A 54292-nucleotide genomic window follows, 5' to 3' on the forward strand; every position below is an offset into this window, starting at 1 on the left:
GTGCTCTGCGCAGCGAAATAAAGGAGGAGCGAAGCGGGGGACATTCGCGGAGCAGAGCACACCGTCGGCGCGGGCGTAGCCCTGAACAACGACAGCAGCCCCAGAAAGCACCCAGCAACGAACAGAAGGCCGAGCGATCACCTGGCGCCCTCGACAGGCGCCTCAGCGTTCATGCCAAGGCGGTCCATCCACACGGCCAGGGCCTGCTCGTCCGGCGTACCCGCGCCGTACACCGCGCGCATGGCTGCATGGGATTCGCGGCGGTGCTGGTTCAGCTTCACCTTGCATTGCAGTGCCGTGACGCGCAACTCGAAGCCGACGATGCCCGCCAGCATCTTCAGCTGGAATTCCTCGCCCAGGTCGCGCCACTGCTGCGCATAGCCAGGCTCGTGGTCGCCGATGAGCTTCTTCAGCAACACGTCTTTCGCCACCGGCTCCTCGATCAGCCGGGCCTCGACCGTGCAATGCACCGCCAGGTAATTCCAGGTCGGCACCCGCGCCAGGTCAGGGTAGACAGCGGGCGACAGGTACGAATGCGGGCCGAGAAAAGTCGCGACCGCTTTCGGCCGTGCCTGCAGGTAGCGCCAATGCGGATTCGGCTTGGCGCAATGGCCCCACAACACCAGCTCGTCGCCCTCTCGCCGCTCCGCCACCAGCGGCAGGTGCGTGACGAACGGCAAGCCGTCTTCGTCGTTCGAGATCAGGCTCGCGAACGGGTGCGAGCGCATCAGTTCCAGCGCGATGGCCGGGTCCTTGGCATTGAACTGCGGAGGCATGTACATGGGGCGGGTTCCTCGTGGCGGAACCCGATTGTCCCCGAGCCGCGCTATCTTGCGTGCGCGGCCTCCAGTTGCCTGACCATCGCGGTATAGCCGCGGGCCTTGGCCAGCTGCAGCGGCGTGTTGCCCTGGCGGTCGGCCAGCTTCAGGCTGGCACCGGCTTCGATCAGCGCGGCCAGCGTGCGCTGGTGGCGCGGGCCGCCGTCGCCGAGCACGATCGACTCGATGGTCGCCGTCCAGTGCAGGTTGTTGACGTGGTCGAGCGGCGCGCCGGCCGCGATCAGGCGGCGCACCACCTCGTCGTGTCCCAGGTGCGCGGCGGCGATCAATGCGGTGCCGTCGTAGCGGCTCGTGGTCTGGCCGGCGTTGGCGCCGAGCGACAGCAGCAGCGTGAGCGTGGCCACGTCGTCGGCCACCGATGCGATGGTCACGGCGTCGTAGCGGTCGTCTTCGAGCAGGTCGAGATTGGCGCCGGCCTTGGCCAGCAGCTTCACCGCGTCGCGCTGCCTTGCGTAGGTGGCGACATGCAGCGCCGTGCGGCCGCGCGGGTCGCGTGCATCGAGGTTGGCGCCCGAGGCGATCAGGCTTTTCAGCTTCGGCAAGTCGCCGTGCCAGGCGGCCCGGTGCAGCCCTTCGTAGGCCAGCACCTCGGCCGCCAGCGGCGGCACCTGCGCGGACACGCCGGCCGAGGCGCCCAACCCGAGCGCCACCGCCAACACGGCCGCCGTCCAGGTACCGCGCGCCATCATCAGAGCTGGCCCTTGACCTTCTCGAGTGCGGCGTTGGCGCACTGCTCGTCGAGGTGGCCGCCCGGCGCACCGCCCACGCCCACGGCGCCGATCACTTCGTTGCCCGACTTGATCGGCACGCCGCCGCCCAGCAGCAGGAAGCCCGGCAGGTAGACCAGGTTGGCCGCGCCCGGGTTCTTCTGTGCGCCTTCCATCATGGCTTGCGTGGGGCTCTTGGCCGAGGCCGAGGTCCAGGCCTTGCGCTCGCTCGATGCCAGCGTGTGCGGGCCGGCGTTGTCGGCGCGCTGCACGGCACGCACGGTGCCGGCGCGGTCGACCACGGTGGCCGCCACGTTGTAGCCGTTGGCTGCGCAAGCGGCCACGGTTTCGGCCGCGATCTGGTTGGCCAGCGCGAGCGAGATGTTCTTTTCGGTGCGAACGGCCGGTGCGGGCGACTGGGCCTGGGCGGCGGATGCGGCGAGCAGAACGGCGAGGCCGCCGAGGCGAAGGATCGAGTGCATTGTTTGGTTTCTCCAGTGGATGCAGGGTGAGTGCGCCGGCTGTTGCCGACCGCTGCGCCACTGTAGAAAACGCCGTGCGCGAAGGCCATTCGTACGGCTACGCCCGGCACTCCGTAGTTCTACGGAGCGCCCTCTTCCTTCGGGTTCAGCCGCGGCTGTCGACCAGCACCGCGTAGCGCCGGATCAGTTGCGCCAGCGAGTCGCAGTCGAGCTTGGCGAACAGGTTGGCGCGGTGCGTCTCGACCGTGCGCGGCGACAGCGCGAGCGTGCGCGCGATCTCCTTGTTGGTCAGGCCCTGCACGATGAAGGCCAGCACCTCGCGCTCGCGCTCCGACAGCTGTGCGACCTGCTCGCGCGCGGCGTTGTCGGCCTGCGAGCGCTCGCGCGTGCGCACGTGCTGCCGCACGGCCTGCTGCAAGGCTTCGAGCAACTGCTCGTCGTCCACCGGCTTTTCGAGGAACTCGGCCGCGCCGGCCTTGAAGGCGCGGCGGCACATCTCGACCGTGCCATGGCCCGTGAGCATGATCACCGGCTGGTCGACGCCCTGCGCCACCAGCCGGTCGAGCACCGTGAGCCCGCTGATGCCGGGCATGCGCACGTCGAGCACGATGGCGCCGACGCTCGCACGGTCGAAGCCGTCGATGAAGGCTTGCGGATCGGCCCAGCTTTGCACCCGCAGGCCGACCGTGCCGATCAGCAGCGACAGGCTTTCGCGCACCGCCTGGTCGTCGTCGATCAGGTGGATCAGCGGCGACAGCGGCTGGTTGGGTGGGCTGGGCTGGTTGGGTTGGTGGGGGCCTGGCGTGCTCATGACGGGCGCTCCATGGAACTGGCCGGCGCCACCAGGGGCAGCAGCAGCGTGAAGCGTGCGCCGCGCGGAGCGACATTGGCCGCGCCCAGGCTGCCGCCCATGCCGCTGGCCAGCGTTTCGCTGAGGCTCAGGCCAAGGCCCAGGCCGCCTTCGCGCGTGCTGAAGAAGGGCTCGAACAGGCGCGGCAAAGCCTCGGGTGCGATGCCGCGTCCGTTGTCGGTCACGGTCAGCACGCCTTCCTGGCCATTGCGGCCGACCGCCACCACCAGGCGGCGCTCGGCGGCGGGCACCAGGTCGAGCGCCTGCAGCGCATTCATCAGCAGGTTGTGCACGATCTGCTCCAGCGCCACGGCCTCGGCCTGCACACGCACCGGTGCCTGGGCCGTGGCATCGAACTGGGTGGCGACCGCATGCCGCGTGAACTCGGGCGCCAGCAGGTGCATGGCGCTGCGCACCACGTCCTGCAGCACCAGCGGCTTCGCATCGCCGCCGGCCTCGGGCCGTTCGATCACGCGGCGCAGGCGCCCCACCACGCCGGCCGCGCGGCGCGCCTGCTCGACGGCCTGGCCCATCGCTTCGCGCGCGGTGGCAAGGTCGGGCGGGTCGTCGTCGAGCAGGCGGCGCGCGGCCTGTGCATTGGCCAGCACCGCGGTGAGCGGCTGGTTGAGTTCGTGCGCCAGGCCGGCGGACAGTTCGCCCAGCGCATTGAGCCGCGCGACCTGGCCGAGCCGCAGCAGCTCTTCGGCGCGGCGCCGCGCGATGCGCTGGCGCTGCGCGGCCCACAGCCCGCCCAGCAGCAGCGCCATGGCCACGGCCCAGCCGCCGATGCCGCGCCACGGCAGCTCGCCCCACCCCACATGCCGTTCGGCCACGAGCTCGAAAGGCTGGCTCGGCGACGCCAGCGCCTTGCTCAGTTCGAAGCGCCAGCCGTTCGCCGATGGCCGGCCCGGTTGCAGCACCAGTTGCTGGCCGTCGCGCTGCAGCGTCACGCGCACCGGGCTTTGCTGCGGATTCATCGGCCAGTCGCGCCACGGCACGGAACCGGCCAGGTCGATTTCGAGCGCGTAGCTGAATGGCGTGGCGCCCATCACCAGTTGGTAGCGGCCATGCGCCAGGTCCACCGTGGCCAGTTCGGCACGGTGCTGGCTGCGCGAGCGCGCTTCGGCCGCGGCCAATGCGGCGGCCTGCTTTTCATCGGGCCAGGGCTCGTCGCGCTCGCGCCGCAGCACGCGCAGGATCGACGAATACACCGACGGCAACCGCTGCTCGGGATGGTCCGCGCCGGTGCTGGGCTCGAGCAATGCGAGCGTGGCCAGCACGGCGTCGTACTGCACCACCTGCTGGCTCATGAGGCGGTGGGCAATGCGCCCGTCGGTCTCGAAGTCTTGCTGCAGCTGCACGAGCTGGGCACGCGCCAGCCACACCGCGCCCACGGCCGTAAGGGCCAGCCAGGCCAGCCACCAACCACCCCGCGTACGCAACCACTGTTTCATGGCGCGGATTGTGCCCGGCACCGCGGGGCCCTTCGATGTTGGCCGAGAATGCGGACCCAGACATGGCTGAAGTGCAGGACTCCCTTTTCCCCGATCTTCCGCGCCCGCAAGAGGCGCCCGCGGCTTCGCCGCCGCCCCTCGATGGCGCGGCCGAACCGGCGGTGAAGAAAAAATCGCGCACCGGCACGGTCGAGGCCGCGCCGACCGATCCGGCACTGGTCGAACTGGCCGCCGCGCTGCCTCCGCGGTTGCGGCTCGGCACCTCGTCGTGGAGCTACCCCGGCTGGGCCAACCTGGTGTGGGACGGCGAATACGCCGAGAGCGTGCTGTCGAAGAACGGGCTTGCCGCGCTGGCGAAGCACCCGCTCTTTCGCACCGTGAGCCTGGACCGCAACTTCTACCGCGCACTTACCGCGAGCCAGTACGCGCGCTACGCCGCCATGGTGCCGGACGACTTCCGCTTCGTGGTGAAGGCGCCGAGCCTCGTGACCGACGCCACCGTGCGCGACGAAAGCGGCCGTGGCATGCAGGCCAACCCGGTGTTCCTGAGCAGCGAGATCGCGCGGCAGGAGTTTGTGTTGCCCGCCCTCGAAGGGCTGGGCCATCGCATCGGCGTGCTGGTGTTCCAGCTGAGCCCGATCCCCGGCCACCTGCTGGCCGACCAGCCCGCGCTGCTGGCGCGCATTGCCGCCATGCTCGAATCGCTGCCCGACCTGAGGTCGGTCGCGCCCGATGCGGTGGTCGCCGTCGAGGTGCGCGACCCGCAGTTGCTGTGCCCCGCCTTCGCCGACATGCTGCGCAGCGTGGGCGCCACCTTCTGCATGGGCCTGCACGCCAAGATGCCGCCGATAGAAGACCAGTTGCCGATGCTGCGCGCGCTGTGGCCCGGCCCGCTGGTGTGCCGCTGGAACCTGCACCGCCGCCACGGCCGCTTCGGCTACGAAGACGCGGAAAAACTCTACGGGCCTTTCGACAAGGTGATCGACCCCGACCCGGAAACGCGCGCGGCGCTGGCCAAGGTGATCGCCGGCACCACGCGCGCCGGGCAGAACGCCTTCGTCACCGTCAGCAACAACGCCGAAGGCTGCGCACCGCTGACCATCGCTTCGCTGGCGCGTGACATCGTGGAGCTGCCGCAACACTAGACGGGCTCTGGCAGGCCTTCGCATCGGCGCGCAGGGGTAGACAGGAAATCCTATTCACGTAGCATGACTTTTCCCTACGACCCCAAGGACACCCCCGTCATGAGCGCGCCAGCCTTGCTTCACACCCTTTTCAGCTACCGGGCCTGGGCCAACGACGAGTTGCTCGAACGCATGGAAGGCTTCGATGCGGAGCGCGACAAGGAGGCCCGGCACGCGGCCATCCGGCTCATGAACCATTGCCACGTGGTCGACCAGATCTTCGCGGCGCACCTCGTCGGCATGAAGCACGAATTTTCTTCGGACAACACGGCGGAAACGCCGACGCTGCAAGAGCTTCGCGCCGCCATGGGAAAGCTAGACCGCTGGTACCTGCGGTATGTGGAAACGCTGACGCCGGCGCTGCTCGCCGAGCGCCTGCCCTTCGACTTCACCGATGGCGACAAGGGCTTCATGTCGCGCGAAGAAATGCTGGCGCACGTCGTCACGCACGGCGGCTACCACCGGGGCGAAATCGGACGGCTCATGCGGCAGCAGTCCGTCACGCTGCCGTGGGACACCTTCGCCGTGTACCTGCACCAGGCGGAGCCTTCGCGCCGGCTGCAGGAGGCGTAGGCCGGCCAACTGGCCTTTCAGTCCTTGGCGACCACCGTCATCTCGACCTCGACGGTCGCGTTCTTCGGCAGCGCATAGACGCCCACCGCCGTGCGCACGTGCACGCCGGCGTCGCCGAACACGCGGTGCAGCAGGTCGGATGCCGCATCGGCCACTTCGCTCTGCTGCGTGAAGTCGGCCGTGCATTGCACGAACACACCGACGCGCAACACCTTTTCGACCGCATCGAGCGAGCCCAGCGCGCGCCGCAGCAATGCCAGGCTGCGCAGTGCGCAGATCTGCGCGCCCTCTTGCGCCTTGGCCAGCGACACCTGGTCGCCGACGCGGCCGGTGACGACCACCGTGGTGCCCACACGCGGCACCTGTCCGCTGAGGTACACGGTGCGGCCGTCGCGCACCAGGGGCACATAGTGTCCGCCCGCAATGATGTCGCCCTCGAAACTGTGGCCCAGTTCCGAGGCGATGAGGTCGGCGATCCGGTCGCGGCTTTGCTCTGTCATATGGCTTCCATGTAAGGGAGCCTCATTGTCGCCACGGGCCTCGCCGGAAAACAGATACAGATAGCGTTGCCCCGAGGCAGAACAGATGGCCGACCGGCGGCTCAGGCCTCGAACGCAAGAAAGACGCGGCCGCCTTCGATCTTCACCGGGTAGCTGCGCAGGTCTTCGGTGAGCGGCGCGCACATCGCCTTGCCGTTGCGCACGTCGAAGCGGCCCTGATGCAGCGGGCACTCGATCTCGTGGCCTTCCAGGAAGCCATCGCACAGCCGGGCGTGGCCGTGCGTGCAGATGTTGTCGGTCGCGTGAATGCCGTCTTCGGTGCCGTACAGGGCGATGTCCCTGCCCTGCACCTCGATGCCCACCACGTCGTCGGCGGGAACGTCATCGACCGCCGCGGCGTCGACCCAGGTCATCGTGCTCATATTGTTGGCCCCTTCGTGTTCGCTCAGTTGTCGGCCTTGAGGCCCGCGCGTTCGATCACCGGTTTCCAGCGGCGCAATTCCTCGCCCATGAACTTGCCCAGCGCCTCGGGCGTGCTGCCCACGCCATCGAAATACGCGGTCTGCAGGCGCTTCTGGGTCTCGGGATCTTTCAGCACGGCGGCAATCTCGCGGCTCATGCGCTGCACGACGTCGGGCGGCGTGCCCTTGGGCGCCATGTAGGCGAACCACGGCACGGCCTGGATGTCGGGCAGGCCCGATTCGCGCAGGGTGGGCAGGTCGGGCAACAGCGCCGAACGCTCGGCCGAGGTAACGGCCAGCGCCTTGAGCCGCCCGGCCTTGGCCTGCGGCATCACCGTGACGGGAGGCAGGCAGGCGTAGTGCACGTCGCCCTGGATGATGGCCGTGACCGCCTGGCCCGACGATGCATACGGAATGTGCACCGCGAACGACTGGGTCTTGAGCTTGATGAGCTCCACGCCCAGGTGCGAGATCGACCCGCTGCCGGTAGACGCGAAGTTGTACTTGCCGGGGTTCTGCTTCATGGCCGCCAGCCAGCCCTTGACCGAATCGACGTTCATCGAATTCGAGACCGCGCACACGTTGGGCGTGGTCGCGGCCAGCGACACCGGCACCAGGTCCTTGAACGGGTCGTACGGCAGGTTCTTGTAGAGGATGGTGTTGTAGACCAGCGGCGCGTTCACCGACAGCAGGAAGGTGTAGCCGTCGGGCGCCGACTTCGAGGCCTGGTCAGTGCCGGTATTGCCGCCCGCGCCGGGCTTGTTGTCGACGATCAGCGGCTGGCCGATTCGGGCCGAGAGCTTGTCGTTGACGATGCGCGCCAGGATGTCGGGCGACGACCCGGCCGCGAACGGCACGACGATGCGCACAGGGCGCTGCGGCCATTCCTGTTGCGCATGGGCACCGGCCATTGCGAAGAGCGCGGCGGCGGCAAGCGGGAGCATGCGAACCGTGTTCATGGCTGGGCCTCCACGTCGACCATGCCCAGGTGGTCCTGCTGCTCGCGCGCGATGAAACCCGCGATGAGCGCGCGGTACGCGGCCTCGACCACTTCCGGGTAGGCGCCCTCCTTCTCGGCCAGCGCCCGCACCTTGTCGATCACTTCCTGCTGGCGCTGCGGCGCCGACACCTGGAAGGCATCGCGCTTGAAGCGCGCGGCGTCTTTCACGTAGCGGCCGCGCTCGGCCAGCAGCGCAACGATCTTGCGGTCGAGCGCATCGATGTTCTCGCGCACCTCGGCGAGGTTGTTGCACAGCGGCTTGTAGCCGGGATCGACAAAGCGCCGCAATGGCGCGCCGTGGGTCTCAGGTTCTTTTTCTTGCATGGCTCAGATGGGATAGATGATGGAATTCGGGATCATTTCACTGTCGAACACGCACAGGCGCGAAGCGAACTTCAGGCCTTCGGGCGTGGGCACGACCTTGTCGATGTAGCGACCGACATTGAACACGGTGGACGGCCCGTCGAGCTTGGTGCGAAACACCGCGTAGTTGGCTTCGCTGTGCATCGCGCCGTCGGCGTCCACCGAATGCACCACCGGCAGGCCGACCACGTGGCGCTGGTAGTACGGGTCGTGGAACAGCGTCTCCTTGATGCCGTACACGCGGTCTTCGAGCATGCCGCGGCTCTCGAACGACAGCGTGGCCAGCGGCAGGTTGCGTTCGTGGTTCTCGCGCGGCTGCAGCCGGTAGCTGCATTCCTCGGTGAAGAATGCGGGCCACAGATCCCATTGGCCGGAATCGACCGCGTGCGCATAGGCCGCATACAGGCGGGCCAGTTCGAGGTAGGCATTTGCATCGAGCGTCATGCGGCCTCCATCACTTCGCGCCAGTAGCGGTACATGCCGCGAATCAGCGTCTCGGTCACCATGTGGTCGGTGTTCTCGACTTCGCGCCCGCCCAGTTCGGCCAGCGTGCGGTGGTAGGGCTTCTGCTCGAAACCTTCCTGCGAGAACTCGATGACTTCGCCGTCGTCGGCCGAGACAAAGCCCGCGGGGCCGAACAGGTTGGCCTGGCGCAGGCGGCGCTGCGTCATTTCCTCGGTGTCGTCCTCGAAGCCGAAGTGCGTCCAGACGAAATCGAAGGCGTCGTGGCCCACCGGCTGGATGTGGCGCGTCGATACGCTGTTGACCTGCTGCTGCAGGATGAGGCTGGGGAACAGCGTCATCATCACCGCGGTCGGCCCGTCCCACCAGGGCTCGGGCACGATGTCCAGAAAGCGCGGGTCTTTCAGCTGCATGCTCTCCTTGAAGCTGGACACCTGCGTGACCTGCGCGGCCTTGCCGGCGCTGCCGCGCGTGGAAATCATCGCGGCATGGCGGCCACGCTCGTCCATCTTCAGCTCCGACTTGTTGTCGGCGCGCCAGAGCCCGAAGGTCACGAACCAGGTGTGCAGCAGGCCCGGGTGGTACGGGTCCTTGATGTTCTCCTGCATCAGCTTCCAGTTGCCCGGAATGCGCTGGCGGCTGTAGCCCAGGATGGTGAGCTTGCGGCCATCGAACAGGCGGTCGAAATAGCGAAGAATATCGGGCCCCAGAAAGTCTTCGAAAGACTCGATGCCGTGGTCGAACGACGCGAACACCACGCCGCCGCGCGACGCCACCTTGAGCTTGTTCAGCCCGTTGTCCTCGGTCTTGAAGTCGGCGGGCATGCCGCCGTGCACCTTGCCGTCCTGCTTGACGCCACGGCGGAACGGCACGCCCTGCAGGTCGCCCTTGAGCGTGTAGTTCCACTGGTGGTAAGGGCAGACGAACTCTTTCTTGTTGCCGTGGCGCTCGCGGCAGAACTGCATGCCGCGGTGGGCGCAGACGTTCTCGAAGACGTGGATCTCGCCCGCCTCGTCGCGCGACATGATGACCGAGCGCTCGCCGACGGCGGTGCGCTTGAAATCGCCCGGGTTCGGAATCTCGGCTTCCAGGCCAACGTAGCACCAGTGCTTTTCATAGAAGAAGCGCTGCAGCTCCTTCTTGTGCAGGGCCTCGTCGGTGTAGGCCATGAAGGGAATGCGGCTGGTCTTTTCGTTCTCCCATCGAAGCTCGATGGGGAACACGGCTTGCGTGGTCATCGCGGGTCTCCTTGTCTCTTGATTTCTTCAGGTGCCTTGCAGGTAGAAGGCATCGGCATGGGTCTGCTCGGGTGCGAGGCCGCGGCCGCGCACCAGCTGCGTCACGGCCTCGACCATCGGCGGCGAGCCGCAGAGGTACGCGCGCCAGCCGTCGAGGTTGCCGGGCCAGTCGGCGCGGATCGCATCGGTGATGAGCCCCAGCCGCTGGCCGTCGCGCGCCGGGCCGGTCACGACCACGACGCGCACCTTCAGGCCCGCGTGCCGGGCCTGCAACTCGCGCAACTCCTGCAGGCCGTACACGTCGGCATCGGAACGCACGCCAAGGTACAGGTGAATCGGCTGCGTCAGCCCCGCGGCGATGGCGCCGCGCACGATGGAAAGAATCGGTGCGAGCCCCGTGCCACCGGCGGCGCAGAGCATCGGCCCTCGGTGCTTCGTGCGCAGGTACGCGGTGCCCAGCGGACCACTCACCCGCACCGAGTCACCCACGCGCAGCTGTTCGAAGATGTGCGCCGTCACGCGGCCGCCGGGCACCCGGCGCACGTGGAATTCGAGCTCCGCGTCGCGGCTCAGGCCGGCCATGGAGTACGGCCGCGCCTGGTCGGGAGCGAACTGCAATTGCGCGTACTGGCCCGGAGAAAACTCCAGCGGCTTGTTCGGCTTGAGCCGCAGGCGGCGGATGTCGTGCGTGAGCACGTCGATGCCGGTGACTGTGGCCTTCAGGATGCGCGCGGGGTGCACCACCACCTCGTCGGGCTCGGGAATCTCGATGGTGCAGCTTTCGGTCAGCGTGCTCTGGCACGCCAGCACATAGCGCTCGCCCTGCCCGTCGGGCCGGATGGCGTCCTGCCCGCCGTCGAGCACCTGGCCCGACACCACCTTGCAGCGGCAGGTACCGCAGCGCCCCGACATGCAGCTGTACGACACCGGCACATGGTGCTCGCGCAGCACTTCGAGCAGGTTCGCGCCGGGGCGGACCTCGAGGGTGCGGGCAAGGGGTTGAATGTGCAGGTCCATCGTCGGGGCTCTCGTTGCGCCAGCGTCATGGCCGGCTCGTCTCTGGGGCTGGATGATGCGCGGACGCCGCAGATTGACCAATAGAATCCGGTGAATGCTCTCCATCACTGGCATGAATAAAGGTATGGCGCCATGCAACTGAAGGACATCGACCTCAACCTGCTGCTGGTGTTCGACCGCATGCTGGCCGAGAAGCGGGTGTCGGCGGTGGCCGAATCGCTCGGGCTTTCGCAGCCCGCCATCAGCAATGCGCTGGCGCGCCTGCGCAAGCTGCTGGGCGACGAACTGTTCCTGCGCACGGCCCGCGGCATGGAGCCCACGCCCTTCGCGCTGCAACTGGCCGAGCCGGTGGCCTATGCCATGGGTGCGTTGCACACGGCGCTCAACCAGCAGGTGGTGTTCGACCCCGCCACCAGCACGCGCAGCTTCACGCTGGCCATGACCGACATCGGCGAGATCTACTTCACGCCCAAGCTGATGGAAGCGCTTTCGCAAACGGCGCCGGGCGTGACCATCAGCACGCTGCGCAACAACACCGCGACCAACCTGCGCGACGAGCTGGAGGCCGGCCACGTCGACATCGCCATCGGCCTCTTGCCGCAGCTCAAGGCGGGCGTGTTCCAGCGCCGGCTGTTCCTGCAGCGCTACGTGTGCCTGTTCTCGGGCACCCACCCGCTGGCGCGCAAGCGCAGCGTGTCGCTGAAAGACTTCAGCGCGGCCGACCATGTGCTGGTGCAGGCCGCCGGCACCGGCCATGGCAAGGCCGACGACGTGATGGCGGCGCAGGGCATCCACCGGCATATCCGGCTCAAGGTGCCGCACTTCGTGGCCATCGGCCACATCCTGCGTTCGAGCGGAATGATCGCCACGGTGCCCGAGCGGCTGGCACAGAGCATCGCCGAACCGTTCGGGTTGGTGTGGCGCCCTCACCCGGTGGCGCTGCCGCAGATTGCGATCAACCTGTTCTGGCACGCCAAGGTGCACCGCGACCCGGGCAACCAGTGGCTGCGCGGATTGCTGTTCGACAACTTCGCGGACGGCGGCTGAGCGGCTGATGAACAGCTGCGCCGCTACGAGGTGCCCGACGTCGGTTCGAAGCGATCCGGCATGGCCGTGCGCGCACGCTGATCGACGTTGCGCAACAGCGTCGGCACGCGATACGGGCCGTGCATGCGTTTCACCTCTTGCGCGGCCAGGGCCGCATCGATGCCGACGGCGGTAACGAACAACGGCGAGCCACTCTGTCCACGCCGCAGTTCGATGGCTTCGGGCGCGCTGCGGTATGCCGTCTTCGCGACACCGACCACGGGCATCTTGCGATCGAGCGCCTCGAACAGATGCGCGCCCAGACCCGCGCGCCCCTGTCCCAGCGACACATAGCCGTCCACCACGACGATGTCGGCGGCCGGCCCCGCGCGCAGCACGCCGAGCAGGCACGGCAGCTCGCGACGATAGAACTCGCCGGGCTCGTACGGCGCGATGCCGCTGAAGCCCGCGACGGCGTGCGCCTCTTCGCGCTCCGCCGCCCATCCGCGAAACCAGATGGCGGCAGCCACCGCCGTGTCGCCGCGGTAGTCCACGTCCAGGCAGGCGATCAGCGGCGGGGTCATGTCATGCACCCACTGCCTGCGGCTCTGGCGTGCCGGGCCATCGGGCGAGGATTTCGTGGACGCCCTGCCCCACATGGCTGTCGATGAGCGCCAGTGCGCCGGCGCGCCACCGGACCGGCTCGTCGGTCGCGTGCTGTTCGAGCTTGCGGCGCGCATAGGCCAGCGTCATGTGGGGCGTGAAGGCGCGCGTCGGCTTGAAGCCCGCGTCCGCCAGCGATTCACCGAGGCGCTGCCTGAAGTGCGCGAGCTCGGCCGTTCCTTCGTTGCCGCACAACACCAGCGCGCCCTTCGCGAAGCTCATGGCCCGGTCGAACATCACGTCGAAAGACGGCGCGGGCAGCGTTGCGGCGGCAGCCCGCGCGAGCGCCACCTTGTCCTGCGGCACCGTCGCGTATTCACCCAGGTCGTGCAGCGTGACGTGCAGGCGCGGCGCCTCGACCAGCGTGGCTTTCAGCACATGCCGCGAATCCATCAACGCGCCGAGCGCCGCGATGCGTGCGGCGTCTTCCGGCGTCGGGAGGATGGCCAAAAAGAGCGCGTGCGGCAGCGCTTCCTTGCGCTGCGGCTTGTTGTTGTTTCGGGAGCGCGGCAGTGGGCGCGGCGGCGGATCGATACCGGGAAGAAGAAGCTGTTCTGACATGCCTCGATCATCGCGCATGCGCCGCCTCCTTCATGAGACCTTCAGCAAGCGAAAAGCTCTTCTTCAGCCTGGAATTTGAGAATCGGTGGACGCTGGTGGCAAGGCAACAAGACCTGCCGCTTGTCGATTGATCCCAACTACTCCAACCAGGAATTCATCTTGACGAAAACGCAAGCCTGCACCGTCCTCGCAGCCATTTTGCTCGGCACCGCTTCCATCGGCGCATATGCCGCCGGCCCCAACAAGGACGACACCGGCCTCTATGTCGGTGGCGCCATCGGCCGCTCGAGCTACAGCCTGTCGGGCTCCAGCAGCATCCCCGTGCCATGGGGCGCGGAAAAGAACAGCAAGGCCGGCACCGCCTACAAGCTGTACGGCGGCTACCGCCTGACGGAAACCTTCGGTGTGGAAGCCGGCTATGCGCGCCTCGGCCGCGTCAGCCAGTGGACCTCGCTGAACGGCGTGTCGACCCTCCAGAAGGGCAGCGGCCAGGTCTTCTACGCGGCCGCCACCGCCCGCCTGCCTATCGGCGACGCCTTCGCCCTGAACGGCCGCCTGGGTATTGCACGCGGCAGCGTCTCCGGCGGCAACGACAGGTGGGTGCCGGCGCATCAGCGCATCTCCGGCAGCTCGACCGGCGTCATGGCCGGCTTCGGCGCCGAGTACCGCATGACGCAGAACCTGTCGATCACCGCCGACTACGACTACTTCGGCAAGGTGTCGAAGCAGGCCAAGGGTGGGATGCTGTCGGTGGGCTTGAAGGCCAGCTTCTGAGTTTTTCCGCCTGAAAGCCCCGCGGCATTCAGAAGATGCCGCGAACGCCACGCGGCCTCGCTTAAGGGCTATACAGCCAGTACCGGGCAATCTGCCGATCCCGGTGCTGGCTTCATGCATTCGCGAAGCGAATTTCGATTCCCAACCGAGGCACTGGCGGCGTTTTCGCATGCGAAGAAGTCAGATTCAGCTGGCATTCGATTGCGACGAAGGGCTTTCGCTTGAGCCATCCTGACCTCGGCTTTCGCGGAGATGAGTGCCTCAGCCCTTGACCTTGACCTCGCCAGCAAGCCAGTCGCCCGACTTGCGTAGGTCGTGAGAAATCGGCCGACCTTGCGTGCATTTTTGAGTACCTCGTTGTCTTTTCAACTACCCAAATGATTGAATTAGGTGCTATTTTTAGCACATGGCTGGAAATTCAAAGCATCAGTTAATCAAAAGGCTTCAAGCGGAGCTTCCCCGCGGCACCCCCTTCGATCTTGCGAAATTGAAACAACTCGGGGTTTCCGCACAGTTGGCGGCCCACTACGCCGAGGGAGGCTGGTTGGTGCGCCTGGCCCAGGGTGTCTATGCCTTTCCGAATGATGACTTCGAGGTTCATGGTGCCCTACTCTTCCTGCAAGACCGCGTGCCGGGCCTGCACATCGGAGGCAAGAGCGCCCTCGGCTTGCAGGGGGTGCGCCACAACCTGGGGAGCCGTGAACCTCTCGTCTTGTGGGGCGACGCACGCTATGCATTGCCGACCTGGTTCACCGCGCGCTTTCCGGCTCGCTATGTCCACGCCGGTCTGTTCGCGTGGCCGAACGAAGCGCTTGCCGAAAAGACATTGACCACGCCGCCAGGACTGCCGGAAGGCCTTCGTGTGGCCACCGCCGAACGGGCCGTTCTGGAACTGCTTTATGAGGTCGGGATCAGGCAGGGCCTGGAAGAAGCGCGCAACCTGTTCGAGGGCCTGCGCACGCCTCGCAAGGATCTTCTCGGCCAACTACTCGCTTGCTGCACCAGTGTGAAAACCGTGCGCCTGTTCCTCACCTGGGCCAGGGAAACAAACGTGCTGGATGTCGATGCTTTGCTGGAACGGCATCCGATCCGTACCGGCAGCGACAAACGCTGGATGAGTCGCCTGCCCGACGGCACGCTGTTGAGCCTGAAACCCCATGGATAGGACCTATGCGGACACTGTTCGCCTCCTGTTGAGCATTGCACCGGACGTGTTCGCGAACGACATCTTTGCAATGAAGGGCGGCACGGCGATCAATCTCTTCATTCAGGACATGCCGCGCCTGTCCGTCGATATCGATGTGGTCTACCTTCCCTGGCAAGTGCCACGCGACGAGGCGCTGCAATCGATCAACCAGGAATTGGCCAATATCGCAGGGCGAGTGAAGCCACTGGGAGCACAGGCGCGCCTGCTTCAAGGCAAGGATCCGAGCGCCACGAAGCTGATCGTCGAGAACGCAACGAGCCAGGTAAAGGTCGAGGTCAACGTGGTGTTCCGCGGCACGGTACTCCCACCGGAACGGCGGGCACCGACAGCCAGGACCGCAGATCTGTTCGGCGTCGAGTTCGAGTTGCCGCTCCTCGCCAAGGACGAGCTCTATGCAAGCAAGCTCGTGGCCGCACTCGATCGGCAACATCCACGCGACTTGTTCGACGTGTGGCAGCTCTATGAGTCGGGCGGTATCACCGAGGGCATGGTCGAGTGCTTCGTGACATATCTCGCTGGTCACAACAGGCCGATTCACGAGGTCCTGTTTAGCCATGACAAGGACATCGCCGCAGAGTACGACAGCAGCTTCGTGGGCATGACCGAAACGCCATGCTCATTGCCAACCCTGCTGGACGCACGCGCACGACTCAGGCGCGAGCTGCCTGCCCGCCTGAATGCATCGCATCGGAAGTTCTTGATCGGTCTGGCGCAAGCAAGGCCAGACTGGTCCCTGCTTCTGTGCTCGCATGCAGCGGACCTTCCTGCACTGCGGTGGAAGATCAGCAACCTGGAGACGTTCTCCAGGAAACGCCCCGCAGACTTTGTTTCACAGGCCGGGATGCTTGAAATAGCGCTGAAGTGAGGCGCCGGGGTGTTCATCACCCCACCGACACCAGTCAGGCCGCAGCCTCAGGGGCGGGCAGCTTCGCCCGTCCATTCGCGCACGAACGCGCCCGGTGCATCGCGCCCGGGCGCGGGTGTCGCCTCTTTCGGCGTTCCCACATACAGGAAGCCCAGCAACCGTTCCGCGTCCTGCAGGCCCAGCGCCTGATGCACGTTGCGGTCGTAGCTGTTGAGCCCGGTGGCTCAGAAGCCACCGTACCCCAGCAGGTGCAGCGCGTTGAGCATGTTCATTGCGGCGGCGCCCACGGCAAGCACCTGCTCCGATTCCGGCACCTTGTGCGGCGACTGCACGCGCGCGCAGATCGCTATGAGCACGGGCGCGGCCATCGCCTTGGCGCGAAAACGCTCGCCGTCGTCCGATGGGTCGCGCAGGCGCGCGGCGTTCGCGAAGACGTTGCCCAATGCCACGCGCGCATCGCCGCGAATCAGCACGAAGCGCCAGGGCCGAAGCTGCCCGTGGTCCGGCGCCCGCAGCGCGGCTTGGAACACGAGGTCGAGTTCTTCGGCGGACGGAGCGGGCTCTGTCAGCGGCCAGGGCGAATGGCGTTCGAGCAGGAAATCCAGCGCCTGGCGTTGGCTGGTGCGAAGCGCGGCGGGGGAAGAAGAAAAAGAAGTATCCGGGTGCATGTCAGCGTCCTTCGAAATGGGAAGGCCGCCCCACGGCAGATGGCATGCGCTGGGAGAGTTTCAGTGGCGGGCTGGCTCGCTGGGGCGAGGTGGCTGGCATCCGGCATATTGCGCAATGAAGCGCCGGTACACCATCGTTCGACAGGGCGGCGAACAGAGGATGGCATCGTATGCGATGGGGCATTTCCCACGTGGGGGGTGCGTGTAAAAGCGCGCTGCGGGATGCGATGCGGCACACCTCAGTTCGAATGCCTTGCAGCACGCCTTCCCGCAACACGGTTCATAGATCGCGGCCAACGGTGCGGTACTCACCGTTGGCAGCCTTGCCTGTCTCGCCGGCTATTCCAGAACGACGATGGCTTCTACCTCGAAGAGCATGGGATCGATTGCGAGTTTGGGGACAGGAATCAGGGTCTGCGCGGGCAGCGCCTTGCCGAACATTTCCTTCACGTTCCTGGTCAACACCTCCAGCTTGGACATGTCGTGATCGACGACGAAGACCGTGAGCTTGGCGACCTGATCCGGGCGTGCTTCGAGCGCATCGAGAGCCGTGCGCAAATTTGCATACGCCTGTTTGACTTGCATACCGAAATCGGGCGAAAAAGCCCCCGAGCCGTCCTGGCCGCCCTGCCCCGAAATGTAGGCCACCCGCGCATTGGCAGGCATGACAACAGCAGTGCTATAGCCGTTTGGCGATGGGTCGTGAAGGTTCTTCGGATTGACGATGGTGAGCATTGACGGGTTCTCCCAAAAATAGGTGCAATTGACTCGTACAGCATACGAGTCCGTCTATCGTACGAGATACGAGTCACCCCAACAAGATCGATAATCGTCCCGTTGTCGACCAAAATTCACACGTTGATCAGCGAGGAAGACAAATGACAGCCAAGCGCAGCAGCGCCGCGAGCAAACGGACGCAAAAGGTTGGCGTGGGGCCTCAGCCCGAGCAGAAACCGCGCCGTGAATCGCAGCTCTCTCTGGAAGGAATCGTCACCACCGCAGTGGCACTGCTGGATGCCCAAGGAATCAACGCATTGACGATGCGTGGGCTGGCCGATCACCTGGGCTCGGGCGTGATGAGTCTTTATTGGCACGTCGACAACAAAGAGGATGTCTTCGATCTCGCGCTCAACTCGGTGCTCGAGTACCGCGGACCAACGCATACGTTCGAGCCCTCGGATTGGCGAGGGGAAGCCGTTCACATCCTCGAGAGCTGGCGCGGCAACATGCTGCGCCATCCCTGGTCGGTATCGCTGCTGCCGAGCCGCGCGCTCGGCCCGAACATCCTCGGTCTTCTGGAACTGCTGAGCAAGACCTTGTCCAGAGGCGGCGTTGCGGACACGGATCTGAACGTCGCGATATGGTCGCTCTGGAACCATGTGATGGGCGCCACGATCACGCGAGCGAACTTCGACTTCTCAGACGACGACAGGGCCGCCGCGCAGCAGCACCTGACACGTATCAGCGAACGCTACCCAACCATAGAACGCTCTCGTCTCCTGTCGGATAACGACTGGGATGGCGCCTTTCGCAAAGGTCTCGACCTCCTGCTCGACGGCATAGCGCCGAGGTGCGCAGGCTGACGGCGATCGTTCTAGAAGAGGCCGGCCTCACTCCCACTCGATGGTCGCCGGCGGCTTGCTCGACACGTCGTAGGTCACGCGGTTGATGCCGCGCACTTCATTGATGATGCGGCCCGACACCTTCTTGAGCAGCGCGTACGGCAGCTCGGCCCAGTCGGCGGTCATGAAGTCGCTGGTCTGCACGGCACGCAGTGCCACGACGTAGTCGTAGGTGCGGCCGTCGCCCATCACGCCCACGCTCTTCACGGGCAGGAACACGGTGAAGGCCTGGCTCGTGAGGTCGTACCAGCTCTTGCCGCTCTCGTCCTTGAAGTTGCGCAGTTCCTCGATGAAGATCGCGTCGGCGCGGCGCAGCAGGTCGGCGTATTCCTTCTTCACTTCGCCCAGGATGCGCACGCCCAGGCCCGGGCCGGGGAACGGATGGCGGTACACCATCTCGGGCGGCAGGCCGAGGGCCACGCCGAGTTCGCGCACTTCGTCCTTGAACAGGTCACGCAGTGGTTCCAGCAGCTTCAGGCCGAGCTGTTCGGGCAGGCCGCCCACGTTGTGGTGGCTCTTGATGGTGACGGCCTTCTTGCTCTTGGCGCCGCCCGATTCGATGACGTCGGGGTAGATGGTGCCTTGCGCCAGGAAGGTCGCGCCCTTGTGCCCGCCGTCGCCGGCCTTGAGCTTGGCCGCCTCTTGCTTGAACACGGTGACGAACTCGCCGCCGATGATCTTGCGCTTGGCTTCGGGGTCGCTCACGCCGGCGAGCTTGCCCAGGAACAGGTCGCTGGCATCGACGCGAATGACCTTCGCGTGCAGCTTGCCTTCGAACATCTCCATGACCATGTCGCCTTCGTTCAGGCGCAGCAGGCCGTGGTCGACGAACACGCAGGTGAGCTGGTCGCCGATGGCACGGTGGATGAGCGCGGCGGCCACGCTGGAATCGACACCGCCCGACAGGCCGAGGATGACTTCTTCGTCGCCCACCTGCTCGCGGATCTTTGCCACGGCTTCGGCGATGTGGTCGCGCATGACCCAGTCGGGCTTGGCGTTGCAGATGCCGAGCACGAAGCGGTCGATGATGGCCTTGCCCTGCACGGTGTGCGTGACTTCGGGGTGGAACTGCAGCGCGTAGTAGCGGCGCGCCTCGTCGGCCATGCCGGCGATGGGGCAGCTGTCGGTGCTGGCCATGAGCTTGAAGCCCGGCGGCAGCTCGGTCACCTTGTCGCCATGGCTCATCCAGACGTTGAGCATGCCGTGGCCTTCTGGCGTGGTGAAGTCGGCGATGTCCTTCAGCAGTGCGGTGTGGCCATGGGCACGCACGGCCGCGAAGCCGAACTCGCGCTTGTGGCCGCCCTCGACCTTGCCGCCGAGCTGGTGGGCCATGGTCTGCATGCCGTAGCAGATGCCGAGCACCGGAATGCCGAGGTCGAACACGGCCTGCGGGCACTTGTCGGTGGTTTCTTCATAGACGCTGGCGTGGCTGCCCGAAAGAATGACGCCCTTGAGGTGGCCGTCGGCGGCGTATTCGCGCACCCACTCGTCGGTGACGTCGCAGGGATGCACTTCGCTCAGCACATGGGCTTCGCGCACGCGGCGTGCGATGAGCTGGGTGACTTGCGAGCCGAAATCGAGGATGAGGATCTTGTCGTGTTGCATGGCGAATGGACTCAGAGCGTTGAAATGTCGAACAGCTTGACGCCCGCCTTGGGCGCCGCCTTGATGAGGTGCTCGTCGAAGGTGGCGAGCGGAAGATTGAGCGACTTGGCAAGCCAGAGATAGCCGGCGTCGTAGAGCGAAACGCCGGCGTCGATGGCCACGGCCAGCACGGCCTTGTGCTGGGCCGGCGCGAGTTCGTGCAGCTCGACGCGGTGGCGAATGGCGTCGAGCACGCTCCACAGGCCTTCGACCGCGGTGGCGGGAATGCGGCCGCTGCGCACGCCGTTGGCCAGGATGTTGGCGCACTCCCATTGCCAGGCGTTGGGCGCCTGCGGCTCGACCTCGTCGCGGCGGATGGCGGCGTAGAGCTTGCGGGTGTGTTCGCTGGCCTGGTCGGGCAGCAGCCAGGCGGCGGTGACAGAAGCGTCAATGACGAAGGCTGTCACGATTGGCGCCCTTCGTCGAGCAATGCGCGCACCGGAAGGCCGGGCTGGATGGTGGCGTGGAGCGCGTCGATCTGGCCGAGCTCGCGCGCGATCTGCTCGTCGGTGATGACCGGCTTGCGCCGCACCGGCAGCATGCGCACGACTTCCTTGCCGTGGCGGGTGATGCGAACCTCTTCGCCCTTTTCGACGAGGTCGATCAGGGCGGAGAAATTGTTTTTGGCTTCAGCGATGCCGATGGATTGCATTTGGGCCAGAAAATTTGAATCTGGCCCAAATTCTAAACCGAGTCTGGCCTGACTTTCAAGGTCTGGCCAGATTGGGCTTCAGGCCGGCGCCGGGCCGCCCCAAGGCGGCCTGCGGCCCCCTCGGGGGGCAGCGCCCCACACGCAGTGGGGGCGCGTGGGGGCCCTATTTACTCAGCGCGGTAGTTGGGCGCTTCTTTGGTGATCTGCACGTCGTGGACGTGGCTTTCACGGATGCCGGCTGTGGTGATCTCGACAAACTCGGCCTTGTTCTGCATGTCCTCGATGGTCGCGCAGCCGCAGTAGCCCATGCTGGCACGCACGCCGCCAGCCATCTGGTAGACGATGGAGACGATCGAGCCCTTGTAGGGCACGCGGCCTTCGATGCCTTCGGGCACCAGCTTGTCGGTGTTGGGGTTGCCGGTGGTCGACTCCTGGAAGTACCGGTCGGCGCTGCCCTGCTGCATCGCGCCGATGGAGCCCATGCCGCGGTAGCTCTTGTAGCTGCGGCCCTGGTACAGCACGATTTCGCCGGGCGCCTCTTCGGTGCCGGCGAACATGCTGCCCATCATGACGGTGCTTGCGCCGGCTGCAATGGCCTTGGCGATGTCGCCCGAGTAGCGCACGCCACCGTCGGAGATCAGCGGAATGCCGGTGCCCTGCAGGGCGGTGGCAACGCTGTCGACCGCCATGATCTGCGGCACGCCCACGCCGGCCACGATGCGGGTGGTGCAGATGGAGCCAGGGCCGATGCCGACCTTGACCGCATCGGCGCCGACGTCGGCCAGTGCACGAGCGGCGTCGCCGGTGGCGATGTTGCCGCCGATGACGTCGACCTGCGGATAGTTCTTCTTGACCCAGCGCACGCGCTCGATCACGCCGGCGCTGTGGCCGTGCGCGGTGTCGACCACGATGGCATCGACGCCGGCCTTGACCAAGGCTTCGACGCGCTCTTCGGTGCCGTCACCCACGCCGACAGCCGCGCCCACGCGCAGGCGGCCGCTGGCGTCGCGTGCTGCATTGGGAAAGCTGGTCTGCTTGGTGATGTCCTTGACGGTGATCAGGCCCTTGAGCTCCCAGTCGTTGTTGATGACCAGCAGGCGCTCGAGCTTGTACTTGTTCAGCAGCGCCTTGGCATCGGCAAGCGTGGTGCCGTCGGGCACGGTGATGAGCTTGTCGCGCTGGGTCATGATCTCGCTGACCGGCACGTCGTAGCGCGTTTCGAAGCGCAGGTCGCGCCCGGTCACGATGCCGACGACCTTGCCGCCGTCGATCACCGGGAAACCGGAGATGCCGAGCTGGTCGGACAGTGCCATCACCTGGCGCACCGAGTGCGTCGGCGTGATCACCACCGGGTCGCGCAGCACGCCCGACTCATAGCGCTTCACGCGGGCCACTTCGGCGGCCTGCTGTTGCGCGGTGAGGTTCTTGTGCACGATCCCGATACCGCCCTCTTGCGCAATGGCAATTGCGAGGCGGGCTTCAGTCACGGTGTCCATGGCCGCCGAGACGAGCGGCAGGTTCAGCGTGATGTTGCGGGAAAACTTAGTGGCGAGAGAGGTGTCCTTGGGCAGGACCTGGGAGAACGCTGGCACCAACAACACGTCGTCGAAGGTGAGCGCTTTGCCGAGAAGGCGCATGGGTGAAGCTCCAAAAGACGGATTGTAACGAGGGGGCCGGGGAGTTCGCTGGCCTGGGCCTTTGCGGACCGTTGCAAAAGCACCCAATCCGGATGTTGCAAGAAGTAAGGGAAGGCTAAACTTCGGGGATGAAACTCGCGCACTGGCTGCTACTGGGATGTGTTGTTGCGATGCCGCTCTCGGCAAGCGCGCAATGGCAATGGATCGACAAGAACGGGAAAAAGGTCTTCAGCGACCAGGCGCCGCCGCCTGACGTGCCCGAGAAGAACATCCTGCGCCGTGCCGGCTCGCCGCCACCGCCGCGGCCAACGATCGACACGTCCAATGCCGAAGCCCCTGCGGGCGAGGCCACTGCCGATGGCAGCAAGCCGGCCAAGGCACGTGAAGGCGCTGCGGCGCCCAAGCCGACCGGCGTCGACAAGGAACTCGAAGAGAAGACGAAGAAGGCCGAGGCCGAGCAAAAGGCCAAGGAAGCGGCTGAGGCAGCCAAGGTCGCCAAGGCCAAGGCCGACAACTGCGCACTCGCCCGCCAGGGCAAGGCCACGATCGACAGCGGCATCCGCATCGCGAAGGTCAACTCACAGGGCGAACGCGAGATCATGGACGACGCAGCCCGTGCCGCCGAACAGAAACGCGTTCAGTCCGTGATCAACAGCGACTGCAAGTAAGCAGCGCAAGCAAGGCCCGTCGTCAGTAGCCGGCCTTGCCGCCCTTGCGGCGATTCGCAAAAAGACCCGTGCCTCGCGCGCCCTGACGCTGAAAGCGTTCGCGGCGCGCCACTTTCGGGTCGACCTTCAAGGGGCGGCACAGTTCGATGCGATCGCCATCCTTCAGGGCCTGGTCCCACTCGACCGCCCTGCCCCAGATGCCCGGCGTCATCGCATGCCGCCAGTCCAGGTCCGGAAATCGTGCGGCAAGGCCGCTGGCCTGCACTGCATCCACCAGCGTCGTTCCGGATGCGAGCTGCAAGACCTGCTCGAACACCTCGCGCGCCGCGGGCGAGCAACTCAGCGTGACCTCGATGATCATCGATCAGCTGGTGCCGTAGACCTGTTCGGCGCGCTTGACGAAGGCCTCGACCAGGCTGGACGCAATGGTGTCGAACACCGGCCCCACCAGCGCCTGCAGCGCGAAGTTGCTGAAGCCATAGCTCATGTGCAGCTCGACGCGGCAGGCGCGTTCGCCCTGCTCGCCCACGGGCACGAATTTCCAGGTGCCATCGAGGTTGGAGAACGGGCCATCGACCAGCTTCAGCTGGACCTCGCGGCCGGGAACATGGGTGTTGCGGGTGGTAAAGCTCTGGTGAAAGCCACCGAAGGACAGGCCGACTTCGGCGGTCATGCCGGCCTCGTCTTCCTCGATGACTCGCGACTTGTCGCACCAGGGAAGAAACTGCGGATACTTCGCCACATCGGTGACGAGCGCGTACATCTCTTCGGCGCTGTACCAGATGAGGACGGACTTGTTGACGGTTTTCATAGAATCGGTGCAGCGTGCGCGACGGATTGTATTGAAGCCATGCAGCCCCAACATTCCCGAGTCATGGCCACAAAGAAACAAGATACCTCCTCCCGCATTGCCGACAACAAGAAGGCCGCGTACAACTATTTCTTCGAAGAACGCTTCGAGGCCGGCATGGTGCTCGAAGGCTGGGAGGTCAAGTCCCTGCGCGAAGGCAAGGTGCAGCTGACCGACGGCTACGTCGTCATCCGCGATGGCGAGCTGTATGTCGTCGGCCTGCAGATCAACCCGCTCAAGAGCGCATCGACCCACGTCAACCCCGACTCGATCCGCACCAAGAAGCTGCTGCTGCACAAGGAAGAAATTCGCCGCCTGGTCGGCAAGGTCGAGCAGAAGGGCTACACGCTGGTGCCGCTCAACCTGCACTGGAAGGCCGGCAAGGTCAAATGCGACATCGCGCTGGCCAAGGGCAAGGCCGAGCACGACAAGCGCGACACCATCAAGGACCGAGAAGGCAAGCGCGAGGTCGAGCGCGCAATGAAGAGCCGCAGCCGCTGAATCTTTTTTGCGGGCGATGGAATAAAAGGCTGGCCGCGGGCGTTTGTGCGGTTGTCATCGGATGGCCGATGCCAACATCCAAACAAGGAGTCTTTCCCATGTCGCCTTTCCGCGCTTCTTCCGTCGGCCTTGCCGCCCTTCTGCTGGGCGGCGTTCTTGCCCTCCCCGTGCTCGCCCAGCCCAAGCCCGCCGACGGCGCGCTGGTCGGCCCCAACGGCATGACGCTCTACACCTTCGACAAGGACACGGCCGGCAACGGCAAGTCGGTCTGCAATGGCGCCTGCGCGACCAACTGGCCGCCCTTCATGGCGGCCGATGGCGACAAGCCCGCTGGCGACTTCAGCATCGTCACGCGCGACGACGGCAAGAAGCAATGGGCCGCCAAGGGCTGGCCGCTGTACTACTGGGCCAAGGACAGCAAGCCGGGCGACAAGACCGGCGATGGCGTCAACGGCACCTGGAAGACCGCCAAGCCCTGACCGGCAAACCTCGCTCGGCCGCTGCATCGCATCACCCCGCCTGACCATGGACGCCCGCCTGCTGGTCGAGCACACCCCTAGCCTGCGCCGCTATGCGCGGGCGCTCACGGGCAACGCCTGGGCCGCAGACGATCTGGTGCAGGACACGCTGGAGCGCGCCTGCAGCAAGTGGCGGCTCTGGGTGGTGGGCAGCGACCTGCGGGCATGGCTCTTCACCGTCATGCACAACATCTTCGCGAGCCAGCTGCGGCGCCGACCGCCACCGCACAGCGTGGTGCCCCTCGACGACGTGGTGCACGAGCTGCATGGCGTTGCCGATGCGGGGCGCGACCCCGGCACCGGACTCGACCTGCAGCGCTGCCTGATGCAGCTCCCCGAGGAGCAGCGCGCCGTGCTGCTGCTGGTGACGCTCGAAGACCTGTCGTATGCCGAAGTGGCCAAGGTGCTGGGCATTCCCGCCGGCACTGTGATGTCGCGCCTTTCGCGTGCCCGCGTCCGGCTGCAGGAGCTGATGGACGGCGCCTCCGCGCCCGTTCGCCCCGGCCTGCGCCGCCTCAAATGAAACTTGCTGCCGCCGCACCATGAACCGCCCCGCCCCGCCTTCGCCTCCCACCGACGACGAGCTGCACGCCTGGATCGACGGCCAGTTGCCGTCCGATCGCCACGGTGCGGTCGAAGACGCCCTGGCGCGCGATCCTGCGGTTGCCGCCAAGGTGGCGGCATGGCACACGCAGCTCGATGCCCTGCGTCGGCTGCACGGCGAGCTGCTCGACGAGCCCGTTCCCGCGCCGCTGATGAGCGCGCTCGACCGCAACCTGCCACGGCAGGCACAGCGCGGCGCCTGGCTGCGCTGGGGCGGCATGGCGGCCGGCCTGCTGGTCGCCTTTGCGGCCGGCTGGCTCGGCAACGCGCAATGGTCCGGTGCACCGCGCGCCGGCGCCCAGTTGGCGCGCGGGCAGGCAGTGCCCGCCGTGCGCGAGTTCGTGCGCGACGCGTCGGTCGCGCACGCCGTGTACGCCCCCGAAAAACGCCACCCCGTCGAAGTGGCGGCCACCGAGCAGCAGCACCTGGTGCAGTGGCTGTCCAAGCGCCTCGACCGGCCGCTCAAGGTGCCGGACCTGTCGACCCAGGGCTACACGCTGGTCGGCGGTCGATTGCTGCCCGGGGAAACCGGCGCACGCGCCCAGTTCATGTTCGAGAACGCCGCCGGCGAGCGTGTGACGCTCTATGTCGGCACCCTCGACGCCCAGGCCGCCGGCGCCACCGCATCGCGCGAAACGGCCTTCCGCTTCGCCTCCGAGGGGCCGGTGCCCAGCTTCTACTGGGTCGACCAGGGCTTCGGCTACGCCCTCGCCGGCAAGCTGCCCCGAGAAATTTTGCTCAAACTGGCGACGCTGGCCTACCGCGATTTGTCGTAGCAACCGCATAAACTGCCGGCTCGCGCAATCACCTGGCTTGTTTTCGCGATTTTTCAACTGAAGGAGAAACTGCATGAAATTGCTCAGCGCCTCGATCCTCGCGGCGGCCCTGCTTGCCGGCTGCGGCGGCATGTCCAACAAGACCGCCAGCGCGCCCGACGCGCCCACCCGCACCGCCGATGGCGTGCTGGTCGGACCGAACGGCATGACGCTCTACACCTTCACCAAGGACGCCGCCGGTGCAGGCACCTCCGCCTGCAACGCACAGTGCGCCGCCAACTGGCCCGCACTCGGCGTGGCCGACACCGCCAAGCCCATGGGCGGCTACACCATCATCATTCGCGAAGACGGCAAGCGCCAATGGGCCTACAAGGGCTGGCCGCTGTACTACTGGGCCAAGGACGCCAAGCCGGGCGACAAGACCGGTGACGGCGTGGCCAATGGCGCCTGGAAGGTTGCCCGCCCCTGATGATCCCCTGAGGATCTGAAGAAGAAAAACGCCGGCACCCGCCGGCGTTTTTTTGTCCTTTTGTTTGCCTTCTGTCGCCTATTTTTCCCAGCGCGGAAGCCAACGGCGTGCACGGCAGAATCGCCGCATGACTTCTGCCGCCAATCCGGATGCGTTCCAGGCCCTGCTGAGCTACACCCTCATCACCGACGCACAGCACGATGCCGTGCTGGCCCACCCCGAAACCGCCACCCTTCCCCCGCTTCCGAGCCCGGCCCATGCCCTGGCCTGGATGCGCGTGCGAGGCCTTGTCACTGAAGAACAGCAGGACGCGGCGCTCGAAAAACTCGAAGAGGCCACGCCTGACGATCCCCATCTCGACGACGCCGAAGACGCTGCGCTCGACGCCGACGACCTCGTCGAGTTGGCCGAGCGCGGCATCACGCACGAGGCGCTCGAGTCGCTCTACAAGGACGGGCTCATCGACGCCGATACCCGCGACGTGGCGTTCCAGGAAACACCTGTCGTGGGCACCGTGCCCGCGGCGCCCGCAGTCACGCTGGCCTGGCTGGTAACCGATGGCCCTCTCGAAAAAGAAAGCTTCGAGGCCACCCGCGCGCAGGCAGCCAGCGAGCCGGCCTTCGCGATGGCGGCCGAGCGCCAACGCATCGTCGCCGAGGCGCAGGCCCTGATCGAAGCAGACGAAAAAGCCATAGGCACTTGGCGAAGCAGCGCGCAACGCGACCGACGTATCGGCGCCTGGAAATTCATCGTGACCACGCTGCTCGTGGTGGGCGGTATCGGCTGGTATGCGTTCGCACCCGCCAGCGTGCCCGCCTGCGACGCGGCCTCCACGCGCAAGACCTTGAACAGCCTCATGTTCCGCGTCGCCGTAGACGTGCGCATGCGCAGCCTCGATCCCGAGGCCCGCGCATCGGTGCATACGCCGTCGGTCAGCAGCATGCGCGAGGTCGGCTACCTCAAGCCGGAGCGCGTGCGCGGCTGCATTGCGGTCATGACGACGCGGGGCGACGACGACGACAAGCAGCCGATGGCGTACACCATCGGCCCGGCATCGCCGAAGAGCGACGAGATGGTGGTGCGGGGCGCCGATGTCGCCATCGTCGAGGCGCGTTTCGGCCATCTTGATGCCGACGGCAAGCCGCGCTACAACGCCGAGCCCATCGGCCGCGAGGCAATGGAGAAAGCCTTTCGCGAAGGCGCGGCATCGTTGTCGAGCATGCGCTCGTCGTCGGCCATGGAGCGCCTGCGTTCGCGGCAGCAGCGCGCCGAGTCCGGCCTGCTGACCAAGGATCCCGACCGGTCGCGCGAGATTGCCGACATCGAGCCCACCGGCCCCTGCCAGGCGCTCGGAAACGGCGCGGGCCAAAGCTGCCCGCTGGTCGTCGAATACAACGACCGCCTGCTGGGCGCCATCGCCGGCAGCGATGCCACTTCGCTTGCCGTGACCGGCGAATTCACCTTCGTGCAGGACGGCGGCAACTGGCGCATGGGCGACGACTTTGCGCAGACCTTCATGCGGAAGGTGGTCGAAGCGCGCATGAGCAGCCTGGGCGTCATGGATGCGGCCATGCCGGCAACGCCGTCCCCCTCGTCGCCTCCGCCGCCGATGCGCCCGTCGCGCTGATCGCGTTGGCGGCGCAGGCGGCGCGCGCCTGCTAGTGCGCGCCCGGCATCGCCGTGTCGGCGACCGTGGTACGCCGGCCGCGCAGCGCCAGCAGCTCGTTGAACACCAGCGCGCCGATGACCAGCGCACCACCGGTCAACACGCTGGCCGCGGGCTCCTCACCCGCACCGATCCAGGCCAGCGCGATGCCGAAGATCACCTCCAGCAAGGCCAGCAGCGCCACCTCGGGCGCCTTCAGCACCTGGGCGCAGAGAACCGACAAAACGCAGGGAATGGCGAGCTGGAACACGCCCAGGAACGCCAGCAGGCCGAGGTCGTGCGCACTCGCGCGAAACGGCCATGCAAAAGGCAACGTGAACAACGCGGTGAGCACCGCGCCGATCAGCACGGCGGGCACCAGGTCGATGTCGTGCCCTTTCGCCTGCGCGTGCTGAACCACCGTCCAGTTGGTGGCGCCGGCCAGCGGCACGCACAGCGCCACCAGCGTGCCGAGCACCGAGGCTCCGCCGCCATTCAGCAGTTGCGTGCCGTACATCCAGCCGATGCCAAGGCCCGCGACCACAATCGCCAGCCAAGTGCGCGCGGGCAACCGGTGCCCGATGAAGATGCGCGCAGCCAGTGCGGTGAGCAACGGCCCCAGCGACATCGTGACCAGCACGCTGGCGGTGGAAGCCAGGGTCAGCGCGACCATAAAGGCCGTGAACATCACGGCCCAGCAGACGCCTGAAATCCAGAGTTCGCGGCCACCGCTGCGCAGTTGCGAGAACACGGCGCGGCCCCGCCAAAGCGGCAAGATCACCAGCAGCGCCAGCATCGTGAAGAGGCTGCGCCAGAAGGTGATCTCGAAACTGTGCGCCTGCGCGAGGTGCCGGGTGACGACGCCCGCCGTGCCCCACATCAGGGTCACGACGACCATCAGCCATACGGCGCCGCCGTGCGTCAGGCGCATCTCAATGCGAAGGCGATCAGCCTTGCGAAGTGTCGCGGCCGGCGCGCTTGCGCTCGTGTTCCTTCAGGAAACGCTTGCGCAGGCGAACGCTCTTGGGCGTGATTTCGACCAGCTCGTCGTCCTCGATGAATTCCACGCCGTATTCGAGCGTGAGTTCGATCGGGGGCGTGATCTTGATCGCATCTTCCTTGCCCGAAACGCGGAAGTTGGTCAGCTGCTTGGTGCGCGTAGCGTTCACCACCAGGTCGTTGTCGCGGCTGTGGATGCCGACGATCATGCCTTCGTACACCGGGTCGTTGGCGCGCACGAACATGCGGCCGCGGTCGTCCAGCTTGCCCAGGGCGTAGGTGAAGATTTCACCGTCGTCCATGGAAATCAGCACGCCGTTCTTGCGGCTGCCGATGTCGCCCTTGTGCGGCTCATAGCTGTCGAAGATGTTGCTGATGAGGCCCGAGCCGCGCGTCAGGTTCAGGAATTCGTTCGTGAAGCCGATCAGGCCACGCGCCGGAATGCGGTACTCGAGGCGCACGCGGCCACGGCCGTCCGGTTCCATGTTGACCAGCTCGCCCTTGCGCTCGCCCAGTGCCTGCATCACGCCGCCCTGGTGCTGGTCTTCGATGTCGGCCGTCACCAGTTCGATGGGCTCGTGCTTCTCGCCGTTGACGGTGCGGAACACCACGCGCGGCTTCGAGACGGCCATTTCATAGCCTTCGCGACGCATGTTTTCCAGCAGGATGGTCAGGTGCAGTTCGCCGCGGCCCATGACTTCGAAGATGCCTTCTTCGTCGGTCTCGTTCACGCGCAGCGCGACGTTGTGCTGCAGTTCCTTTTGCAGGCGGTCCCAGATCTGGCGGCTGGTGACGAACTTGCCTTCGCGGCCGGCCAGCGGGCTGGTGTTCACGCAGAAGTTCATGGTCAGGGTCGGCTCGTCGACCTTGAGCATCGGCAGCGGAGCCGGGTTGGCCGGATCGGTCACGGTGACACCGATGCCGATGTCGGTGATGCCGTTGATCAGCACGATTTCGCCGGGGCCGGCTTCCGTGGCCTGCACGCGGTCCAGGCCCTGGAAGGTCAGCACCTGGTTGACGCGGCCCTTGACGGCCTTGCCGTCCGGGCCTTCCATGACCACCACGTCCATCATCGGACGCAGCGTGCCCTGGCTGATGCGGCCCACGCCGATGCGGCCGACGAAGGTCGAGAAATCGAGGGCGGAAATCTGCAGCTGCAGCGGCGCTTCGGGGTCACCCTTTTGTGCCGGCACGTGCTTCAGGATGGTGTTGAACAGGGCCGACATGTCGGGACCCCACTGCTCACCCTGCGCGCCTTCTTCGAGCGACGACCAGCCGTTGATGCCCGAGGCATACACCACGGGAAAATCGAGCTGCTCGTCGGTGGCGCCGAGCTTGTCGAACAGGTCGAAAGCGGCGTTGACGACCTTGTCGGGGTTGGCGCCCGGCTTGTCGACCTTGTTCACCACCAGGATCGGCTTCAGGCCCAGGGCCAGCGCCTTCTTGGTCACGAAGCGCGTCTGCGGCATCGGGCCTTCCTGGGCGTCGATCAGCAGCACCACGCCGTCGACCATCGACAGCGCGCGTTCCACTTCACCGCCGAAGTCCGCGTGGCCCGGAGTGTCGACGATGTTGATGTGCGTGCCTTCCCAGGTCACGGCGCAGTTCTTGGCCAGGATGGTGATGCCGCGTTCTTTTTCGATCGCGTTGTTGTCCATCACCGTGTCGACCACTTTTTCGTGCTCGGCGAAGGTGCCCGACTGGCGAAGCAGTTGGTCGACCATGGTGGTCTTGCCATGGTCCACGTGGGCAATGATGGCGATATTGCGGATTTGCTTGGTACTCATGGTGTCGCTTCGGTCTGTTGTGCGTTCAAAAGAATTTGCTGAATTTCGATGGGGTTCAGCAAGCGCCCCGGGATCAGTTCGCCGGCCGCCACATGGGCCGTGCCGAGGAAGGCATGCGGTTCGCTGCCGAACACGGCCACTTCCGTGGCGTCGGCCCAGTTGCCGCGGCGGCGCAGGCCCGAAAGAAAGCGAGCCGCATCTTCCGCGGCGAGCGTGACGCGGCTGTGGCCGTCCACCAGCGACTCGGCCGGCAAGAGCTGCGCCAGGCGCTCTTCTTCGTCCATGGCCTCGAGCGCTTCGAGCGTGATGCATTGCGCCTGGCCGAAACCGCCGGTCGCGATGCGGCGCAGCGCCGTCAGGTGCGCACCGCAACCGAGTGCCTCGCCGATGTCTTCGCCGAGGGTGCGGATGTAGGTGCCCTTGCTCACGGTTGCCACGATCTTGATGGCGCGCTGGCCTTCTTGATGCGCGGCGGCTTCCGTCAGGTCCAGCTTGTAGATGACGACGTCGCGCGGTGCCCGCTCGACCTCGATGCCCTCCCGGGCGTATTCGTACAGCGCCTTGCCGTCTTTCTTGAGCGCGCTGTGCATCGGCGGCACCTGCCGGATCGGGCCGGTGAACTGCGCCTGCACACGCGCCAGGTCTTCCGGCGTGACGTTGACGGGCCGCTCAGAGATCATGTCGCCTTCGGCATCGCCTGTCGCGGTCTTGACGCCAAGGCGGGCCGTGGCCTCATAGGTCTTGTCGGCGTCCAAGTGCAACTGGCTGAATTTGGTGGCCGCGCCAAAGCAAAGCGGCAGGACCCCGGTCGCGAGCGGATCGAGCGTGCCGGTGTGGCCCGCTTTTTCGGCGCGCAGCAACCACTTGGCCTTTTGCAAGGCCTGGTTGCTGGAGAGTCCCAGCGGCTTGTCGAGCAACAACACCCCATGCACAGGGCGCCGCTGCACCCTTGTGCGTGGCGCATTCATGGCTAGTCGTCTTTCGAGCGCGAAGCGACGGCCTGCGCGATGAGCGCGTTCATGTCGGCCGCACGCTCGGTGGTGCGGTCGAACAGGAAGTGCAGCGTGGGCACCGTGTGGATGTGCAGGCGCTTGAACAGGCCGTTGCGCAGGAAGCCCGCGGCTTGGTTGAGCGCTTCGGTGGTCTCGGTCACGTCGCCCGTGAGCATGCTGAAGAAGATCTTCGCGTGCGCATAGTCGGGCGTGACCTCGACCGCCTGGATCGTGACCATGCCCACGCGCGGGTCCTTCAACTCGCGCGCGATCAGCTCCGTCAGATCCCGCTGGATCTGGTCGGCAACCTTGAACGCGCGGTTGGGGGCGGCAGCTTTTCTTTTCGGCATGGCCTGTCTCGCTTCGAACGCTTACAGCGTCCGGGCGATTTCCTTGATTTCGAAGAATTCGAGCTGATCGCCTTCTTTGATGTCGTTGTAGTTCTTGAGCTTGATACCGCACTCAAAACCTTCGCGGACTTCGCGGACATCGTCCTTCATGCGCTTGATCGAGTCGACTTCGCCGGTGTAGATCACCACGTTGTCGCGCAGCAGGCGGAAATGCGCGCTGCGGTTGACCGAGCCCGAAGTGACGTACGAACCTGCAACCGTACCGATCTTCGAAGCCACGAACACCGTGCGGATTTCGGCCGAACCGATGATCTCTTCGCGGCGCTCCGGTGCCAGCATGCCCGACATCGCAACCTTGATCTCGTCCACGGCGTCGTAAATGATGCTGTAGTAGTTCAGTTGCACGCCGTTGTTCTCGGCCAGCTTGCGCGCGCCGGCATCGGCGCGCACGTTGAAACCGATCACGACCGCCTTGGAGGCGATGGCGAGGTTGATGTCGTTTTCGCTGATGCCGCCCACGCCTGCGTAGACGATCTGCACCTTGACTTCTTCGGTCGCCAGCTTGAGCAGCGACTGCGCCAGTGCTTCCTGCGAACCCTGCACGTCGGCCTTGATGATCAGGCGCAGCGTCTGCACTTCGCCGGCCGAGAGGTCGGTGAACATGTTCTGCAGGTTTGCGGCCTGGGCCTTCGCCAGCTTCGTGTTGCGGAACTTGCCGGCACGGTAGGTGGCGATTTCGCGCGCACGGCGCTCGTCGCTCATCACCATGAACTCGTCGCCCGCTTGCGGCACTTCGGTCAGGCCCTGGATCTCGACCGGAATCGACGGACCCGCGGTCTTGATGGTCTTGCCGTTTTCGTCCAGCATGGCGCGCACGCGGCCATAGGTCGAACCCGCCAGCACCACGTCGCCGGTCTTGAGCGTACCGGACTGGATCAGCACCGTTGCGACCGGGCCGCGGCCCTTGTCGAGCTGGGCTTCGATGACCAGGCCCTTGGCGGCGGCATCCACCGGCGCCTTGAGTTCCAGCACTTCGGCCTGCAGCAGCACTTGCTCGAGCAGGTCGTCGATGCCCTGGCCGGTCTTGGCCGACACAGGCACGAACGGCACGTCGCCGCCGTACTCTTCGGGCACGACCTCTTCGGCCACCAGTTCCTGCTTGACGCGGTCCAGGTTGGCGTCGGGCTTGTCCACCTTGTTGATGGCAACCACGATCGGCACACCAGCAGCCTTCGCGTGCTTGATGGCTTCCTTGGTCTGGGGCATGACGCCGTCGTCGGCCGCCACCACCAGGATCACGATGTCGGTAGCCTGCGCACCGCGGGCACGCATGGCCGTGAAGGCCTCGTGACCCGGGGTATCGAGGAACGACACCATGCCGCGCTCGGTCTGCACGTGGTACGCGCCGATGTGCTGCGTGATGCCGCCGGCTTCGCCCGCTGCGACCTTGGCGCGGCGGATGTAGTCGAGCAGCGAGGTCTTGCCGTGGTCGACGTGGCCCATGACGGTCACCACAGGTGCGCGCGGCAGGGCTTCGGCGGTTTGCGCCGACACGTCTTCATCGGTGAAGGCTTCCGGATCGTCCAGCGCGGCAACCACCGCGTTGTGACCCATGTCCTCCACGATGATCATCGCGGTGTCCTGGTCGAGCGACTGGTTGATGGTGGCCATCATGCCCAGCTTCATCAGCTGCTTGATGACTTCCTGCGCCTTGACGGCCATCTTGTGCGCGAGTTCGGCCACCGTGATGGTTTCGGGCACGTGCACTTCGAGCACGCGTGCCTCGACCGGTGCGGCCGGTGCGTGCTGCTCGTCATGACCGCCACGGTCATTGCCGCGACGGCCGCGCGGGCCTCCGCGCCAGTTGCCGCGACCGACACCACCGCTGGCATCGCCGCGGGTCTTGATTTCCTTCTTCTTGGCAGGATCGCCAGCCCAGCTCGACGAGAGCTTCGCGGACTTGACTTCCTTGCCGGCACCGGCGGCGCCAGGTGCTGCTGCAGCACCAGGTGCGGCAGGCGCGCCGGGACGTGCCGCCGGCGTGGCCGGCTTGTGCAGCGTGCCCTTGACCGCGGCCTTTTCGGGCTGCGGCTTCTCGGGCGCCTTGTGCGGCACCAGCACGCGGGCCGGTGCATTCATCATCGCGCGAATGGCTTCGGCTTCGGCGAGGGCCTTGCGGCGACGCTCGTCGAGATCCTTGGCACGTGCGGCTTCCTCGTCGGCGCGGGCCTTCGATTCGGCAGCGGCCTTGGCCTTCGCGTCTTCCTTGGCTTGCGTCGCGGCGGTCTGGGCTGCGAGCTTGGTGTCGGCGGCCTGCTGCTCGGCGGCAGCGGCGGCGGCCGTCACCGCGGGAGCGGGTGCGGCGACCGGCTTGGCGGGCGTGTCCTTGGCCGTTGCGGTGGCAGCAGCCGCGGCCGCGGCGGCCTTCTTTTCGGCGGCGATGCGTGCAGCTTCCTGCTCGGCCTGTTCGGCGCGCTCGGCTTTTTCAGCCTGCTCGCGTTCGCGGGCTTCGGTTTCTTCGCGCAGGCGACGCTTCTCGGCCAGTTCTTCTTCCTGACGGCGGATCAGCTCGGCCTGGCGGCGCGCTTCTTCCTCGCGACGGGCCAGCTCGGCTTCGTCGACGCGGGGTGCGGCCGGCGCGGCTGCCGGTGCTTCGGCGGCCTGCGGGGCGTGTTCGGGCGTGGCCGGGTGGCCTTCATCGCGCTGGATGAAGGTGCGCTTCTTGCGCACCTCGACCTGGATGGTGCGGGCGCGGCCGGTGGCATCGGCCTGCTTGATCTCGCTGGTCGACTTTTTGGTCAACGTGATCTTCTTGCGCTCCGGCTCGACGGTGCCATGGCTGGCTTTGAGGTGGCCGAGCAAGCGCTGCTTGTCGGCCTCCGTGAGCGCATCGGTGGCGGCCGCTTTGGGCACGCCTGCGCTCTTGAGCTGGTCAAGCAAGGTTTCGGGAGTCTTCTTGAGCTCGTTCGCGAACTCGGCGACAGTGGTACTGGACATATTGGTTTCGTGCCTCCATGACCATCACTCTTGGCCGGCGAACCAATGTTCGCGGGCTTTCAAGATGAGGGCTTTGGCGTCATCGGCGCTGTGGCCGGTGATCTCGGTGAGTTCATCGACCGCGAGGTCGGCGAGGTCGTCGCGGGTGTTCACACCCGCCTCGACCAGCTTGGGAATCAGCTCGGGGTCCAGGCCCTCGAGGTCATGCAGGTCTTGTGACACCTGCGGCTGCACCTCGACACCCTCTTCCTTGGCGATTTCCATGGTGAGCAGCGCGTCCTTGGCTCGCGTGCGCAGCTCGTTGATCGTGTCTTCGTCGAAGCTTTCGATTTCGAGCAACTCGGAGATCGGCACATAGGCCACTTCCTCGAGGCTGTTGAAACCTTCGGAGATCAGGATGTCTGCGATTTCTTCGTCGACATCGAGCTTTTCCATGAAGAGCTTGCGGCTGGCATCGGTTTCCACGGCCTGCTTCTGCGCAGACTCGTTGGCATCCATGATGTTGATCTTCCAACCGGTGAGGTCGGAAGCCAGGCGCACGTTCTGGCCGCCGCGGCCGATGGCGATGGCGAGGTTTTCCTCGTCGACCACCACGTCCATGGCGTGCTTCTCTTCATCGACCACGATCGACGACACGTTGGCCGGAGCCAGGGCACCGATCACAAATTGAGCCGGGTCTTCGCTCCACAGCACGATGTCAACGCGCTCGCCGGCGAGTTCGTTCGTGACGGCATTGACACGGGTGCCACGCACGCCGACGCAGGTGCCGATTGGATCGACGCGCTTGTCGTGCGAGAGCACGGCGATCTTGGCGCGCGAACCCGGGTCACGGGCGCAGCTCTTGATTTCAAGCAGGCCTTGCTCGATTTCAGGCACTTCCTGGCGGAACAGCTCGATCATGAACTCGGGTGCCGAGCGCGACAGGATGATCGGCGCGCCGCGCAGCGTCAGGTCGACCTCCATGATCATGGCGCGCACGCGGTCGCCATTGCGCAGGTTTTCCTTGGCGATCATTTCGCTGCGGCGCAGGCGGCCTTCGACGCGACCGGCCTCGACGATGATGTCGCCCTTGTCAAGACGCTTGACGGTGCCCACGAAGATCTTGTCGCCGCGCGACATGAAGTCGTTGAGCAGCATCTCGCGCTCGGCGTCGCGGATCTTCTGCAGGATGACCTGCTTGGCAGCCATGGCACCGATGCGGCCGATAGGCACCGAGTCCACCGCTTCCTCGATGTACTCGCCGACTTCGATGTCCGACATTTCTTCCTTGGCCTCGAACAGGAGGATTTCCTGGTCGGGCAGCTGCAGGCCGGCTTCGTCCGGAACGACGTGCCAGCGACGGAAGGTTTCGTAGTCGCCACTGTCGCGATCGACCGCGACGCGGATGTCCACGTCGCCCTGATGGAGCTTCTTGGTGGCTTGCGCCAGTGCGGATTCGACCGCGCCGAAGACGACGTCACGTTCGACGTTCTTCTCGCGCGAGATCGCATCCACCAACATCAACATTTCGCGATTCATGCCACCACTCCTCTGTTCAGTCCGGAACACTCGTTCCGTCGTCAATATCCGAAAAACCCGGTTGGGTTTTGGCCTTGCGGCCCTTGAAATCCACAATGGGCGCGAGCCGCGCATCGCGCAGCTCGTCCAGCACGAAGCCCAGCGCATGCAACGGTGCAGGCGCGCGCTTCTTGCTCACTTTTTGACCCGGCTTGGTCTTGGGCTCATCGCTCCAGACGATTTGCCAAACCGGGGCCGCTCCCGCTGTCGCCCCTTCTGCCTTTTCAGCACGCTCCAGCGTGCCGCGAAATTTCTTGCGGGTGGCCGACACCTGGCCACCAGCCGCGGCACCCATGGGCGCCTTGAGCGTGAGGTCGATCACCGCGCCCACGAAACGCTCGAAATCCTGTTCATTGCGCAGCGGACGGTCGATACCGGGCGAGGAAACCTCGAGCCGCTTGTATTCGACACCGTCGACTTCCAACGCAAACTGCAATTGCCGCGTGACTTTTTCGCAGTCTTCAACCGTCACGAAGGGCTCGGGAACGCCGGCAGCCGCATCTTCGGAGGTGGGGGCCGCCCAGGGCAAATCAATCGTCACGCGCAGCAATCCCCCGGCCGAACGCTCGATCTCGACCAGGTCGTAGCCAAGACCGGCCACGGTTTGTTCCACTATTTGCTGCAATGCCACGTGTTCGAAAGTGCCTTTTAAATACTGGGCCTGCCGGGTCCGCCGCATCCGTCCGCCACGGATGCCCAAATCCCGATAACCCCGATAGATCTCAATGAATGCTCAAGAATGAATAGACCAAAAAAAACGGGCGGTTGGTACCCGCCCGTTTGGTCGTGAGCCTCGAATTATATGCTATTCGTGTGATAAATGAAGGGGCATTCGTGCTCAAGCAGCCATTGGCGCACGAGATTTGGACCAAACCACCGCAAACAGCACCGAGCCGAGCGCCAGGGCGGCGGCGGCAACCAGCAACGGCAGCTCGAACGACCCAGTTCGCTGGGCCAACGGCGCCGCGAACAGCGGGCCGATGATCTGCCCTACCCCGTAAGACGCCGTGGCATAGCCGATCAGCCCAGCCGCCGCATTGCCCCGCAGGCGGCGTGCCTCCCGCATCGCGAAAAGCGTGATGGCGGTGAACGGCATGCCCAGCAGCAGGCTTCCCAGCGCAAAGCCGCCGATGGTCGGCCATGCCACCGACAGCACCACGCCGAGCGCCTGCAGCGCATAGGCCACGGCCAGCAGCAGCCGGTTGTCCCAATGGGTCGGTGCGCGCGCACCGATCAGTGCGCCTGGGATGATGGCCAGCCCGAACAGCGGCCAGAAGAAATCGGGCCACGGGGAGCCCGGCAGCGCCTGCCGCGCGATCACCGGCAGGAAGGTGGCGGTAATGATGTAGCCGAAGCCGGCCAGCCCATAGAGTGCCACCAGCCAGATCGCGTCGCTGCGCGCCGAGGCCGCTCCGGCGGCGCCGGTGGGCGCCACTGGCGCAGGAACAGCGCCGCCACCGACCGCCGGCAGCTCGCCATCGTCGAACACCCGCCAGATGACGGCGATCAGCACGATCGCCAGCAAGCCCAGGCCGATCCACCCCGCCTCCGAGCCCCAACGCCCCAGCGCACCGCCGAGCAACCCGGTCATTGCGATCCCGATGCCCGGCCCGGTGTAGATCACGCCCGCCAGCGTCGGTGCGTTGGTTTCGGCCAGCCGCCGCATGCCCCAGCCCGACGCAAAGACGAAGACCCAGGCGCTCATCACGCCGGCGGCCGTGCGCAAGATGCCCCAGCTGGTAAAGCTGTGCAGCAGCCCCATGCCGAGCAGCAGGACCGCCGTGGCGGCCAGCCCGCCCCGCACCATGCTCGACGCCTTGATCCCGATGGCCGCGCAGCTGACCGCGCCAAAGAAGTAGCCCAGGTAATTGAGCGACGCCAGCAACCCGCCGGCCGCCAGCTCCAGCTTTCCCTCGCTCAGCATGATGGGAAGCATGGGCGTGAAGGCAAAGCGCCCCAGGCCCATGGCCACCGCCAGGGTGACCATGCAGGCCAGCGCCGCGCGCCAGGCGCCGCGCCGGTCGCGTCCGATTTCCGACATTTCTTGCTGTCTCCGCTTATTCCAGCAGCGCGGCGGCCACCAGTTTTTTTGTATAGGGATGCTCTGGCGCGTCGAGCACGCGCTCGACCGGTCCGGTTTCGAGAATGGCGCCGTCCTTCATCACGATGACCTGGTGCGCCATGGCGCGGATCACCTCGACGTCGTGCGTGATCAGCAGGTAGCTCAGCCCGCGCTCGCGCTGCAGGCGCTGCAGCAGGCCCAGCACCTGCTTCTGGATCGTCACGTCGAGCGCGCTGGTGGGCTCGTCGAGCACCAGCAGTTGCGGGTCGACGATCAGCGCGCGGGCAATCGCCAGCCGCTGCCGCTGGCCGCCCGAGAACTCGTGCGGATAGCGGTCGAGCAGCGAAGGAAACTGCGCTTCGGTCAGCCCCACATCGGCCAGCGCGGCCAGCGAACGGGCGCGGCGCGCCTCGGTGTCGAGCTTGGGGGCGTGCACGCGCAGCCCCTCCCCCACGATCTGCTCCACCGTCATGCGCGGCGACAGCGACGAGAACGGGTCCTGGAACACCACCTGCATCACGCGGCGCAGGCCCAGGTCGGAGGCCCGGTCGACCGCCCAGTCCTTGCCATCGACTTTCAGCGCGCCCTGGTGCTTCAACAACCCCAGCGCCGCGAGCGCAAGCGTCGATTTGCCCGAGCCCGATTCGCCCACCACGCCCAGGGTTTCGCCCGGCGCAATGCGAAAGTCCGCGCCCTGCACGGCAACGAACTCGCCCTTCTTGAACCAGCCCACAAAACCGGGGCGCGGCACCGGGTAGATCACACGCAGGGCCTTGGCCTCGAGCACCGGCGCCGCATCGGCCCGCGCCGCCACGGGCGCCACGTCGCGCTCCGGGTGACTGTCGATCAGCTTGCGGGTGTAGGCATGCTGCGGCGCTGCGAACACGGGCGCCACGGCGCCGTGTTCGACGACGTGGCCGTTCTCCATGACCACCACGCGGTCGGCAAAGCGCCGCACCAGGTTCAGGTCGTGCGTGATCAGCAGCACGGCCATGCCGTACTTGCGCTGCAGGTCGGCCAACAGCGCCAGGATTTGCGCGCGCACGGTGACGTCGAGCGCCGTGGTCGGCTCGTCGGCCAGCAGCAGGCGCGGCTTGCAGGCCAGCGCCATGGCAATCATCGCGCGCTGTCGCTGGCCGCCCGAGAGCTGGTGCGGGAACGCCCTCGCCCGCCGTTCGGGCTCGGGAATGCCGGTGTCGGCCAGCAACTGCACGGCGGCCGCCTGCGCGGCGCGCGCCGACATTCCTTCGTGCAGCTCCAGCACCTCGGCAATCTGGTCGCCGACGCTGTAGAGCGCATTCAGCGCGGTCATCGGCTCCTGGAAGATCATCGCGATCTCCTTGCCGCGAATGCCGCGCAGTTCACGCTCGGGTATCGACAGCAGATCGCGCGCGTCTTGCGGCCGCTCCGGGCCAAAGAGCCTGGCCACGCCAGCGAGGTCGGCGTTCTGCACCAGGCGCAGCAGCGAGAGCGCGGTGACGGTCTTGCCCGAACCCGACTCGCCGACCAGCGCCAGCTTTTCGCCGGCGGCAATCTGGAAGTCGATGCCATGCACCACCTCTTTGTCGCCGAACGCGACGCGCAGGCCCTTCACATCGAGCAGGGGCTGGTTTTTCTTGTCGCTCATCATCACTTGTCGGCCTTGCGGGGGTCGAGCGCATCGCGCAGCGCGTCGCCCATGAAGGTCAGCAGCATCAGCGTGACGACCAGCACGCCGAAGGTGGACAACGAGATCCACCAGGCGTCGATGTTGGTCTTGCCCTGGCTCAGCAATTCGCCGAGCGACGGCGTGCCGGCCGGCACCCCGAGGCCCAGGAAGTCGAGCGAGGTCAGCGCCAGGATGGCCGCGCTCATGCGAAACGGCAGGAAGGTGACGACCGGCACCATGCTGTTGGGCAGGATGTGGCGCCACATGATCTGCATGTTGCTCACGCCCAGCGCACGGGCGGCACGCACGTAGTCCATCTGCCGGTTGCGCAGGAACTCGGCGCGCACATAGTCCGACAGCGCCATCCAGCCGAACAGGCTCAGCAGGATCAGCAGCAGCGACACGCTCGGCTTGAAGATGGCGCTGAAGATGATCAGCAGGTACAGCTCGGGCATGGAGCCCCAGATCTCGATGAAGCGCTGGAACGCCAGGTCGATCTTGCCGGCGAAGTAGCCCTGCACCGCCCCGGCCGCCACGCCCAGCACCGTGCCGATGGCGGTCAGCGCCAGCGCGAACAGCACGCTCACGCGAAAGCCGTAGATCAGCTGGGCCAGCAGGTCGCGGCCGCGGTCGTCGGTGCCGAACCAGTTGTCGGCCGAGGGTGCCGCCGGGCTTGGCGCCTTCGCGAAGTAGTTGAGCGTTTTAGCGCCGTAGGTGTTGGGCGCGTAGATCGCCCAGTTGTCCCCGGCGGTGATGCGGTCGCGGATGAAGGGATCGAGGTAGTCGGCCGGCGTCTCGAAATCGCCACCGAAGGTTTTCTCGGAATAGTCGTGCAGCACGGGCAGGTACGTCTGCCCCTCGTAGCGCACGATCAGCGGCTTGTCGGTGGACAGCACCTCGGCGAACAGGCTCAGCACCACCAGCGTCGTGAAGATCACCAGGCTCCAGAAGCCGAGCCGGTTGCGCTTGAAGCGCAACCATGCACGGCGGCCGGGCGATGTGCGTTTGGGAATGGGGGCGGCCTTATTCAAACTTGACACGCGGGTCTACCCAGACATAGCAGAGATCGGAAATCAGCTTGGTCACCAGGCCGATCAACGTGAAGATGTAGAGCGTGCCCAGCACCACCGGGTAGTCGCGCCGGATCACGCTCTCGTAGCCCAGCAGCCCGAGCCCATCGAGCGAGAACAGCGTTTCGATCAGCAGCGAGCCCGCGAAAAAAGCGCCGATAAAGGCCGCCGGCAGCCCCGTGATGATCGGAATGAGCGCATTGCGGAACACGTGCTTCCACAGCACCTGCCGCTCGCCCAGCCCTTTGGCCCGAGCCGTCAGCACGTACTGCTTGCGGATTTCCTCGAGAAACGCGTTCTTGGTGAGCATGGCCGTCACAGCGAAGCTGCCGAGCACCATGGCCGTAACCGGCAGGGTGATGTGCCAGAGATAGTCGACGATGCGCGCCCCCCAGCTCAGCTCGTCCCAGTTCGACGAAGTCAGCCCTCGCAGTGGAAACCACTGCAGCTGCCCGCCGAAGACCACCAGCAGCGCCACCCCCAGCACGAAGCCCGGAATGGCATAGCCGACCAGCACGATCATCGTGGTCACGAGGTCGAAGCGCGAGCCGGCCCGCACCGCCTTGGCCACCCCCAGCGGCACCGCGACGCCGTAGCTGATGAAAAAGGTCCACAGGCCCAGGCTGATGGAGACCGGCAGCTTCTCGAGAATCAGCGTCCAGACATCCTTGTTCTGGAAAAAGCTCCTGCCCAGGTCGAAGCGCGCGAACTGCCCGAGCATCTTCCAGAGGCGCTCGTGCGGCGGCTTGTCGAAGCCGTAGAGCGCCTTGATCTCTTCCAGCCGCTTGGGGTCGACGCCCTGGTTGCCACGGTACGAGCCCCCGCCCGATTCGAAGCTGCCGCCACCGCGCCCCGCCGTCTTTGCTTCCGCGAGGTACTGCTCGACGGGACCGCCCGGCACGAACTGGATCACCAGGAACGTGACCAGCACGACGCCAAGCAGCGTTGGAATGAACAACAGCAATCGCTTGAGTACATAGGAGAGCACGGCCTGTTTCCTTCTCTTCTATTTCTGCTGCGGCTGCTTCGACCACCAGGTTGCCATGACCCAGTCTTCGCCGCCGGCATAAGGTGGCATCGGCGCCTTGAACGACAGGCGCCAGTCGTCGTAAACGATGCGGTGCGACGTCAGGGTCCACTGGGGAATGAGGTAGTGGCTGTGCATGATCACGCGGTCCAGCGCCCGGCAGGCCGGAAGCAGCTCAGCCTTGGTGTCGGCGTCAACGATCTGCTTGAGCAGCGCATCGACCGCCGGGGTGGACACGCCCATGTAGTTGCCCGAGCTCTCGGTCTTCGCCGCCTTGCTGCCGAAGATTTCAAGCAGTTGCTGGCCCGGGTTGTTGGTGCCCTGGAAAGCGATGGTGGTCAGGTCGAAATCGAAACGGTCCATCCGCTCCTGGTAGAGCGCGTAGTCGACGGTCGTGAAGTTCAGCCCGATGCCCAGCTTCTCGAGGTTTCGCGTCCAGGGCGACACCGTGCGCGCGCCGCCCTCCTTGCTGTCGAGGTACTCCAGCGTGAGGGCCTCGCCCTTGGCATTGCGCAAGGCGCCGTCGCGGTACTCCCAGCCGGCCTGCTTCAACAGGTCGCGGGCGCGGCGCAGGTTGTTGCGCAGCGACTGGCCCTCGCCCTCGGTGGTGGGCGTGGTGTACATCAGGCCGAAGCTCGCATCGGGAATCTTGCCGCGCCAGGGTTCGAGCAGGGCCTTTTCTTCCGGCGACGGCAGGCCCTGCGCTTCGCAATCGGTGTTGCCGAAGAGGTCCTTCACGCGCGGATAGCCGCCGTAGAACATCTGGCGGTTCATCCATTCGTAGTCGAGCGCAAGGCCCAGTGCCTCCCGCACGCGCGGGTCCTTGAGCTTCTCGCGGCGGGTGTTCAGCACGAAACTCTGGAAGCCCGAGGGTTTCTTGTGCTGGAACTCTTTCTTGACCAGCTCGCCCGTATCGAAACGCTTGCCCTTCACCCGGCGCGCCCAGTCGCCGGCCGAGTAGAAGCTCATCATGTCGAACTCACCGGCCTTCAGCGCCTCGAGCCGGGCCGTGTTGTCCTTGTAGATCTTGACGGTGATGCGGTCGAAGTTGTGGGTGCCGCGGTTCACAGGAAGGTCGCGCCCCCAGTAGTTGGGGTCGCGCACGTAGGTGATGTCCTTGCCGAAGCGCACCGGGCCGATCTTGTAGGCCCCGCTGCCGATGGGCGTGTCCATCACGACCTGGTCGAAGGGCTTGGCCTTGCCGTTCACCACGCCCCAGGCCCGGCTGAAGATCGGCAGGCTGCCGACGATCAGCGGCAGCTCGCGGTTGATGGTCTTGAAGCGGAAGCGGATGGTCCGCGCATTGAGCACGTCGGCGCCCTCGACTTCCTGCAACAGCGTCTTGTAGCCCGGCGCGGCGAAGGGGCCGATGAGCGTGTCGTAGGTGTGCTTCACGTCGGCGGCCTCGACCGGCATGCCGTTGTGGAACCTCGCTTCGGGCCGCAGGCGGAAGGTCACGCTGCGGCGGTCGGGCGCCACGGTGACGTCCTCGGCCAGCAGGCCGTAGCCGGAGGCCGTTTCGTCCATCGAGCCGGCAAGCAGCGTGTCGAACAGCAGGCTGTCCAGGTAGGCCGGCGCCGAGCCCTTGATGGTGAAGGGGTTGTACTTGTCGAAGGTCGAAACGCGCAGGTTGCTCACCAGCCGCAGCTCGCCACCCTTGGGCGCGGCGGGGTTGACGTAGTCGAAGGCGGTGAAGCCCGGCGCGTACTTCAGGTCGTCCCAAAGTGCATATCCATGCGCGGCCCACGCGGGAACCGCACACAACATCAACCACCCGACCCGGAGAAACCGCATGCGAGAATTCTGCCCAAGATTTTCACAAGGCAACTTCATGGGCTTTCTTTCCGGCAAAAAACTGTTGATCACCGGTGTGTTGAGCAATCGCTCCATTGCTTATGGCATTGCCAAGGCCTGCCACGAGCAGGGCGCCGAGCTCGCCTTCAGTTATGTCGGCGAGCGATTCAAGGACCGTATCACCGAATATGCCGCAGACTTCGGCTCGAAACTGATTTTCGACTGCGACGTGGGCGACGACGCGCAGATCGACAAGCTCTTCGCCGACCTCGCCCAGGCGTGGCCGAAGTTCGACGGCTTCGTGCACAGCATCGGCTTCGCACCACGCGAATCCATCGCCGGCGACTTCCTCGAAGGCCTCTCGCGCGAGGGCTTCAAGATTGCCCACGACATCAGCGCCTACAGCTTTCCGGCCATGGCCAAGGCCGCCCTGCCCTACCTGAACGACAAGTCGGCCCTGCTCACGCTGACCTACCTGGGCGCCGAGCGCGCGCTGCCCAACTACAACACCATGGGCCTGGCCAAGGCCTCGCTCGAAGCCTCGGTGCGCTACACCGCCTCGTCGCTCGGCCCGAGGGGCATGCGCGTGAACGGCATCAGCGCCGGCCCCATCAAGACGCTGGCGGCCAGCGGCATCAAGGGCTTCGGCAAGATGCTGGCGGCCGTGGCCGACGCCTCGCCGATCCGCCGTAACGTGACCATCGAGGAAGTCGGCAACGTGGCTGCCTTCCTGCTGAGCGACCTGGCCAGCGGCGTGACCGCCGAGATCACGTACGTCGATGGCGGCTTCAGCAACGTGGTCGGAGGCATGGCGGAGTAACTCCGCGATTCGACTGGCTCGGAACGGCCGCCCAGCGGCCGTTTTTCGCTATTCATTTCATAGCATCATCATGCTGAACCGACGTTCCCTCCTGCTGGCCGGCCTCGGCGCGACCTTGCTGCGCGACGCTTTCGCGCGCGAGGCCGCCCCGTCGCTGATGCTGGCCGAGGTCTACCGTCGCGGCATGTCGCTGGCCGACTACTGGGTCAGCGAAAAATACGACGGCGTGCGCGGCTACTGGGACGGCAAACAGCTCTGGACCCGTGGCGGCGAAAGAGTCGTGGCACCCGCATGGTTCACGGCCTCGCTGCCGAAGCAGCCGATGGACGGCGAGCTGTGGGCCGGCCGCGGGCGCTTCTCCCACGCCGTTTCCACCGTGCGCAGCCAGACGCCCAATGACGTCGCCTGGCACGAGATGCGCTTCATGGTGTTCGACCTGCCGGCGCACGGCGGCGACTTCACCGCGCGGCTGGCGGCGCTGCGCAAGGCGCTGCCCATCACCGATGCACCGTGGGTGGTGGTCGTGCCGCAGCAGCGCGCGACCACGCACGAAGAGCTTCAGGCCCTGCTCGACAAGACGGTGAAGATGGGCGGCGAAGGCCTCATGCTGCACCGGGGCGCTTCGCTCTACCTGGGCGGCCGCAACAACGACCTGCTGAAGGTCAAGCCGTTCGACGACGCCGAGGCGCGCGTGGTCGAGCATGTGAACGGCAAGGGCAAGCACAGCGGCCGGCTCGGCGCCTTGGTGGTCGAGACGCCCGACGGCAAGCGCTTCAAGCTCGGCACCGGACTGACCGACGCCGAACGGGAAGACCCGCCACCCATCGGCAGCTGGGTCACCTACCGCTACAACGGCACCAACCCGAGCGGCCTGCCCCGCTTTGCGCGCTTCATGCGGGTCCGGGAAGACATGCCGCGCTCGTGACATGAAAAAGGCGCCACCACGGCGCCTTTCTTGAATCGCAGGCGCCGCTCGGCGCCGGCCAGTCCCGTCAGTTGCTCTTGCGCACGCAGTCCGCGTAGTAGCGCTTCTTGCCCGTTTCGTCGACGCGCGCCACCAGGCCGTGGATGTCGGTCTCGAAACCCGGGCACTGCGAGTTGAACTCGCGCGAGAACCGGAGGTAATCGACGATCTTCTTGTTGAACACTTCGCCCGGAATCAGCAGCGGAATGCCCGGAGGGTACGGCGTGATCAGGCTGGTGGTGATGCGGCCTTCGAGCTCGTCGATTTCCACGCGCTCGGTCTTGCGGTGCGCAATGTGGGCAAAGGCGTCGCTGGGCTTCATGGCCGGCGTCAGGTCGCTCAGGTACATCTCGGTCGTGAGGCGCGCCACGTCGAAACGCGCATACAGCTGGTGGATGTGCTGGCACAGGTCGCGCAGGCCCAGGCGCTCGTAGCCCGGGTGCTGCTGGCAGAACTCGGGCAGGATGCGCCACATCGGCTGGTTGCGCGCGTAGTCGTCCTTGAACTGCTGCAGCGCCGTGAGCAGCGTGTTCCAGCGGCCCTTGGTGATGCCGATGGTGAACATGATGAAGAAGCTGTACAGGCCCGTCTTCTCCACGATCACGCCGTGCTCGGCCAGGAACTTGGTCACCACGCTGGCCGGGATGCCCGTCTCGGCGAAGTTGCCTTCGAGGTCCAGGCCGGGCGTGACGATGGTCGACTTGATCGGGTCGAGCATGTTGAAGCCGTCGGCCAGGTCGCCGAAGCCGTGCCAGTTGCGCGGCGACTTCTTGGTCTTGCGCTTGGCGTCCTTCTCGCCCTTCATGATCCAGTCGTCGGCGCGGCCGATGCCTTCGTCGACGAGCTTCTCGGGGCCCCAGACCTTGAACCACCACTCGTCCTTGCCGAACTCTTCCTCGACCTTGCGCATGGCGCGGCGGAAGTCGAGCGCTTCCAGGATGCTCTCTTCCACCAGCGCGGTGCCGCCGGGCGGCTCCATCATGGCGGCGGCCACGTCGCAGCTCGCGATGATCGCGTACTGAGGGCTGGTCGACGAGTGCATCAGGTAGGCCTCGTTGAAGAGGTCGCGGTCCAGCGCGCGGTTCTGCGAGTCCTGCACCAGCACGTGGCTGGCCTGGCTGATGCCGGCGAGCAGCTTGTGCGTGGACTGGGTGGCGAACACCAGCGAATCCTTGGGGCGCACGCGGCGCTTGCCCATCGCGTGGTAGGCGCCATAGAACGGGTGGAAGGCGGCGTGCGGCAGCCAGGCTTCGTCGAAGTGCAGCGTGTCGACGTAGCCGTCGAGCATGTTCTTGATGGTCTCGGTGTTGTAGATCACGCCGTCGTAGGTCGACTGCGTGAGCGTCATCACGCGCGGCTTGACCGTCTCGGGATCGACGTGCGCGAGCAAGGGGTTGGCCTTGATCTTGGCCTTGATCGCGCCCTGCTCGAACTCGCTCTGGGGAATCGGCCCGATGATGCCGAAGTGGTTGCGCGTGGGCTTCATGAACACCGGAATGGCGCCGGTCATGATGATCGCGTGAAGAATCGACTTGTGGCAGTTGCGGTCGACCACCACCACGTCGTCGGGCGCCACTGTGTGGTGCCACACCATCTTGTTGCTGGTGCTGGTGCCGTTGGTCACGAAGAAGCAGTGGTCGGCATTGAAGATGCGCGCCGCATTGCGCTCGCTGGCTGCCACCGGGCCGGTGTGGTCGAGCAACTGGCCCAGCTCTTCCACGGCGTTGCAGACGTCGGCGCGCAGCATGTTCTCGCCGAAGAACTGGTGGAACATCCGGCCCACCGGGCTCTTCAGGAACGCCACGCCGCCCGAGTGGCCCGGGCAGTGCCACGAGTACGAGCCGTCTTCGGCGTAGTCGATCAGCGCCCTGAAGAACGGCGGCTGCACGCCTTCGAGGTAGCTCTTGGCCTCGCGGATGATGTGGCGCGCCACGAACTCCGGCGTGTCCTCGAACATGTGGATGAAGCCGTGCAGCTCGCGCAGGATGTCGTTCGGGATGTGGCGCGCGGTCTTGGTTTCGCCATAGATATAGATCGGCACGTCGGCGTTCTTGCGCCGCACTTCGCCGATGAAGGTGCGCAGGTTCAGCACCGCCGGGTCGAGGTCGGGGCCTACCGTGAATTCTTCGTCGTCGATCGACAGGATGAAGGCACTGGCCCGGCTCTGCTGCTGCGCGAACTGGCTCAGGTCGCCGTAGCTCGTGACGCCCAGCACCTCGAAGCCCTCGCTTTCGAAGGCCTGCGCGAGCGCGCGAATGCCGAGGCCCGAAGTGTTTTCGGAGCGGAAGTCCTCGTCGATGATGACGATGGGAAAGCGGAATTTCATGAGCGGGGCTCCGGACAGGCAGTGGGGCGAGGCAATAAGACGAGGCGCGAAGTGTACGGAATTCAGATGAAGAATTCGGTCAGGCTGCCGCAAGACATTCCAGCGACGGCGGCAACGGGCATTTCCGTGGCCGCCAGTACCCCTACGCAGCGCAAGCGCATGAAACGCTATGCCTCAGAATGGCGCGAATCGAACAAGCACATAGAGGAGTTGTCATGGCGAATTCCACCATCTGGTGGCTGATTGCGGGCCTGGCCATCGTGGTCGAGCTGCTGTCCGGTACGGTCTACCTGCTGCTGCTGGCGGCCGGCTTCGCCGCGGCGGCGATCGCGGCGCACCTGGGCTTCGGCACCGTCACCCAGCTGCTGGTGGCCGCCGTGATCGGCGTGGGCGCCGTGCTGGCCTGGTATTCGATCCAGCGCAGGCGCCCGCCGGCACCGCCGACCGGCACCAACCGCGACGTGAACCTCGACATCGGCGAGAGCGTGTTCGTCGACGCATGGAACCCCGACGGCACCGCCACCGTGCGCTATCGCGGCGCGCAATGGACCGTCGTGCAGCGCGCGGGCCACGCGCCCTCGACCGGCGAGCACCGCGTGGTCGAGATCGTCGGCAGCCGCCTCGTCGTCGACAAGGCCTAGTCAGTCAGCAAGCAAGAACACAGAACCCGAAAAAGGAAGCGCACCATGGAATTCTCCGTACCTCTCATCATCCTGGTCATCGCGATCATCTTCATCAGCCAGTCGGTCAAGTTCGTGCCGCAGCAGAACGCCTGGGTGCGCGAGCGCCTGGGCAAGTATCACGGCACCATGACGCCCGGCCCCAACTTCCTGATTCCGTTCATCGACCGGGTGGCCTACAAGCACAGCCTGAAGGAAATTCCGCTCGACGTGCCGAGCCAGATCTGCATCACGCGCGACAACACGCAGTTGCAGGTCGACGGCATCCTGTACTTCCAGGTGACCGACCCGATGCGCGCGAGCTACGGCTCGTCGAACTACATCGTGGCCGTGACGCAGCTTGCACAGACCTCGCTGCGCAGCGTGATCGGCAAGCTCGAGCTCGACAAGACCTTCGAGGAGCGCGACGTCATCAACGCCCAGGTGGTGGCCGCCATCGACGAGGCCGCGCTCAACTGGGGCGTGAAGGTGCTGCGCTACGAAATCAAGGACCTGACGCCGCCGAAGGAAATCCTGCTGGCCATGCAGGCGCAGATCACCGCCGAGCGCGGCAAGCGCGCCCTGATTGCCGCCTCGGAAGGCCGCCGCCAGGAACAGATCAACATCGCCACCGGCGAACGCGAGGCCTTCATCGCCCGCTCCGAAGGCGAAAAGCAGGCGCAGATCAACAACGCCCAGGGCGAGGCCGCGGCCATCACCGCCGTGGCCACGGCAACGGCGGACGCCATCGAACGCGTGGCCGCCGCCATCCAGAAGCCCGGCGGCGAGCAGGCCGTGCAGCTCAAGGTGGCCGAACGCGCCGTCGATGCCTACGGCAAGGTTGCCGCCGATTCCAAGACCACGCTGATCGTGCCCAGCAACATGACCGAGACGGCAGCGCTCATCTCGTCGGCCATGCGCATGATCCAGACAGGCAAAAGCTCCGGCCCGACCTGAAACGGCCCCAAAGCCACGCTACAATCGTGGGCTCAGGAGCGGTGGATGAGCGGTTTAAGTCGCACGCCTGGAAAGCGTGTGAGGGTTAATAGCCCTCCGCGGGTTCGAATCCCGCCTGCTCCGCCAGAGAATGATTGTTCGTAACCGTTCGCGAACATGCAGACAGCAAGAAGCCCAAGTCGCCACAAGCACTTGGGCTTTTTTGTCGTCTGGCCCGCAAGGTAGCGCGTTGCTTTCCAACAACTTGGCATCGTGAACGTGGGCTCTTCGGTCTGGCGTACGATCCAAAGGTTTTACTTTCAAGCCCGCAAAGGAGCCTCGATGGCTGGACAGCAACCCCAAACCTCGCCGCGTGGCACGACATCGCTCGACAAGACACTCGCCAAAAGCGAGCAGGTGGCCGCCGACGTGCAGCGCGCATCGGACAACCTCGCGGTGGTGAGCACGGTGCTCGAGCAGGAGCTGCCAGACGAAGTGCAGGTCGGCGAAGTGGCGCAGGCCATCGAGCACACGAGCCAGCTCGAGGAAAAGCTGGCCAAGTCGGCCGAGAAGCTGGCCGAGGTGAATGCCGCACTGAGCGAAGAAATCGAGAAGCGCATCGAAGTAACGGCACAGCGCGACGAAAGCCAGGCCCTGGCCGAAAAGCTCAAGGCCAAGATCCGCGCCGAAGGCGCGGGCTGATTCGCGAATCGCTCGCCGATCTTTCCGTCCGTATCCCTTCTCCTACGCTGCGGCGGCGCCAGGCACGCTACGCTATTGGTTCTCAAAGCAAAACCACGGCATGGCCCTCATCACGTTCCTCGTCGAGGACAACAAGACCATCAGGGATAACCTGGTCCCTGCACTCGAGGACCTCGTCAATGGCCGCGTGGTCGGCTTCGCCGAAACCGAAACCGACGCACTCGCGTGGCTGGCCGGCCATCCCGACGACTGGCAATTGCTGATCGTCGACCTGTTCCTCAAGGAAGGGTCCGGCCTCGGCGTGCTCGCCGGCTGCAAGACCCGCAGGCCGGGCCAGCGCGTGGTGGTGCTCAGCAACTACGTGACAAGCGACATCCGCGCTCGCTGCGAGGCACTGGGCGCCGACGCGGTGTTCGACAAGTCCCGCGACCTCGACGCCTTCATCGAGTACTGCAATACAGACCGCCCTTCCGGCCTCGCCGTGCTCTGACGCGCTCTGACGCGCTCTGATCCGGCCTGATGCGCCTTCGCGGCACGCATGAAAAAAAGGGCCCGAAGGCCCTTCTCTCTTTGGCGGAAAACCGCGCAGTTGCCGATTGCTTGATCGATCAGCGCACCACGGCGATTTGCGTACGCACGCCACCCTTGTAGGTGTACAGCGTCAGCGCACCGTTCTTGATGTCGCCCTTTTCGTCGAAGGCGATCGGGCCGGTCACGCCCTTGTATTGCACCTTGCCGACTTCAGGCAGGTACTTTTCCGGGTCGGACGAACCGGCCTTGACCATGGCTTCGGCCAGCACGTTGACCGCGTCGTACACGTACGGTGCATAGATCTGCACGTCGACGCCGTTCTTGGTCTTGAACTTGGCCTTGAAGTCTTCCAGCGGCTGCTTGAAGTCGCCGTCGACACCGCCGGCTTCGGCGCACACCACCATGTCTTCGCCGATGGCATCGCCAGCCAGCTTCGGCAGTTCAGCGGTGCACAGGCCGTCGCCGCCCATGAACTTGACGTTCAGGCCGAGTTGCTTGACCTGCTTGAGCATCGGGCCGCCAACGGCGTCCATGCCGCCGAAGAACAGAACGTCGGGCTTGGTAGCCTTCAGCTTGGTCAGGATGGCGTTGAAGTCGGTCGACTTGTCGGTGGTGAATTCGTGGCCCACGATGGTGGCGCCAGCGGCCTTGGCCGACTTCTCGAATTCTTCGGCAACGCCCTGGCCATAGGCCGTGCGGTCGTCGATCACGGCGATGTTCTTGCCCTTGAGCGTTTCGACAGCGTACTTGCCCAGCGTGCCGCCGAGCTGCGTGTCGTCGGCCACCACGCGGAACGTGGTCTTGAAGCCCTGGCGCGTGTACTTGGGGTTCGTTGCCGAAGGCGAGATCTGCGGAATGCCGGCGTCGCTGTACAGCTTCGAGGCGGGAATGGTGGTGCCCGAGTTCAGGTGACCGACCACGCCGTTGACCTTTTCGTCGACCAGCTTCTGGGCGACTGCCGTGCCTTGCTTCGGATCGCCAGCGTCGTCTTCAGCCACCAGCACGAACTTGGCAACCTTGTCGCCGATCTTCACGCCCTTTGCATTCAGGTCTTCGATGGCCATCTTGGCGCCGAACTCGTTGTCCTTGCCAAGGTGGGCAATGGGACCGCTGCTCGGGCCGACGTGACCGATCTTGACGACCAGCGCATCGGCGGGAGGTGCTGCAGGTGCGGGAGCCGCAGCCGTGGGCGCCGGCGTTGCCGCGGGAGCGGCAGCTTCTTCTTTCTTGCCGCAAGCCACAAGCGTGATTGCAGCCAATGCGACCGCAGTCCATTTCAATTGCATGAGAACCTCCAGAACTTGGATGAAAAGAATAAAAACCGGTCGTTTGATCCGGGCGCGTTGACCTCGCAAGTTTCGCGCCGCAGACCAGCGGCACCCTCACGCCATTCCGACCTGCGGCGCAGTTTAGCCGAGGATTTACGCGCTGGAAGCTGGCGTAGACCCTGTGTTTTCGGAGAGTTCGGCGGCCATTGCCTCGATCACCAGCGCACGCAGAACGGCTTCGATTTCATTGCGCAAACGCGGCACCATGGCGTCGAGCTGATGCTGAACGGCAGCTGACACGGTGTCGCTCAAACGCTCTTCCAGGGACAGGTCGACGCGCTGCAGCACACGGTGCAGAAGCTGCTCTTCGAGGCTGACGATTTCGGCCTGCGAAAGCTGCGCCGCGGGGGGCAAGGCAACGGCGCTTGCGGCATCGGGCACAGGCTGCGCCGACGCTGCGGACGCGCCGGGCAGCGGCTCGGCCGCGACGGGCTCCGGCGGGATCTCGAGCACCGTGGTCAGGGTGGGAACGAACCGGGGCGGCGTGCGCAGCGTGCTGGCCATGTCAGGAACTCTTTGCGAAGTCGTGCGGCTGGATGGTGTAGCCGCGGTCGGCATAGTGGCGCCAGCGCGAGCGGCCGACCTGGCGGTCGTTGGCCTCGGCGCTCACGATGTCGATCATGCGTTCATAGCGCTCGAAACCGGCCGGCACTTCGAGCCCGAGGTTCACCAGCATCTCGCGATGCGGCAGCGACGCCGCGTCGGCACCATCGGCCGAAAGCACGACCGGCGATCGGGCGACCACGTGGGCCGGGGCGTCGGCGCGGCAGTGCGCAACGAAGTCGACCGGCGACAGCTGCCAGAGCGCGGCGTCGACCGCGTCCAGCGTCTGCGGATCGCCCACGACCACCACGCGCAAGCCGCGCGCATTCACGGCCTTGCGAACCAGCCGGCAGGCGTAGTTCAGCTTGTCCGGCGCGTTGTAGTGAAAGCCGATTTCCGTCACTTCGCGGGCCGGGCCTTTCGCGCCGTGGCTTCCGAGGTCTTGGACGCTGCCTTGGCAGGCTTTTCGCCCTTCTCACCCTTATCACTCTTCGCGGGCTTGTCAGCCGCGCCGTTGGCCGCCCTGCTCGTCAGGTAGGACACCAGCAGGCCCACCGGCCGGCCGGTCGAGCCCTTGGCCGCCCCGCTCTTCCAGGCGGTGCCCGCGATGTCCAGGTGCGCCCACGCAAAGTCGCCGGCAAAACGCTGCAGGAACTTGGCCGCGGTAATGGCACCGCCGGCACGGCCCGCGATGTTCGCCACGTCGGCGAAGTTGCTCTTC

The 54292-nt window shown here is 65.8% G+C and carries 59 protein-coding genes, 1 tRNA gene and 1 pseudogene (1 of these 61 running past the window's edge); 22 read left to right on the plus strand and 39 right to left on the minus strand.

Annotated elements, in window-relative coordinates:
• Positions 1-137: 137 nt before the first annotated feature.
• From DBV14_RS10400 to DBV14_RS10420, 5 genes are all read right to left on the minus strand, one after another.
• Positions 138-782 carry an FMN-binding negative transcriptional regulator gene (locus DBV14_RS10400; RefSeq protein WP_124459112.1) on the minus strand — a complete coding sequence of 215 codons (645 nt, stop codon included), beginning with the start codon at positions 780-782 and terminating at the stop codon, positions 138-140.
• A gap of 44 nt (positions 783-826) precedes the next feature.
• Positions 827-1528 carry an ankyrin repeat domain-containing protein gene (locus DBV14_RS10405; RefSeq protein WP_124459113.1) on the minus strand — a complete coding sequence of 234 codons (702 nt, stop codon included), beginning with the start codon at positions 1526-1528 and terminating at the stop codon, positions 827-829.
• The gene (locus DBV14_RS10410; RefSeq protein WP_124459114.1) at positions 1528-2028 is read right to left on the minus strand and encodes a heme-binding protein; all 501 of its coding nucleotides are present in this window, start codon (positions 2026-2028) and stop codon (positions 1528-1530) included. Before DBV14_RS10410 ends, DBV14_RS10405 begins: the two co-directional genes overlap by 1 nt.
• A gap of 145 nt (positions 2029-2173) precedes the next feature.
• On the minus strand, positions 2174-2839 hold the full coding sequence (locus DBV14_RS10415) for a response regulator transcription factor (protein ID WP_124459115.1): 666 nt from the start codon (positions 2837-2839) through the stop codon (positions 2174-2176).
• On the minus strand, positions 2836-4332 hold the full coding sequence (locus tag DBV14_RS10420; protein WP_124459116.1) for a sensor histidine kinase: 1497 nt from the start codon (positions 4330-4332) through the stop codon (positions 2836-2838). The genes DBV14_RS10415 and DBV14_RS10420 overlap by 4 nt, the downstream gene beginning before the upstream one ends.
• Positions 4333-4394: 62 nt before the next feature.
• On the opposite strand from DBV14_RS10420, the gene DBV14_RS10425 reads away from it, so the two are divergent.
• Positions 4395-5477, plus strand: coding sequence for a DUF72 domain-containing protein (locus DBV14_RS10425; protein WP_124459117.1), 1083 nt, complete (start codon positions 4395-4397; stop codon positions 5475-5477).
• Between the two features lie 99 nt (positions 5478-5576).
• Positions 5577-6089: a DinB family protein gene (locus tag DBV14_RS10430; RefSeq protein WP_124459118.1), complete on the plus strand. Its 513-nt coding sequence runs from the start codon at positions 5577-5579 to the stop codon at positions 6087-6089.
• A 17-nt stretch (positions 6090-6106) separates the two neighbouring features.
• Here the strand turns inward: DBV14_RS10430 and DBV14_RS10435 are convergent, their stop codons facing one another.
• The 7 genes from DBV14_RS10435 to DBV14_RS10465 form a co-directional block, all read right to left on the minus strand.
• A complete protein-coding gene (locus tag DBV14_RS10435; RefSeq protein ID WP_124459119.1) occupies positions 6107-6589 on the minus strand; it encodes a RidA family protein in 483 nt (160 codons plus the stop codon).
• Between the two features lie 101 nt (positions 6590-6690).
• Positions 6691-7011 carry a non-heme iron oxygenase ferredoxin subunit gene (locus DBV14_RS10440; protein WP_093239606.1) on the minus strand — a complete coding sequence of 107 codons (321 nt, stop codon included), beginning with the start codon at positions 7009-7011 and terminating at the stop codon, positions 6691-6693.
• Between the two features lie 23 nt (positions 7012-7034).
• Positions 7035-8009 carry a tripartite tricarboxylate transporter substrate binding protein gene (locus DBV14_RS10445; RefSeq protein WP_260396901.1) on the minus strand — a complete coding sequence of 325 codons (975 nt, stop codon included), beginning with the start codon at positions 8007-8009 and terminating at the stop codon, positions 7035-7037.
• Positions 8006-8374 carry a chorismate mutase gene (locus DBV14_RS10450; protein WP_124459120.1) on the minus strand — a complete coding sequence of 123 codons (369 nt, stop codon included), beginning with the start codon at positions 8372-8374 and terminating at the stop codon, positions 8006-8008. Before DBV14_RS10450 ends, DBV14_RS10445 begins: the two co-directional genes overlap by 4 nt.
• A 3-nt stretch (positions 8375-8377) precedes the next feature.
• The gene (locus DBV14_RS10455; RefSeq protein ID WP_124459121.1) at positions 8378-8857 is read right to left on the minus strand and encodes an aromatic-ring-hydroxylating dioxygenase subunit beta; all 480 of its coding nucleotides are present in this window, start codon (positions 8855-8857) and stop codon (positions 8378-8380) included.
• Positions 8854-10113, minus strand: a complete 1260-nt coding sequence (locus DBV14_RS10460) for an aromatic ring-hydroxylating dioxygenase subunit alpha (protein ID WP_124459122.1) — start codon at positions 10111-10113, stop codon at positions 8854-8856. Before DBV14_RS10460 ends, DBV14_RS10455 begins: the two co-directional genes overlap by 4 nt.
• A 27-nt stretch (positions 10114-10140) precedes the next feature.
• Positions 10141-11130 (minus strand): 2Fe-2S iron-sulfur cluster-binding protein, encoded by a 990-nt coding sequence (locus tag DBV14_RS10465; RefSeq protein WP_124459123.1) that lies wholly within the window; start codon positions 11128-11130, stop codon positions 10141-10143.
• A gap of 132 nt (positions 11131-11262) precedes the next feature.
• Here DBV14_RS10465 and DBV14_RS10470 point away from each other — a divergent pair, with 132 nt between their 5' ends.
• The gene (locus DBV14_RS10470; RefSeq protein ID WP_124459124.1) at positions 11263-12177 is read left to right on the plus strand and encodes a LysR family transcriptional regulator; all 915 of its coding nucleotides are present in this window, start codon (positions 11263-11265) and stop codon (positions 12175-12177) included.
• 23 nt (positions 12178-12200) lie between these two features.
• Here DBV14_RS10470 and DBV14_RS10475 read toward each other — a convergent pair whose 3' ends face one another.
• Positions 12201-12740 carry an endonuclease V gene (locus tag DBV14_RS10475; RefSeq protein WP_260396953.1) on the minus strand — a complete coding sequence of 180 codons (540 nt, stop codon included), beginning with the start codon at positions 12738-12740 and terminating at the stop codon, positions 12201-12203.
• Position 12741: 1 nt separating this feature from the next.
• On the minus strand, positions 12742-13398 hold the full coding sequence (locus DBV14_RS10480; RefSeq protein ID WP_260396904.1) for a 2'-5' RNA ligase family protein: 657 nt from the start codon (positions 13396-13398) through the stop codon (positions 12742-12744).
• A 141-nt stretch (positions 13399-13539) separates the two neighbouring features.
• Here DBV14_RS10480 and DBV14_RS10485 point away from each other — a divergent pair, with 141 nt between their 5' ends.
• The 3 genes from DBV14_RS10485 (at position 13540) to DBV14_RS10495 (ending at position 16226) form a co-directional block, all read left to right on the plus strand.
• Positions 13540-14154, plus strand: a complete 615-nt coding sequence (locus tag DBV14_RS10485) for a porin family protein (RefSeq protein WP_185545986.1) — start codon at positions 13540-13542, stop codon at positions 14152-14154.
• Positions 14155-14560: 406 nt separating this feature from the next.
• Positions 14561-15319: a type IV toxin-antitoxin system AbiEi family antitoxin domain-containing protein gene (locus DBV14_RS10490; protein WP_124459126.1), complete on the plus strand. Its 759-nt coding sequence runs from the start codon at positions 14561-14563 to the stop codon at positions 15317-15319.
• On the plus strand, positions 15312-16226 hold the full coding sequence (locus DBV14_RS10495; RefSeq protein ID WP_124459127.1) for a nucleotidyl transferase AbiEii/AbiGii toxin family protein: 915 nt from the start codon (positions 15312-15314) through the stop codon (positions 16224-16226). The genes DBV14_RS10490 and DBV14_RS10495 overlap by 8 nt, the downstream gene beginning before the upstream one ends.
• 47 nt (positions 16227-16273) lie before the next feature.
• Here the strand turns inward: DBV14_RS10495 and DBV14_RS10500 are convergent.
• Both DBV14_RS10500 and DBV14_RS10505 read right to left on the minus strand, forming a co-directional pair.
• Positions 16274-16894, minus strand: a pseudogene (locus DBV14_RS10500) (nitroreductase).
• A 339-nt stretch (positions 16895-17233) separates the two neighbouring features.
• Positions 17234-17629, minus strand: coding sequence for a RidA family protein (locus tag DBV14_RS10505; RefSeq protein WP_124459128.1), 396 nt, complete (start codon positions 17627-17629; stop codon positions 17234-17236).
• Between the two features lie 143 nt (positions 17630-17772).
• Between DBV14_RS10505 and DBV14_RS10510 the strand changes: the two genes are divergently transcribed.
• On the plus strand, positions 17773-18477 hold the full coding sequence (locus DBV14_RS10510) for a TetR/AcrR family transcriptional regulator (protein WP_124459129.1): 705 nt from the start codon (positions 17773-17775) through the stop codon (positions 18475-18477).
• A gap of 27 nt (positions 18478-18504) precedes the next feature.
• On the opposite strand, the gene guaA is transcribed toward DBV14_RS10510, so the two are convergent.
• The 4 genes from guaA to guaB form a co-directional block, all read right to left on the minus strand.
• Positions 18505-20121 carry a glutamine-hydrolyzing GMP synthase gene (gene guaA / locus DBV14_RS10515; protein WP_124459130.1) on the minus strand — a complete coding sequence of 539 codons (1617 nt, stop codon included), beginning with the start codon at positions 20119-20121 and terminating at the stop codon, positions 18505-18507.
• A gap of 11 nt (positions 20122-20132) precedes the next feature.
• Complete coding sequence (locus DBV14_RS10520; protein ID WP_185545987.1) at positions 20133-20567, minus strand: type II toxin-antitoxin system VapC family toxin; 435 nt, start codon at positions 20565-20567, stop codon at positions 20133-20135.
• Positions 20564-20812, minus strand: a complete 249-nt coding sequence (locus DBV14_RS10525) for a type II toxin-antitoxin system Phd/YefM family antitoxin (protein WP_124459131.1) — start codon at positions 20810-20812, stop codon at positions 20564-20566. The genes DBV14_RS10520 and DBV14_RS10525 overlap by 4 nt, the downstream gene beginning before the upstream one ends.
• A gap of 167 nt (positions 20813-20979) precedes the next feature.
• Positions 20980-22449 (minus strand): IMP dehydrogenase, encoded by a 1470-nt coding sequence (gene guaB / locus DBV14_RS10530; protein WP_124459132.1) that lies wholly within the window; start codon positions 22447-22449, stop codon positions 20980-20982.
• Positions 22450-22577: 128 nt separating this feature from the next.
• Here guaB and DBV14_RS10535 point away from each other — a divergent pair, with 128 nt between their 5' ends.
• Positions 22578-23117, plus strand: coding sequence for a DUF4124 domain-containing protein (locus tag DBV14_RS10535; protein WP_124459133.1), 540 nt, complete (start codon positions 22578-22580; stop codon positions 23115-23117).
• Between the two features lie 22 nt (positions 23118-23139).
• Here DBV14_RS10535 and DBV14_RS10540 read toward each other — a convergent pair whose 3' ends face one another.
• The gene (locus DBV14_RS10540) at positions 23140-23478 is read right to left on the minus strand and encodes an RnfH family protein (protein ID WP_185545988.1); all 339 of its coding nucleotides are present in this window, start codon (positions 23476-23478) and stop codon (positions 23140-23142) included.
• Positions 23479-23481: 3 nt separating this feature from the next.
• Complete coding sequence (locus tag DBV14_RS10545; protein WP_124459134.1) at positions 23482-23928, minus strand: type II toxin-antitoxin system RatA family toxin; 447 nt, start codon at positions 23926-23928, stop codon at positions 23482-23484.
• A 63-nt stretch (positions 23929-23991) separates the two neighbouring features.
• Between DBV14_RS10545 and smpB the strand changes: the two genes are divergently transcribed.
• The 6 genes from smpB to DBV14_RS10575 all read left to right on the plus strand — a co-directional run bounded on the left by smpB (position 23992) and on the right by DBV14_RS10575 (position 28461).
• Positions 23992-24468, plus strand: a complete 477-nt coding sequence (smpB, locus tag DBV14_RS10550) for an SsrA-binding protein SmpB (protein ID WP_042576821.1) — start codon at positions 23992-23994, stop codon at positions 24466-24468.
• A gap of 98 nt (positions 24469-24566) precedes the next feature.
• Positions 24567-24947: a hypothetical protein gene (locus DBV14_RS10555; RefSeq protein WP_124459135.1), complete on the plus strand. Its 381-nt coding sequence runs from the start codon at positions 24567-24569 to the stop codon at positions 24945-24947.
• Between the two features lie 46 nt (positions 24948-24993).
• Positions 24994-25509, plus strand: a complete 516-nt coding sequence (locus DBV14_RS10560; RefSeq protein WP_124459136.1) for an RNA polymerase sigma factor — start codon at positions 24994-24996, stop codon at positions 25507-25509.
• Between the two features lie 19 nt (positions 25510-25528).
• Complete coding sequence (locus tag DBV14_RS10565) at positions 25529-26365, plus strand: anti-sigma factor (protein WP_124459137.1); 837 nt, start codon at positions 25529-25531, stop codon at positions 26363-26365.
• A gap of 73 nt (positions 26366-26438) precedes the next feature.
• Positions 26439-26834, plus strand: a complete 396-nt coding sequence (locus DBV14_RS10570; RefSeq protein ID WP_124459138.1) for an ATP-binding protein — start codon at positions 26439-26441, stop codon at positions 26832-26834.
• A gap of 127 nt (positions 26835-26961) precedes the next feature.
• Entirely contained in the window at positions 26962-28461 is a 1500-nt protein-coding gene (locus DBV14_RS10575; RefSeq protein WP_124459139.1) for a hypothetical protein, read from the plus strand.
• A gap of 31 nt (positions 28462-28492) precedes the next feature.
• On the opposite strand, the gene DBV14_RS10580 is transcribed toward DBV14_RS10575, so the two are convergent.
• The 12 genes from DBV14_RS10580 to DBV14_RS10635 form a co-directional block, all read right to left on the minus strand.
• Entirely contained in the window at positions 28493-29410 is a 918-nt protein-coding gene (locus tag DBV14_RS10580) for a DMT family transporter (protein WP_124459140.1), read from the minus strand.
• 16 nt (positions 29411-29426) lie between these two features.
• Entirely contained in the window at positions 29427-31265 is a 1839-nt protein-coding gene (gene typA / locus DBV14_RS10585) for a translational GTPase TypA (RefSeq protein ID WP_124459141.1), read from the minus strand.
• Positions 31262-32233, minus strand: a complete 972-nt coding sequence (gene truB, locus DBV14_RS10590) for a tRNA pseudouridine(55) synthase TruB (protein ID WP_124459142.1) — start codon at positions 32231-32233, stop codon at positions 31262-31264. The genes typA and truB overlap by 4 nt, the downstream gene beginning before the upstream one ends.
• 2 nt (positions 32234-32235) lie before the next feature.
• Positions 32236-32607 (minus strand): 30S ribosome-binding factor RbfA, encoded by a 372-nt coding sequence (gene rbfA / locus DBV14_RS10595; RefSeq protein ID WP_124459143.1) that lies wholly within the window; start codon positions 32605-32607, stop codon positions 32236-32238.
• A gap of 21 nt (positions 32608-32628) precedes the next feature.
• Positions 32629-35604 (minus strand): translation initiation factor IF-2, encoded by a 2976-nt coding sequence (infB, locus tag DBV14_RS10600; protein ID WP_124459144.1) that lies wholly within the window; start codon positions 35602-35604, stop codon positions 32629-32631.
• Positions 35605-35628: 24 nt separating this feature from the next.
• Positions 35629-37122: a transcription termination factor NusA gene (nusA, locus tag DBV14_RS10605; protein WP_124459145.1), complete on the minus strand. Its 1494-nt coding sequence runs from the start codon at positions 37120-37122 to the stop codon at positions 35629-35631.
• 16 nt (positions 37123-37138) lie between these two features.
• A complete protein-coding gene (rimP, locus tag DBV14_RS10610; RefSeq protein WP_124459146.1) occupies positions 37139-37792 on the minus strand; it encodes a ribosome maturation factor RimP in 654 nt (217 codons plus the stop codon).
• A gap of 207 nt (positions 37793-37999) precedes the next feature.
• Positions 38000-39202, minus strand: coding sequence for a YbfB/YjiJ family MFS transporter (locus tag DBV14_RS10615; protein WP_124459147.1), 1203 nt, complete (start codon positions 39200-39202; stop codon positions 38000-38002).
• A 16-nt stretch (positions 39203-39218) separates the two neighbouring features.
• Entirely contained in the window at positions 39219-40853 is a 1635-nt protein-coding gene (locus DBV14_RS10620) for an ABC transporter ATP-binding protein (RefSeq protein WP_124459148.1), read from the minus strand.
• A complete protein-coding gene (locus DBV14_RS10625) occupies positions 40853-41911 on the minus strand; it encodes an ABC transporter permease (protein WP_260396923.1) in 1059 nt (352 codons plus the stop codon). The genes DBV14_RS10620 and DBV14_RS10625 overlap by 1 nt, the downstream gene beginning before the upstream one ends.
• The gene (locus tag DBV14_RS10630) at positions 41895-42929 is read right to left on the minus strand and encodes a microcin C ABC transporter permease YejB (RefSeq protein ID WP_124459149.1); all 1035 of its coding nucleotides are present in this window, start codon (positions 42927-42929) and stop codon (positions 41895-41897) included. The genes DBV14_RS10625 and DBV14_RS10630 overlap by 17 nt, the downstream gene beginning before the upstream one ends.
• Before the next feature lie 18 nt (positions 42930-42947).
• Positions 42948-44762: an extracellular solute-binding protein gene (locus DBV14_RS10635; protein ID WP_124459150.1), complete on the minus strand. Its 1815-nt coding sequence runs from the start codon at positions 44760-44762 to the stop codon at positions 42948-42950.
• 37 nt (positions 44763-44799) lie between these two features.
• Here DBV14_RS10635 and fabI point away from each other — a divergent pair, with 37 nt between their 5' ends.
• Both fabI and DBV14_RS10645 read left to right on the plus strand, forming a co-directional pair.
• Positions 44800-45582: an enoyl-ACP reductase FabI gene (fabI, locus tag DBV14_RS10640; RefSeq protein ID WP_124459151.1), complete on the plus strand. Its 783-nt coding sequence runs from the start codon at positions 44800-44802 to the stop codon at positions 45580-45582.
• Positions 45583-45652: 70 nt separating this feature from the next.
• Positions 45653-46507 (plus strand): DNA ligase, encoded by an 855-nt coding sequence (locus tag DBV14_RS10645; protein ID WP_124459152.1) that lies wholly within the window; start codon positions 45653-45655, stop codon positions 46505-46507.
• A gap of 67 nt (positions 46508-46574) precedes the next feature.
• Here DBV14_RS10645 and DBV14_RS10650 read toward each other — a convergent pair whose 3' ends face one another.
• Entirely contained in the window at positions 46575-48872 is a 2298-nt protein-coding gene (locus tag DBV14_RS10650) for an arginine/lysine/ornithine decarboxylase (protein ID WP_124459153.1), read from the minus strand.
• A 66-nt stretch (positions 48873-48938) separates the two neighbouring features.
• Here DBV14_RS10650 and DBV14_RS33380 point away from each other — a divergent pair, with 66 nt between their 5' ends.
• From DBV14_RS33380 to DBV14_RS10675, 6 genes are all read left to right on the plus strand, one after another.
• Positions 48939-49115, plus strand: a complete 177-nt coding sequence (locus DBV14_RS33380) for a hypothetical protein (RefSeq protein WP_185545989.1) — start codon at positions 48939-48941, stop codon at positions 49113-49115.
• Positions 49088-49513: an NfeD family protein gene (locus DBV14_RS10655; RefSeq protein WP_124459154.1), complete on the plus strand. Its 426-nt coding sequence runs from the start codon at positions 49088-49090 to the stop codon at positions 49511-49513. The genes DBV14_RS33380 and DBV14_RS10655 overlap by 28 nt, the downstream gene beginning before the upstream one ends.
• 45 nt (positions 49514-49558) lie before the next feature.
• The gene (locus DBV14_RS10660) at positions 49559-50488 is read left to right on the plus strand and encodes an SPFH domain-containing protein (RefSeq protein ID WP_099789315.1); all 930 of its coding nucleotides are present in this window, start codon (positions 49559-49561) and stop codon (positions 50486-50488) included.
• 35 nt (positions 50489-50523) lie between these two features.
• Positions 50524-50614 (plus strand) — tRNA-Ser (locus DBV14_RS10665).
• 195 nt (positions 50615-50809) lie between these two features.
• Entirely contained in the window at positions 50810-51169 is a 360-nt protein-coding gene (locus DBV14_RS10670) for a hypothetical protein (protein WP_124459155.1), read from the plus strand.
• Between the two features lie 100 nt (positions 51170-51269).
• Entirely contained in the window at positions 51270-51659 is a 390-nt protein-coding gene (locus DBV14_RS10675; protein ID WP_124459156.1) for a response regulator, read from the plus strand.
• A gap of 118 nt (positions 51660-51777) precedes the next feature.
• Here DBV14_RS10675 and DBV14_RS10680 read toward each other — a convergent pair whose 3' ends face one another.
• The 4 genes from DBV14_RS10680 to DBV14_RS10695 form a co-directional block, all read right to left on the minus strand.
• The gene (locus tag DBV14_RS10680) at positions 51778-52986 is read right to left on the minus strand and encodes a branched-chain amino acid ABC transporter substrate-binding protein (RefSeq protein WP_124459157.1); all 1209 of its coding nucleotides are present in this window, start codon (positions 52984-52986) and stop codon (positions 51778-51780) included.
• 135 nt (positions 52987-53121) lie between these two features.
• Positions 53122-53532 (minus strand): hypothetical protein, encoded by a 411-nt coding sequence (locus tag DBV14_RS10685; protein WP_124459158.1) that lies wholly within the window; start codon positions 53530-53532, stop codon positions 53122-53124.
• Between the two features lies 1 nt (position 53533).
• Positions 53534-53974, minus strand: coding sequence for a DNA polymerase III subunit chi (locus tag DBV14_RS10690; protein ID WP_124459159.1), 441 nt, complete (start codon positions 53972-53974; stop codon positions 53534-53536).
• A protein-coding gene (locus tag DBV14_RS10695; protein ID WP_124459160.1) for a leucyl aminopeptidase crosses the window boundary here: on the minus strand, positions 53971-54292 show its final stretch. It continues 1232 nt past the right edge of the window; 322 of the gene's 1554 nt are visible here — the last part of the coding sequence; its start codon lies off the right edge, out of view — the gene reads right to left on this strand; the stop codon is at positions 53971-53973. The genes DBV14_RS10690 and DBV14_RS10695 overlap by 4 nt, the downstream gene beginning before the upstream one ends.

This window comes from Variovorax sp. KBW07 (assembly GCF_003852515.1).
Classification (GTDB): domain Bacteria; phylum Pseudomonadota; class Gammaproteobacteria; order Burkholderiales; family Burkholderiaceae_C; genus Variovorax.

Coding starts and splice junctions, on each gene's coding strand:
- DBV14_RS10490 (WP_124459126.1), top strand. CDS start 14,561: ATGGCTGGAAATTCAAAGCATCAGTTAATCAAAAGGCTTCAAGCGGAG.
- DBV14_RS10620 (WP_124459148.1), bottom strand. CDS start 40,853: ATGATGAGCGACAAGAAAAACCAGCCCCTGCTCGATGTGAAGGGCCTG.
- DBV14_RS10440 (WP_093239606.1), bottom strand. CDS start 7,011: ATGAGCACGATGACCTGGGTCGACGCCGCGGCGGTCGATGACGTTCCC.
- DBV14_RS10560 (WP_124459136.1), top strand. CDS start 24,994: ATGGACGCCCGCCTGCTGGTCGAGCACACCCCTAGCCTGCGCCGCTAT.
- guaA (WP_124459130.1), bottom strand. CDS start 20,121: ATGCAACACGACAAGATCCTCATCCTCGATTTCGGCTCGCAAGTCACC.
- DBV14_RS10680 (WP_124459157.1), bottom strand. CDS start 52,986: ATGCAATTGAAATGGACTGCGGTCGCATTGGCTGCAATCACGCTTGTG.
- DBV14_RS10685 (WP_124459158.1), bottom strand. CDS start 53,532: ATGGCCAGCACGCTGCGCACGCCGCCCCGGTTCGTTCCCACCCTGACC.
- DBV14_RS10420 (WP_124459116.1), bottom strand. CDS start 4,332: ATGAAACAGTGGTTGCGTACGCGGGGTGGTTGGTGGCTGGCCTGGCTG.
- nusA (WP_124459145.1), bottom strand. CDS start 37,122: ATGAATCGCGAAATGTTGATGTTGGTGGATGCGATCTCGCGCGAGAAG.
- rbfA (WP_124459143.1), bottom strand. CDS start 32,607: ATGCCGAAAAGAAAAGCTGCCGCCCCCAACCGCGCGTTCAAGGTTGCC.
- DBV14_RS10615 (WP_124459147.1), bottom strand. CDS start 39,202: ATGTCGGAAATCGGACGCGACCGGCGCGGCGCCTGGCGCGCGGCGCTG.
- DBV14_RS10660 (WP_099789315.1), top strand. CDS start 49,559: ATGGAATTCTCCGTACCTCTCATCATCCTGGTCATCGCGATCATCTTC.
- DBV14_RS10470 (WP_124459124.1), top strand. CDS start 11,263: ATGCAACTGAAGGACATCGACCTCAACCTGCTGCTGGTGTTCGACCGC.
- DBV14_RS10525 (WP_124459131.1), bottom strand. CDS start 20,812: ATGCAATCCATCGGCATCGCTGAAGCCAAAAACAATTTCTCCGCCCTG.
- DBV14_RS10510 (WP_124459129.1), top strand. CDS start 17,773: ATGACAGCCAAGCGCAGCAGCGCCGCGAGCAAACGGACGCAAAAGGTT.
- DBV14_RS10425 (WP_124459117.1), top strand. CDS start 4,395: ATGGCTGAAGTGCAGGACTCCCTTTTCCCCGATCTTCCGCGCCCGCAA.
- guaB (WP_124459132.1), bottom strand. CDS start 22,449: ATGCGCCTTCTCGGCAAAGCGCTCACCTTCGACGACGTGTTGTTGGTG.
- DBV14_RS10655 (WP_124459154.1), top strand. CDS start 49,088: ATGGCGAATTCCACCATCTGGTGGCTGATTGCGGGCCTGGCCATCGTG.
- DBV14_RS10650 (WP_124459153.1), bottom strand. CDS start 48,872: ATGAAATTCCGCTTTCCCATCGTCATCATCGACGAGGACTTCCGCTCC.
- DBV14_RS33380 (WP_185545989.1), top strand. CDS start 48,939: ATGAAGAATTCGGTCAGGCTGCCGCAAGACATTCCAGCGACGGCGGCA.
- DBV14_RS10445 (WP_260396901.1), bottom strand. CDS start 8,009: ATGAACACGGTTCGCATGCTCCCGCTTGCCGCCGCCGCGCTCTTCGCA.
- DBV14_RS10670 (WP_124459155.1), top strand. CDS start 50,810: ATGGCTGGACAGCAACCCCAAACCTCGCCGCGTGGCACGACATCGCTC.
- DBV14_RS10495 (WP_124459127.1), top strand. CDS start 15,312: ATGGATAGGACCTATGCGGACACTGTTCGCCTCCTGTTGAGCATTGCA.
- DBV14_RS10410 (WP_124459114.1), bottom strand. CDS start 2,028: ATGCACTCGATCCTTCGCCTCGGCGGCCTCGCCGTTCTGCTCGCCGCA.
- DBV14_RS10545 (WP_124459134.1), bottom strand. CDS start 23,928: ATGAAAACCGTCAACAAGTCCGTCCTCATCTGGTACAGCGCCGAAGAG.
- DBV14_RS10575 (WP_124459139.1), top strand. CDS start 26,962: ATGACTTCTGCCGCCAATCCGGATGCGTTCCAGGCCCTGCTGAGCTAC.
- infB (WP_124459144.1), bottom strand. CDS start 35,604: ATGTCCAGTACCACTGTCGCCGAGTTCGCGAACGAGCTCAAGAAGACT.
- DBV14_RS10450 (WP_124459120.1), bottom strand. CDS start 8,374: ATGCAAGAAAAAGAACCTGAGACCCACGGCGCGCCATTGCGGCGCTTT.
- DBV14_RS10645 (WP_124459152.1), top strand. CDS start 45,653: ATGCTGAACCGACGTTCCCTCCTGCTGGCCGGCCTCGGCGCGACCTTG.
- typA (WP_124459141.1), bottom strand. CDS start 31,265: ATGAGTACCAAGCAAATCCGCAATATCGCCATCATTGCCCACGTGGAC.
- DBV14_RS10675 (WP_124459156.1), top strand. CDS start 51,270: ATGGCCCTCATCACGTTCCTCGTCGAGGACAACAAGACCATCAGGGAT.
- DBV14_RS10475 (WP_260396953.1), bottom strand. CDS start 12,740: ATGACCCCGCCGCTGATCGCCTGCCTGGACGTGGACTACCGCGGCGAC.
- DBV14_RS10430 (WP_124459118.1), top strand. CDS start 5,577: ATGAGCGCGCCAGCCTTGCTTCACACCCTTTTCAGCTACCGGGCCTGG.
- DBV14_RS10565 (WP_124459137.1), top strand. CDS start 25,529: ATGAACCGCCCCGCCCCGCCTTCGCCTCCCACCGACGACGAGCTGCAC.
- DBV14_RS10480 (WP_260396904.1), bottom strand. CDS start 13,398: ATGCGCGATGATCGAGGCATGTCAGAACAGCTTCTTCTTCCCGGTATC.
- DBV14_RS10415 (WP_124459115.1), bottom strand. CDS start 2,839: ATGAGCACGCCAGGCCCCCACCAACCCAACCAGCCCAGCCCACCCAAC.
- DBV14_RS10555 (WP_124459135.1), top strand. CDS start 24,567: ATGTCGCCTTTCCGCGCTTCTTCCGTCGGCCTTGCCGCCCTTCTGCTG.
- truB (WP_124459142.1), bottom strand. CDS start 32,233: ATGAATGCGCCACGCACAAGGGTGCAGCGGCGCCCTGTGCATGGGGTG.
- DBV14_RS10405 (WP_124459113.1), bottom strand. CDS start 1,528: ATGATGGCGCGCGGTACCTGGACGGCGGCCGTGTTGGCGGTGGCGCTC.
- DBV14_RS10535 (WP_124459133.1), top strand. CDS start 22,578: ATGAAACTCGCGCACTGGCTGCTACTGGGATGTGTTGTTGCGATGCCG.
- DBV14_RS10465 (WP_124459123.1), bottom strand. CDS start 11,130: ATGGACCTGCACATTCAACCCCTTGCCCGCACCCTCGAGGTCCGCCCC.
- DBV14_RS10400 (WP_124459112.1), bottom strand. CDS start 782: ATGTACATGCCTCCGCAGTTCAATGCCAAGGACCCGGCCATCGCGCTG.
- DBV14_RS10570 (WP_124459138.1), top strand. CDS start 26,439: ATGAAATTGCTCAGCGCCTCGATCCTCGCGGCGGCCCTGCTTGCCGGC.
- DBV14_RS10580 (WP_124459140.1), bottom strand. CDS start 29,410: ATGCGCCTGACGCACGGCGGCGCCGTATGGCTGATGGTCGTCGTGACC.
- DBV14_RS10540 (WP_185545988.1), bottom strand. CDS start 23,478: ATGATCATCGAGGTCACGCTGAGTTGCTCGCCCGCGGCGCGCGAGGTG.
- DBV14_RS10505 (WP_124459128.1), bottom strand. CDS start 17,629: ATGCTCACCATCGTCAATCCGAAGAACCTTCACGACCCATCGCCAAAC.
- DBV14_RS10635 (WP_124459150.1), bottom strand. CDS start 44,762: ATGCGGTTTCTCCGGGTCGGGTGGTTGATGTTGTGTGCGGTTCCCGCG.
- DBV14_RS10435 (WP_124459119.1), bottom strand. CDS start 6,589: ATGACAGAGCAAAGCCGCGACCGGATCGCCGACCTCATCGCCTCGGAA.
- smpB (WP_042576821.1), top strand. CDS start 23,992: ATGGCCACAAAGAAACAAGATACCTCCTCCCGCATTGCCGACAACAAG.
- fabI (WP_124459151.1), top strand. CDS start 44,800: ATGGGCTTTCTTTCCGGCAAAAAACTGTTGATCACCGGTGTGTTGAGC.
- DBV14_RS10455 (WP_124459121.1), bottom strand. CDS start 8,857: ATGACGCTCGATGCAAATGCCTACCTCGAACTGGCCCGCCTGTATGCG.
- DBV14_RS10460 (WP_124459122.1), bottom strand. CDS start 10,113: ATGACCACGCAAGCCGTGTTCCCCATCGAGCTTCGATGGGAGAACGAA.